Consider the following 56,455-nt stretch of genomic DNA (forward strand, 5'->3'; position numbering starts at 1 on the left):
CGTGGAACGCGGCGACCGAGCGGCCCGCGAGCGGGAAGGACCACCGCCCGCCGTCGGCGGTGCTCAGGTCGAGCCGGTGGTCGAGCAGGTCGAGGTCGATCGCGAAGGCCCGGACCCCGTCGACGCTCATCGGCCGGGTCGTCAGGCCGCGCCCGGTGAGGTGCAGGGGCACGTTCCACCAGTGGTTGCGGCGCGGGCTGGCCGCCAGCCGGACCTTGCCGACGATCTGCAGGAAGCGGTGCACCGTCTCCCGGGTCGGCCGCCAGTCCGCGTAGCGGAGCTCGGGGAACAGCTCGGTCATTCCGGCCTCCGGGGAGCGGGTCGTGGGCTCCGCCCATGGCACCAGGAACGCGTGCCGCGCGCATCGGTCGGACGACCGTGCCGGATCTCCTGTTCTCACAGGGTCCACTCGGATCGCGCGCTACCGTTCCGCCATGGCGGAGGGACCCTGGCCGGACGAGCTCGATCTCAGCCGTCCCAACGGGGCGCGGGTCTACGACCACCTCCTCGGCGGGGCGCACAACTTCGAGGTCGACCGGGACCACGCCCGGCGGCTCCTCGCCGCGAACCCCGACCAGCAGTTCGGGGCGCACGCGAACCGGTCGTTCCTGCGCCGCGTGGTGCAGTGGTGTCTCGCCCGCGGGGTGCGGCAGTTCCTCGACCTGGGCTCGGGCATCCCCACCGTCGGCAACGTGCACGAGATCGCGCTCGCCCCGGACCCGTCCGTGCGCGTCGCCTACGTCGACTGCGACCCGATCGCCGTCGCGCACAGCGCGAGCATCGTCGCCGACCTGGACACCGTCACCGTGACCCGTGCCGACCTCACCGACGCCGCCGGCGTGCTCGGCGCGGACTCCGTCGCCGGGCTGCTGGCCTTCGACGAGCCCGTCGCCGTGCTCGCGGTCGCGTGCCTGCACTTCGTCATCGGCGACGCGGAGCGCTTCATGTCCGTCTACCGCGACCGGCTCGCGCCGGGCAGCGTCCTCGCGATCAGCCACGGCAGCGACGACGTCGAGGACCCCGACCACGCGGCCCGCATGCGGGCCGTGGCGGACAGCTTCGCCGACACCGCGTCGCCGGTGACGTTGCGCTCCCGCGCCGAGGTCCGGGGGCTGCTCGGCGACTTCACGGTGGCCGACCCCGGCGTCGTCGACATCACCGACTGGCCGCAGGCGGGCCTGGCGCCCCGCGCGGCCGCCACCTGGGCCGCGGTCGGGGTGAAGGGCGGCTAGGTCCGGCCGTGCCCGTCAGCGGGGGTCGCCCCGCTGCGCGACGAGGTCGGAGACCGCCTTCGGGATCGTGGTCTCGAAGTCGTGCAGCACGACGTGGTCGGGCCTGATCGTCAGGACCGCCGTCTGCCGGTAGAGCGCCCGCACCCCGGCCTCCCAGGCCGGCATCGCCTCGGCCGGCGTGATCTTGCGGGACGCGGCCACGAACTCGTCCCGCACCCCGTCGACGATCTCGATCTCCGCCCGGCCGCGGATCAGCAGGGAGCGCGGCGGCATGCCCGGCCGGTCGACGGCGAGGGCGACCCGCGGGTGGGCCGTGATCGCGGCGACCTTGGCCGAGTGCACGACGGTGGTGATCACGATCGCGGTGCCGTTCCACCAGAACGCCGTCGGCACCACGCGCGGGTCGCCGTCGAGGCCGACGTAGGACAGGCGGGCGGGGACGTCGGAGAACAGCAGCTCCTGGGCGACGGGGTGCGCGAGGGTCTCGGTGACGGTGCGGGCGTCCATGGTGCTCATCGGGGTGCTCCTGGCGATCGGGGGTCGGTCATCCCCGGGACGGAGCCGGATCGCGGTTCTCGACATCGCCGCGCGACGGTGTGGAATTCCTGTCGCTGGGTGCAAGCAGTGACGCACTACGTTCACCCGGGCTCGCGGCCGCCGTCGAGAGCCGTTCCTCTCCCGGACCGCGGTTCACGACCACAGCGTGTGAACAGCAGTCGCTCAGGCGTGTCTGCTGCCGAGAATGTGCAAGAGTAGGGCGATGACCGTCGCCGTCGGGAAGCCGACCGTGCGCCCCGCCGGGGTCGAGGACCTGCCCGCCGTCGAGCTGCACATGCGCGCGATGCTCGTGGAGCTCGGCGGGCACGACCCGCGGTTCCACACCGACGTGGACGACCTCGCCGCCGCGTACCTCGGTCAGCCCGACCGGGTGCTGCTCGTGTCCTACGCCGAGGACGGGACGGTGGCCGGCACCGCGTCGGTGCGGCCCGGTGGGCCCCAGGCCGAGTACGTCCCGGAGTGGCTGGCGGCGCGCTACGCGTCGGCCTCGGTCGGCCAGATCTGCCGGGTGTGGGTGGCGCCGTCGGCCCGGCGCGGCGGGTACGGGCGGACCCTCGCGCAGGCCGCCGTGGACTGGGCGGTGGACCGCTTCGACGTCGTCTGCCTGCACACGAACGCCTCCGTGCCGGGCGCGCTCGCCTTCTGGCGGGCCTTCCCCGGGCTCGTCGAGGTGTACGACGCCCGGCCGGACCCGTGGTCGACGGTGCACTTCGAGGTGGCTTCGCCAGGTGAGCACTAAAGAGCGTTATAGCCCCACTTAGTGCTCACCTGCGCGTAGCGCACCTGATCGCCAGCGGCTCCCACCGCGGGAGCTGCATGACCTCGACACCGACCGCCTCGAGCTGGGCGCTCCCGCTCGGCGCGGTGACGAAGTCCGGCGGCTCGCTCCACGCGTGGACCACCCGCGGGATCCCGGCGCGGGCGATCAGGGCGGCGCACGGGTCGGGCCGCGACGCCCGCTCCCCGCACGGCTCCAAGGAGCTGTACAGCGTGGCCCGACGCAGCCGCGGGTCGTTGCCCAACGCCCGCAGCACCCCCTCCTCGGCGTGGTCGAGCGGATGATCCCGCCGCGACCACCCGGCACCGAGCACCGTGCCGTCGTCGGCGACCACCACGCACCCCACGCTGAACGCGGTCGCCGACGGCGGGCAGTGCTCAGCGAGCAGACACGCCTCGGCCAGGTGCCGGTCGTCGGCCTCGCCGAAGCGGTGGCGCAGCAGGACGTCGCCACCGATCGTGCGGGTCTCCACCAGGTGCGGGGCCCGGCCGCCGCCGGTGAACCGCGGACCGTCGCCCACCAGCTGCGGGGCCAGGACCAGCTGCAGCTCGTCGACCAGACCCGCCGTCAGGAACTCGCGCAGCACCGCCGCGCCGCCCTCGATCATCAGCCGCACCACACCCTGTGCCCCGAGCGCGTCGAGCACCTCACCGGGGCTGCCGGCGAGCGTGATGGTCTCGGCCCCGGGCTCGGCCTGGACGCGGGCGGACGGGTCGATCGCACCCGTCGTCAGGACCACCCGCAGCGGACTCGGCGGGAGCCCGCGGGCGACCCGGGCCGCCCGGCGCTCCGGGGCGCGGACCAGCAGCCGCGGGTCGTCCGCGCGGACGGTGCCCGCCCCGACCAGGATCGCGTCGACCCCCGCCCGCTCCTGGTCGACCCGGTCGAGATCGGCGGGACCGGACAGGATGCGGCGCTGCGGGGTCGCATCGTCGAGGAACCCGTCGAGCGAGACGGCGCAGCTCGCGAGGACGTGCGGCCTCACGGCAGCGTCAGGATCTCGCTGCCCGTGTCGGTGACCAGGATGGTGTGCTCGAACTGGGCGGTGCGCGACTTGTCCTTCGTCGTCACCGTCCAGCCGTCGTCCCAGATGTCGTAGTCGATCGAGCCGAGGGTGATCATCGGCTCGATCGTGAACGTCATGCCGGGCTCGAGCATCTCGTGGCGCGACGGGTCGTCGTAGTGCACCACCACGAGGCCGCTGTGGAATGCCCGGCCGATGCCGTGGCCCGTGAAGTCGCGGACCACGCCGTAGCCGAAGCGGTTGGCGTAGGCCTCGATGACCCGCCCGACCACGTTGAGCTCGCGACCCGGCTTCACGGCCTTGATCGCACGCATCGTCGCCTCGTGGGTGCGCTCGACGAGGAGGCGGTCCTCCTCGGAGACGTCGCCCGCGAGGAAGGTCGCGTTCGTGTCGCCGTGCACGCCGTCGATGTAGGCGGTGACGTCGATGTTGACGATGTCGCCGTCCTCGATCACCGTCGAGTCGGGGATGCCGTGGCAGATGACCTCGTTGAGCGAGGTGCAGCACGACTTCGGGAAGTTCCGGTACCCGAGCGTCGACGGGTACGCGCCGTGGTCGACGAGGAACTCGTGGACCACCCGGTCGACCTCGTCGGTGGTCACGCCGGGCCGCACGGCCTCGCCGCCGAGCTGCAGCGACTGCGCCGCGATCCGGCTCGCGTGCCGCATCTTCTCGATGATCTCGGGGTCCTGCACCCACGGGTCGGTCGAGCGCGCGGGAGCGGGCTTCCCGACGTACTCGGGCCTCGTGATGGACGACGGCACCGGGCGCAGAGGCGTCTGCTGCCCGGGGCGCAGAGGGGCACGCACCGGCATGTCCTCCACCCTAGGCGTCCTGGTGCCGACGCCTCCCCCGCACCGCCGTGACGGCGCGCACCACCCCGCGCCAGCCGAGGACGAGCACGGCGAGCGAGACGGTCGCGACGATGACGAAGCTCAGCGGCGGGGTGTCCACGAACGCCCAGCGCAGGAGCATCCCGACGACGACGGCCCCGAGCCAGACGCTCACACCGGAGCGCCACGACAGGGGGTCACGCCAGGAACGGCTCACGAGGGCGCCGACCAGGGCGCCGAGGACGAACGGCGCGGCGACCTCCGCGATGCCGACGATCGCCAGGTCCTCCTCGTGCGAGCGCCGTCCGATCGCGGCGAACACCAGCACGGCGAGGACGTCGACGAGGGCGAGGGCACGGCTACGCACGGGGCCGAGGGTAGGCCGGTCCCCTCCCCTCGTGGCAGCGAAGCGTCGTTGCCGGCGTCCAGTGGCAGGAACGCCACATCGTCGGCGGGCCGCGCGAGGTGCTCGCTCGGCCTGTCCGAATCTTCCCGACGACGGGTGCATCAGCTCGTGCGTCGATGGCGCCTCCGACGCGTCCGGTGACACGGATCGGCCACCGACGAGGCCCCGCGACCGGAGGACGACCGTGGCGACCTGCGCGCGTCGGACGTCAGCGGTGGCAGACGACTCTCATGCCGGAAGCCCGCCGCCCGCGCCGAGGTACACATCAGGCAGGCCGGCAGGCCCCGGAACCTGCCCTGTGGAGAGCTCGCGACGGGGCCGCAGGCCTGCCCGAGGATGGGGCGGAACTGCCACTGGACGACAGCAACGACGCTTCGCTGCCACCGAGGGAGGGGGCGGGTCAGAACAGGACGGTGGCGAAGCTCGCGACCTGCTGGAACCCCACGCGGGCGTAGGCGGCCCGGGCCGGGGTGTTGAACGCGTTCACGTAGAGCGACGCGATCCGGCCGGCCCGGACGAGGTGGTCGACGACCGCCGCGGTGCCGGCTTGGCCGAGACCACGGCCGCGCCAGTCGGGGTGCACCCAGACGCCCTGGATCTGGCCGACCCGCGTGGAGAGGGCGCCCACCTCGGCCTTGAACACGACCTCGCCCTGCTCGAAGCGCACGAACGCGCGTCCGGAGGAGATCAGCTCCGAGACGCGGGCGCGGTAGCCCGCCCCGCCGTCGCCGACCCGCGGGTCGACCCCGACCTCCTCGAGGAACATCGCGATCGCCGCCGGGAGGTAGCGCTCCATGTCGTCGGGGCGCGCCTGCCGGACCTCGCGGTCGGGGATGATCGACGGGTTCGAGTCGGTGGCCATCAACGGCTGGTCGGGCCGCACCTCGCGGGCCTCGCCCCAGTGCTCGGACAGCTCCTCCCACAGCGGCAGCACCAGTTCACGGCGTCCGACGAGCGAGGAGCACGTGCGTCGGTTGCGCCGTGCACGTTCGGCGAAGGCGCGGACGGCGGCGCGCTCACCACGCAGCGGCACCAGGTTGGCCCCGGAGAAGCACAACCCGTCCAGGCGGCCACCCACGCCCCACAGCTCACCGCCGAGGCGCCAGGGTTCGACACCGACCGTCTCGACCCGCGACGCGACCATGCAGGTCGCGACCGGGTCAGCGTCGAGCACACCGCGCACCCTCGACCGGTCACGGTCGTCGAGGAGCCGCGCACCGGCGGTACGGAGCACACCGCAAGAGTGCCACACCGGAGCCGCCATCAACCGTGCACGGTGCGTACACCTCGCGCGGGTTGCTTCATCGGACCGTCATGAGCGACACAGGTGTCGGACATGAATCGAACAGCTCGGTCGTGGACCCTGGGGTCATGGCAGACGACACCACCCGGGACGACATCGACGCCGCGGCCGCCCTCGAGGCCCTCGCGCGTCAGGGCAGCGTCGCGAACCCGCGCCGCACCCGTCGCTGAGTCCCCCACCAGCTCCCCCCTACGCCCGCCGCATCGTCGCGGCGGGCGTTTCTTCTGTGTCCGGCCTGATGCCGCGCACGACTCCGGGCGCCGACGCCCGACGCGATCAGGCGTCGAGCTCGGCCCCGTCGCCGATACCTGCGTGGTCGGGATTCGGGGCGGTCACCACCACCGTCGTGCCCCGTCCCGGGCCGGAGGTGAAGGTCAGCGCCCCGCCGATGAGCTCGGCCCGCTCCCGCAGGGAGGCCAGCCCGAACCCGCCGTCGTCCCCGGCCGGGTCCGGCGTGGAGCCGGCGGTCCCGACACCGTCGTCGGTCACCTCGAGCCGCACCCCGGCGGGGTCGGTGTCGAGCCGGATGGTGACCCGCGTGGCGTCGGCGTGCTTGAGGACGTTCTGCAGTGCCTCCTGGGCGATCCGGTAGAAGGCGATCTCGACGTGGTCGGGGAGGTCCACGTCGTCGAGGTGGAGGGCGTGCGCGACGCCGGGCAGGTCGGACGCCAGGGCCGTGAGGGCGCCCGTGAGGCCGAGGTCGTCGATCACCGGGGGGTGCAGGGCGCCGATGGCGGCGCGGGCCTCGCCCAGCGTGGTCTCGACGAGGCTGCGCGCCGTCTCGGTGTCCGTCCGCGCCGGGTCGGTGTCGCCGCGGTCGAGGTGGGTGAGCGCTGCGTCGAGGTGGAAGGAGAGCGAGACGAGTCGTTGGGAGATCCCGTCGTGGATGTCGTGCGCCAGTTGGCGGCGTTCGGCCTCCTGCGCGGCGACGATCCGTTCGGTGAACCGCTGCTGGGCCCGTTCGCGGAGGGCGAGCCGGCGGTGCATCCGCGCCTGGTGGACCGACCCCGCGAGCAGCCGGCCGATGGCGAGCAGCAGCCGCACGTCGCGGTCGTCGAACTCGTGCCGGTGGCGGGTGTGCACGTTGAGCACGCCGGTCAGGCCCCACGGTGCGCTGATCATCGGGACCGAGACCATCGAGGTGTAGTCGCGACCCCGGAGGGACGGGATCGGGATGTAGCGCGGGTCGGACTCCTTGTCCTCGACGATCACGACCGGTTCGAGGTGACTGGCGACCCAGCCGCTGACCCCTCGTCCCAACGGCAGGTGCACCGAGCCGACCTCGGCGTCGAACGGCGGGGTCGCCCCGAGCAGGGTCAGCGCGCGCTCGGAGTCGTCGAGGACGTGGACGAAGCAGACGTCCGTCGCGGTGGCGTCGGTGATCACCTGCGCGACGGCGGCCGCACGTGCCTCCGGGTCCGGTCCCGACGAGGTGGCGGCCTCGATGATCGCGAGCAGGACGGCGTTCTCGCGCTCCGGGTCGGCGAGCCCGAGACTGCCGATCACGCGCGGCTCGGATCGCGGCGGGCCCGGCTCACCGGAACATCCCCTCCCGCAGCGCCGCCGCCACGGCCGCCGTGCGGTCGGCGACCCCGAGCTTGCGCAGCACCGCACGGACGTGGGTCTTCACGGTCTCCTCGCCGATCACCAGACGGGACGCGATGGCCCGGTTGCTGCACCCCGCGACCAGCAGCGCGAGCACCTCACTCTCCCGGTGGGTGAGCCCGAGGTGGGCGCCGGGCCAGAACTCGTCGCGCTCCAGCCGCGCCGCCGAGGTCACGACACGGCCCGCCATGGTGGCGTCGATGACCGTCGTGCCGGCGGCCGCCAGCTCGAGCTGCGAGACGAGCTCCTCGCCGCGGATGCTCTTGAGCAGGTAGCCCGCCGCACCCGCGCGCAGCGCCTGGAAGACGTACTGCTCGTCGTCGTACACCGACAGCAGCACGACGCGTCGACCGGGCGCCCGCTCGCCGAGCCGACGACACAGGTCGAGGCCGCTCTCGCCGGCCAGGCGCACGTCGGCGAGTACGAGATCGGGCTGCATCGAGACGACGACCTCGAGCGCGTCCGCCACGTCGGACGCGGACCCGACGACCCGGACCCGGTCGAGGAACGGCGCGAGCATCTGCTGCAATCCGGCCAGGACCATCTCGTGATCGTCGACCAGGACCACCCGGAGGGGCCCCGTCGCAGGGGATCGAGCGACGGCGGCCATCCGCCCATGGTAGGAGCCCGAGCCGCCGTCGGGGGGAGTTCCGGTGCTCCGGACCGACGATCCCATCGAACCGTGACGTCGGCCTACGTCGCCGTGCCGGGCCACATCGGCGACAGTTCGGGGTGGTCGTCGTCCACCAGGCGGTGCGCCAGCGCGACCGCTTCCTCGTGATCGACCCCGTCGTCGTCCGCCGTGGCGGCGATCGACTCCAACGTGCTGCTCAGTTCGGCGGCGTCCGCCGGGGACACGCCGGCGTAGCCACCGCGCTCCCCCCGCGTACGCACCACCGTGGCGGCGTGCCGCAGCAGGGTCTGTCGGCCTTCCGGCGCAGATGCCTTCTCGACGACCATGGTTCTCCCTCTCGTTCTTCCTCGTGCGCGGCACGCGCGCCGGAACGGCGTCGCCCGCGCTCTGCACTGCCCGCGCGTCACGGCGCGGGCGACGACTCCGCCAGGACACGCTGGAGGTCCTCGACGGCCGCTCGTTTGCCGGCCGGGTGGGTGAGCAGGGCGGAGCCGGCGACGAGGAGCTCCGCGCCGGAGGTGCGCGCCGCCGCCGCGGTGTCCACGGAGATCCCCCCGTCCACCTCGATCCGGATCGCCCGGCCGGAATCGCGCACGAGTCCGCGGGCCTGCGAGACCTTGGCCTCCATCGCCCCGATGTAGTCCTGGCCCCCGAAGCCGGGATTGACCGTCATGATCAGGAGGTGATCGAGCTGCTCGAGGACGTACGGGACGAACTCGAGGGAGCTCGCGGGATTCACCGCGACGCCCGCCCGCGCGCCGAGCTCCCGGATCCTCGACAGCGTGCGATGCAGGTGCGGGCACGTCTCGACGTGGACGATGATCGTCTCGCACCCCGCCTCGACGAAGTCGGACAGCACCGCATCCGGGTCGGCCACCATGAGGTGCGCCTCGAAGGGCACCTCGGTGTACGACCGACAGGCAGCGATCACGTCGGCGCCGAACGTCAGGTTCGGGACGAAGTGCCCGTCCATGACGTCCCACTGGATGCGGTCGACACCGGCCGCCACGAGGTCGAGGACCTCACCACCGAGGCGCGAGTAGTCGGCACCCAGGACCGAGGCGACGATCTGGGGATGGGGCACGGGCTTTCTCCGTCTCGAACGTCTCGGTAGCGGCGGAACGCGCGACGGGTCCTCGACCGACCGTCGGCGGTGCACGGTCCAGATCGTCATCGCTCAGCGCACGGAGGCGTTGGCGACCGCGCGCTCGGAGAGGGCCTTCTGGGCGGCCTCCCACCCGTCGTCGCTGCCTCGCCAGGTGTCGAGTGCGGGCCCCACGAGCGCGCGCCCGAAGGAGTAGGTCAGCTCCCAGGGCAGGGGCGTGATCTCCTGCATCGCCGCCAGGTTCGCGGTCGCCTCCTCCGGGGTCTGGCCGCCGGAGAGGAAGGCGATCCCGGGGACTCCCGGCGGGACGGTCTCGTGCAACGTGTCGACGGTGGCCCGGGCGACCTCGGACGCGTCGGGCCGACGTGAGCAGGCGTCCCCGGCCACCACCATGTTCGGCTTGAGGACGATGCCGTCGAGCCGCACCTCCATCAGACCGAGTTCGGTGAAGACCGACCGCAGGACCGTCGTGGTGACCTGCCGGCACTCGTCGAGCGAGTGGTCCCCGTCCATCACGACCTCGGGTTCCACGATCGGCACGAGCCCGGCCTCCTGGCACAGTCCGGCGTAGCGCGCCAGGGCGTGCGCGTTGGCGTGGACCGCCCGGGCGCTGGGGAGGCCGTCACCGATCGAGAAGACGGCCCGCCACTTGGTGAAGCTCGCCCCGAGCTCGACGTACTCCTCGAGCCGCGCCCGCAGACCGTCGAGCCCCTCCGTGACCTTCTCGCCCGGGGCGCCTGCGAGGGGCACGGCCCCGGTGTCGACCTTGATCCCCGCGAGGACACCGCGCTCGCCCAGGGCGTTCGGGAACGTGGTGCCGTCGGACAGTTCCTGGCGGAACGTCTCGTCGGACAGAATGGCGCCGCTGACCGAGTCGGAGAGTCCGGGCGTGGTGAGGAGCAGTTCGCGGTAGCGACGCCGGTTCTCCTCCGTGGGCTCGACGTCGACGCTCTCGAGACGTCTCGACATCGTCCCGATGCTCTCGTCGGCGGCCAGGATGCCGCGCTTGTTCGACACCATGGTCCGGGCGATCTCGTTCAGCGTTGGCATCGGTCTCTGCCTCTCCTCGGGATGTCGCGCCGAAGCGCTGCGGGAACGGCCCGGTGGGGGCGACGCCGCGCCTGGGATCGGGCCCGGAACCATGAGCGGTCGGCCGGGCTCGGGAATGATCGGTGGCGGGAACCGGCGGGACGTGCAGGGCACGACGCCGTCCGCAGGATCGATCGACGCCGCATCGGGCCGTCGATTCCCAGGGGGCGATGGGTGACGTCCGGCGGGTCCTGCCGCGGCGGCTCGAGCCGGCCCGGTGCGACTCTTTGTAGACGCCGTCGGATGTGAGCGCAACCACATCGCTGCGGCCGCTCCCCCGGTCCCGACGACGACCGCGCGTCGCGGATCGCAGGTTCGCGCTGGTCAGCGGCTGCTCGCCCCGCCGAGCCGCGGATGCGGGAGTTCCTCCCGGGAGCCGGCGGGACCGGAGGCACCGGGGCGGGGCGCAGGCGGCGGTCCGACGCCGGCGGGGGACCCGGTCGCTCCCCGGGTCACCCTTCGGCTCCCCCACATGGGGGAGGTGACGACGTGACCGGCGTCATTAACGTCCGCCGACATGACATCGACGGCGCAGCGGTGGAGGTGCCCGGGTGGGCCCCGCGGCCCCACGGTGCGGCACCGATTCCCGGGCCTCGGCAGGCGGGGGCGCGTGCCGGGATCGAGGCGGTGCACCGGAATGTGCGCCGCCCTGTGAACCATCAGGAGATCGATTCCGCCAGGCGATCGACCGGTCACCGGTCCGTGCCCTTCCCGGCACATGCGCCTTCCGTGGGTCCGGTCGAGAGAAACTGAGGTGTGTCCCATGACCGCATCGGCATCAGCGGAATCCGGCACGAGCACGGTCGAGCGGGCGGGACCCGCCCAGTTCGATGACGCCGTCGCCCTGATCACGGGCGAGCACACGTCGACCGTCTCCGGGGTCGACGCCGATTCCTGGGCGCGGGCAGGACGACTGCTGATCGACGCCCCGGCCGTGTTCACCGTGGGTACGGGCCGCAGTGGACTCGCCCTGCAGATGGCGGCGATGCGCTTCATGCACCTGGGCAAGTCCGCCCACGTGGTCGGCGAGACCACCACCCCGGCGATCGGCGAGGGCGACGTCCTGGTCGCGGCGTCGGGGTCCGGCTCCACGAAGCGGGTCGTCGCGGCGGCGAGGACGGCGTCCGAGCAGGGCGCCTCGGTGCTGGCGATCACCACGAATCCCGACTCCGATCTCGCGGGCTTCGCGACCGAGACGCTCGTGATCCCCGCTGCCGACAAACAGGACTTCGACGGGACGGCGTCCGTGCAGTACGCCGGGAGCCTGTTCGAGCAGTCGGTCCTGATCCTCACGGACGCGCTGTTCCACGCCCTGTGGCAGACGAGCGGGACGCAGGCCCGCGAACTGTGGCGTCTCCACGCCAATCTCGAGTGACGCCCTGACCTGTCGAACCCTCCCGGTGGTGAGCAGAGATGGAGCCCGACATGCAGCATGCGGACGATCGGCTCGCGCGGTCCCGGACCGACCTCGGGCCCCTGGAGGCGGTGGCGCTCGCGGCGACGCACGGCGCAGCACTGGCGTGCTGCCCGTGGGTCGGCCGGCACGACCCGGACGCGGCCGACAGGGCCGCGACCGAGGCGATGCGTCACGTGCTGGCGGGTGCTCCCGGGCAGGGAACGGTCGTCATCGGCGAGGGCGAGAAGGACAACGCCCCGATGCTGTTCAACGGCGAGGTCGTCGGGCGCGGAGACGGTGGGCCCGACTTCGACGTCGCCGTCGACCCCTTGGAGGGGACGTCCTTCTGCGCCAGGGGACTACCGGGCGCCCTGGCCACGATCGCGTTCGGCGAGCCGGGCACGTTCTGGTCCCCGGGGCCGGGGTTCTACATGGACAAGATCGTGGTCCCGCCGCCCGCGCGCGACGCGATCGATCTGACCGATCCTCCCGAGCGCACCCTGCTCAAGGTCGGCGAGGCCCTCGGCAAGCCGGTGGACGAGCTCCGCGTGGTGATCATGGACAAGCCCCGCCACCAGGGCGAGGAGGGCCTGATCGCCCGGGTCCGTGCGACCGGGGCCGCGGTGCACACCCCGTCGGGGGGTGACGTCGCCGGGGCGCTCGAGGTGCTGCTGCCGACCGGCGGCGTCGACCTGCTCCTCGGGGTCGGGGGCACCCCCGAGGGGGTCATGACCGCGGCGGCCGTCCGGGCCCTCGGCGGCGGCATGCTCGGGCGCCTGGCGCCGAAGACCGACGACGAGGCGGCGGCCGTCCGGCACGCCGGTATGAGCGTCGACCGCATCTACGACCGCGACGAGCTCGTCGGCGGGGACGCCCTGTTCGCCGCCACCGGGGTCAGCGGTGGCTCGTTGCTCGCCGCACCGCGCCGCGCCGACGGCACCACCCTCGCCGAGTCGCTGTTGATCACCGACGGCCAGATCCGCCACGTCCGGCACACCACCTTCGAGCCGATCCCCGCCCGATGACCGCGACCACCCGCGCGCCCGGGGAGAGACCGGTGACGGTGGAACTGGAGGACCTCCGCGTCCGCACCCTCGGCGAGTGCCGGATCCCCTCGCCCTTCTCCGTCCTGCTCACGGACAAGGAGACGACGCCGCACTTCGTCCACGAGGACGACCGGGTGATGCTCGACGACACGATGTCGGTGATCGCCTCGAGATCGATGGAGACCCTGCCCAGCCTCGAGACGGCGGGGGCCCGGCGGAACATCTACTTCGACCCCGAACACACGACCGTCGGGATCGTGTCCTGCGGTGGGCTGTGCCCGGGCGTCAACAACGTCATCCGGGGGCTGGTCCAGGAACTGACCGTCCATTACCGGGTGAACCGGATCCTGGGGTTCCGCAACGGGTTCCGCGGTCTGACGACCACCTACCGCCACGACACCGTCGACCTGACGGGGAGGAGCTTCCGGGACATCACGCCGACCGGGGGCACCATCCTCGGCAGCTCCCGCGGTGACCAGGACGCCGACGAGATGGTCGACACCCTGGTCGCGCGGGAGGTCGACATCCTCGTCGTCATCGGCGGCGACGGCAGCATCCGGGGCGCGACGCGCCTGGTGGCGGCGATCGACCGTCGTGGCCTGGACGTCGCGGTCGTGGCGATCCCCAAGACCATCGACAACGACCTGCCCTACACCGACCAGTCCTTCGGGTTCCAGAGCGCCTTCGAGCGCGCCACCGACTTCATCGACTCGGTGGCGATCGAGGCGAGTGCCCACGAGAACGGCGTGGGGATCGTGAAACTGATGGGCCGGCACTCCGGCTTCATCGCCTGCTACGCGGCCCTGGCCACCTACGGCGCCGACATGGTGCTCATCCCCGAGGTCCCGTTCACCCTCGACGGGGACGACGGCCTGCTGGGCCGGGTCGAGCACCTGATCCGGGCCCGCGGCCACGTGGTGATCGTCGTCGCCGAGGGCGCCGGGCAGGACCTCCTCGACGCGACGGGGCAGCTCGAGGAGACCGGGGCGACCGACGCCTCGGGCAACGCCAAGCTCGGTGACATCGGGCAGTTCCTCGCCGAGGAACTCACCGAGCACCTGACCGGGGTCGGGCTGCCGCCGACGCTGCGCTACATCGACCCGAGCTACTCCATCCGCAGCGTCGCGGCCAACGCCTACGACAGCGTCTACTGCCTCCGCCTGGCCCACGCCGCGGTGCACGCCGCGATGGCCGGCCGCACCGAGACGGTCGTCGTCCGTTGGCGGCGTCGATTCGTGCACGTCCCGATGCCCGTGATCACGAGCCACCGCAACCGGGTCGACCCCGACGGCGACCTGTGGATGTCGGTGCTCGAGGCGACGAACCAGACCGAGATCCTCGCCGGCTGAGAACGCCACGACCGAGGCGATCAGAGCACCTCCACCGAACCCCTGGAGTGGGTCCCCGTGAACAGCATCGAAGCCGAGCGCCACCACCCCGCGTTCGACGACCTCGGCCGGCCGGGCTCGCTCGTCGACCTGTCGGTCCCGGCCGACTGGTCACCCCTGGACACCCGCGCGGTGGACACGGCCCGCGTCCTGGCGGTCGACGCCGTCCAGCGCTGCGGCAGCGGGCATCCCGGGACCGCGATGTCCCTGGCACCGCTGGCCTACACGCTATTCCAGCACGTCATGCGCCACGACCCGGCCGACCCGCTCTGGCCGGGCCGGGACCGGTTCGTCCTGTCCTGCGGCCACTCCAGCCTCACGCTCTACCTGCAGCTCTACCTGTCCGGGTACGGGCTGGAGCTGAGCGACCTCGAGCACCTGCGGACGTGGGGCTCGCAGACCCCCGGGCACCCCGAGTACGGCCACACCCCCGGTGTCGAGATCACCACCGGCCCGCTCGGTCAAGGGCTGGGCGCGGCGGTCGGGATGGCGATGTCCGCCCGTCGCGAGCGCGGTCTGTTCGATCCCGACGCTCCGCCCGGTGCCAGCCCGTTCGACCACGCCGTCTACGTGATCGCCTCCGACGGTGACATCGAGGAGGGCGTCACCGCCGAGGCGTCGTCGCTGGCCGGGCGCCAACAGCTCGGCAACCTCGTCGTGATCTACGACGACAACCACATCTCGATCGAGGACGACACCGCGATCGCCTTGTCCGAGGACGTGGCGATGCGCTACGAGGCCTACGGCTGGCACGTCCAGACCGTGCGCGGGGGCGAGAACGTCGTCGGGATCCGGGAGGCCCTGACCAGGGCGAGGGCCGAGACCGACCGGCCCTCGTTCATCGCGCTGCGGACCGTCATCGGCTTCCCCGCCCCCGACCGGATGGACACCGGCGCGGCCCACGGCGCGGCGCTCGGCGAGGACGAGGTCTCGAAGGTCAAGGAACTCCTCGACTTCGACCCGGCGAAGAGCTTCGCCGTCGACGACGAGGTGCTCGCGCACGCCCGGCAGGTCGGGGAACGGGCCTCCCGGCGGCGCCGTACCTGGCAGGAGTCGTTCGACGCCTGGGCCCGGGCGAACCCGGAGCGCCACGCGCTGTTCGAGCGGATGGCCTCCTCCGAGCTCCCGGCCGGCTGGGGTGACCACCTCCCGGACTGGAGCCCCGGCGACGACCCCGTCGCCACCCGCAAGGCACTGGCGAAGGTCCTCGGGTCGATCGGCGACGTGCTGCCGGAGCTCTGGGGCGGGTCGGCCGACCTGGCCGAGAGCAACAACACGACCATCGAGGGCGCCGACTCGTTCGGGCCGGGCAGCGTCACGACCCCGATGTGGGGCCAGGCCAACCCGTACGGGCGCACCCTGCACTTCGGCGTCCGCGAGCACGCGATGGGCGCCGTCCTCAACGGCATCGCCCTGCACGGCGGTACCCGCGCCTACGGCGGGACCTTCCTCGTCTTCTCGGACTACATGCGCCCGGCGGTGCGGCTGGCCGCCCTGATGAAGCTGCCGACGATCTACATCTGGACCCACGACTCGATCGGACTCGGCGAGGACGGCCCCACCCATCAGCCGGTCGAACACCTCGCGGCCCTGCGCGCGATCCCCGGCCTCTCGGTCGTCCGGCCCGCCGACGCCCGGGAGACCGCCGCCGCCTTCCGCGGCATCCTCGAGAACCCGACCGGGCCCGCCGGGCTGGCCCTGACCCGGCAGGACGTGCCGGTCCTCGAGGGCGTGACGATCGACGGGGTCCGGCGCGGCGGTTACGTGATCGCCGAGGCCGGTGCCGGCGGGAACGGCACGGCGGAGCCGGAGCTCCTGCTCATCGCGACCGGATCCGAGGTGCAGCTGGCCCTGGCGGCCCGCGACGCGCTCGAGGCCGAGGGCGTGCCCACCCGGGTCGTGTCCATGCCCTGCATCGAGTGGTTCGACGCGCAGGACGAGGCCTACCGCCGCAGCGTGCTCCCGCCGCAGGTCACCGCCCGGGTCGCCGTCGAGGCCGCGATCGCCCTGACCTGGCACCGCTTCGTCGGCGACCGCGGGGAGATCGTCTCCCTCGAGCACTTCGGCGCCAGCGCCGACCACCAGACGCTCTACCGGCAGTTCGGGCTCACCACCGACGCCGTCGTCGCGGCCGCCCGTCGCTCGCTGTCGCGGACCTCGACGTGACCTGACCCCGACCCGTTGCTCGTGCAGGCGGAGACGGGTCGACCCCCGAGGACCTCGGACGAGGACTCGAAACAGATGAGGAGATGCCAGTGAAACTGCAGGTAGCTTTGGACGTCCCGACGCTCGCCGACGCGTTGGAGCTCGCGCGCAAGGTCGCCGATCACGTCGACATCCTCGAGCTGGGCACGCCGTTGATCAAGGCCGAGGGCATGAGCGCCATCGGCGCGATCAAGGCGGCGCACCCGGACAAGCTCGTGTTCGCCGACCTGAAGACCGCCGACGCCGGCGAGCTCGAGGCGGACCTCGCCTTCGCGGCGGGCGCCGACCTGGTCACGGTCATGGGCACCGCGGACGACGACACCATCAGTGGCGCGGTGGAGGCCGGCAAGAACGCGGGGATGCGGGTCGTGGCCGACATGATCACCGTCGTCGACGGCCGGGTGGAGCGCATCAAGGAGGTGTCGGCGCTGGGCGTGGACTTCGTCGAGATCCACGCCGGGCTCGACGAGCAGGCCCGCCCCGACTACACGATCGACGCGTTGCTCGCCGACGGCCGGGAAGCCGGTGTCCCGTTCTCCATCGCCGGCGGCGTCAGCGTCGACACCGTCGCCTCGGTGGAGGAGGCCGGCGCGGAGGTCGCCGTGGTCGGCGGGTCGATCTACAACGCCGACGACCCCGGCGCCGCGGCGAAGGCCATCCGGGACGCGATGGGGCAGGGCGCCGCAGCGAGTACCGGCTCGGCGTGACCGGGCATCCCGCCGGACGCGGCTCCCGCGTCCGGCGGGCGGTCCGTCGGCTCCCTAGACCAGGGCCGGCCGCTCCCACTCCCGCCCGAGCACGTGGTGGTCGAGGAACGCGAACACCGTCGAGTACCAGACCTTGACGTCCCCCGGCCCGAGCACCCAGTGGTTCTCGTCGGGGAAGTACAGGAACTGCGACTCGACACCTTCTCGCTGCAGGTCGTACCAGAGCCGCAGGCCCTCGCCGATCGGCACGCGGTAGTCCTTGTCGCCGTGGATCACCAGCATCGGCGTCGTGATCGACGAGGCGAACCGGTGCGGGGAGTGCTCGTCGTAGCGCTCGCGGTCGGTGATCGGGTCGCCCCACTGGCGCGTCCAGTGGTACGAGCCGTCGGTGGTGCCGACGAAGCCGTCGAGGTGCCAGATCGACGCGTGGGTGACGATCGCGTCGAAGCGGTCGGTGTGCCCGGCGACCCAGTTGGCCATGTAGCCGCCGAAGGACCCGCCCATCGCGGCGGTCCGCGAGGAATCGATCTCCGGCCGCGCCTCGCACGCGTCCGTCAGCGCCAGCAGGTCCGTGTACGGCAGCCCGCCCCAGGCCCCCGACGAGACGTCCATGAACTCCTGCCCGTACCCGGTCGACAGCCGCGGGTCGGGCAGCAGCACCGCGTACCCGCGGGCCGTGGCCACCCAGGGGTTCCACCGCCACGTCCACGCGTTCCACGAGCCGAACGGCCCGCCGTGGATCCACAGCAGCAGCGGGTGCGGGCCGTCCCCCTCGGGCAGCGCGAGCCAGGCCCGCAGCGGCGCGCCGTCCTCGCCGGTCGCCGTCACCTCGGTCAGCGTCCCGGGCAGGGCGTCGACCTCCGTCGCGCCCGGCAGGGTCGTCGGGTCCTGGTCGGCGGCGTACGGGTCGAGCCGCACCGGGGTCGGCGGCGCGTCCACCGCGGACCGGAGCGCGTAGACCGCGCCGCCCTCGGCGGTGGGGACGACGTCGGTGTACGCCCCGGAACGGGTCAGCCGGACCTGCTCCCCCGTCGTGATCGAGAGGCGGAACACCGGGCAGTGCCCCTGCTCGTCGGCCGTCACGTAGACGGCGTCGCGATCGGCCGCCCCGGTCACCGACTGCACCGTCAGCCGCCCCTCCGGCAGCACGACGACCGTGTCGCCGCCGTCGAGCGGGCGCGCCAGCAGCGTGTGGGCGGGCGCGCGGCCCGGCTGCGCGTGCCGCTCCCGGATCCAGAGCAGCCACCGCCCGTCGGGGGTGATGGTCGGGCGCTCGTGATCCACGCCGCGCTCGTCGGCGACGACCTCGTGCTCCGCGCCGCGCCGGATCTCCAGCCGCACCCGCACCGCCGCCGGGTCCTCCGGGTCGCGCACGTCGACGGCTACCGCGAGCGCCTGCCCGTCGGGGCTGATCGCGTGCTCGCGCAGCCGCTGCCCGGGTTCCAGGGGGTCGATCACGACGGCGGGCGGCGCGAGCCGGTCCGCCGCCAGCGGCTCGTGGATGCGGATCTGCGGGCGCCCGGGCCCGAGGTCGTGGTCCCAGAACCGCACCGGGTAGCGGGTGTGCAGCCGGGCACTCACGCCGGCCTTCTTGCGGGCCGCGCGCAGCACGCCCGCCGGGTCCTCCTCGTCCTCCGCCGAGTCGCCTGCGGAGTCCGCGGGGGCCTCAGCGGCGACCGGCCCCACCGGCACCGACGTCGCGACCACGACGTGCCCCGAGTCCTGCGCGACCTGGAAGGAGGAGACGCCGTCCCCCGTCGTCAGGACCTGGCGGGACTCCCCGCCGTGGTGCGGGAGGACCCAGAGCGCGGTCGGCGCGTCCTCGGCGGCCTCGGTCGACGGGTCGGGGCGGCCGGAGGTGAAGAACAGGTCCCCGTCGGGCGCGAAGGCGGCGGACGCCTCGCCCTTCGACGACCGCGTCAGTCGCCGGGACTGCTCCTCGCCCCGCGGGTCGACCTCCCAGACGGAGGTGACGTAGCGCGTGGCGTCGGGTGAGAGCTCGGCGGCCGTGGTGACCAGCCGCGCACCGTCCGGGGACAGGGCGAGCCCGGCCTGACGGCGGGTGGCGATGAAGGCGTCGAGGTCGTCGAAGGTGCTCATCGCCCCCGATCACACCACGGGGGCAGCCACCTAGCCGACCGTGACCGTGGGCGCCCCGCCCGCCACGCCGCCCGCCAGCTCCTCGTCGGAGCCGGCCTCCTCGGCGAGGCGCATGGCCTCCTCGATGAGGGTCTCGACGATCTGCGCCTCCGGCACGGTCTTGATGACCTCGCCCTTGACGAAGATCTGGCCCTTGCCGTTGCCGCTGGCCACGCCGAGGTCGGCGTCGCGGGCCTCGCCCGGGCCGTTCACCACGCAGCCCATGACGGCCACGCGCAGCGGGACCTCCATGCCCTCGAGGCCGGCGGTCACCTCGTCGGCGAGCTTGTAGACGTCGACCTGGGCGCGCCCGCAGGACGGGCAGGAGACGATCTCGAGCTTGCGCGGGCGCAGGTTCAGCGACTCCAGGATCGACAGGCCCACCCGGACCTCCTCGATCGGCGGCGCCGAGAGCGAGACGCGGATGGTGTCGCCGATGCCGCGGGAGAGCAGCGCGCCGAACGCGGTGGCGGACTTGATCGTCCCCTGGAACGTCGGGCCGGCCTCGGTGACGCCGAGGTGCAGCGGGTAGTCGCACTGCTCGGCGAGCAGCTCGTAGGCCCGCACCATCGTCACCGGGTCGTGGTGCTTGACCGAGATCTTGATGTCGTGGAAGTCGTGCTCGCTGAACAGCGAGGCCTCCCACAGGGCCGACTCGACGAGCGCCTCGGGCGTGGCCTTGCCGTACTTGGCCATGATCGACGGCTCGAGCGACCCGGCGTTGACGCCGATGCGGATCGGCGTGCCCGCGTCCTTGGCGGCCTTCGCGATCTCACCGACCTTGTCGTCGAACTTCTTGATGTTGCCCGGGTTCACGCGCACGGCGGCACAGCCGGCGTCGATCGCGGCGAAGACGTACTTCGGCTGGAAGTGGATGTCCGCGATCACGGGGATGTTGGACTTCTTCGCGATCGCCGGGAGCGCCTCGGCGTCGTCGGCGCTCGGGACGGCCACCCGCACGATGTCGCAGCCGGCCGCGGTGAGCTCCGCGATCTGCTGCAGCGTGGCGTTGACGTCCGAGGTGAGCGTGGTGGTCATCGACTGCACCGAGACCGGGTGGTCACTGCCGACGCCGACGCCGCCGACGTCGAGCTGACGGGTCTTCCGCCGCGGCGCCAGCACCGCAGGGGCCTCCGGCATACCCAGGTCGATCTGCATGCCACCAGTCTGCCCGAGGGTTCCCGAGGATGCCGGGGTCGACGACGTGACCCCGACTGCTGTTCACCTACAGGTTGAGTTTGATCGGGTTGACGATGTCGGCCAGGATCACGAGCCCGCCGTAGAGCATGATCACGATCGCGAAGCCGTAGGCGATCGGCATCAGCTTCGCCATGTCGACCGGGCCGGGGTCCGGGCGACCGCGGAGCCGGGCGATCCGCTTCTTCGCCGCCTCCCAGAGCGCGGGGAGGATGTGCCCGCCGTCGAGCGGCAGGATCGGCAGCAGGTTCAGCAGGAACAGCGACACGTTCACCGCGGCCAGCAGCTGCAGCATCATCGCGATCTCGGCCGCGACCGGGCTGTCCGAGGCCAGCACCTCGCCGCCGAGCACCGACACCCCGACGACGCTGACCGGTCCGTTCACGTCGCGCTGCTCGCCGAGGAACACCGCCCCGAACAGGGCGGGGACCTTCGTGGGCAGCGCGATGATGCTGTTCACCGCCCGCACGCCCATGTCCCCGACGAAGTCGACCACCTGGGCGGGGGTCTGCCGGGTCGTCGGCTGGATCGGGCTCAGGCCGAGGAACGACCCGGTGACGTACTGCGGCTCCCCGGTGGAGCGCGCGGAGTCGAGGTCGAGCAGCTGGGTCTGGATGAGCCGCGGGTAGAGCGTCAGGGTCTGCGACCCGCCGTCGGGAAGGGGCCGCTCGATGACGACGGGGACGGTGCCCGAGGCCGCCCGGATGGCCAGCTGCATGTCCTCCCACGAGCCGTAGGAGCGGCCGTCGAAGCTGACGATGCGGTCGCCGGCCCGGAAGCCCGCCTCGGCGGCCGGGGTGAGCGGCGCGCCCGGGGGGCACTGGTCGGTGGTGGTCGCCTGCGAGGCCGGGACGACGCACTTGCTGACGGCGGAGACCACCGGCTGGGCGGTCGGGATGCCGAAGCCCATGAGCACGATGATGAACAGCACCGCGGCGAGGATCAGGTTCATGAACGGCCCGGCGAACATCACGACGATGCGCTGCCAGGGCTTGCGGGTCCAGAACTGGCGGTCCTCGTCCCCGGGACGGATGTCCTTGACCGAGTCGGCGCGGACGTCGTCGATCAGGCCCTGGAACGGCCCGGACCGGCGGCTGCGGCCGATCTTCTCGCCCGGAGCCGGCGGGATCATGCCGATCATCCGGATGTAGCCGCCGAGCGGGATCGCCTTGATGCCGAACGACGTCTCGCCGCGCTGCCGGGCGAAGACCGTCGGGCCGAAGCCCACCATGAACTCGGGCACGCGCACACCGAACCGACGAGCGGCGGTGAAGTGGCCGAGCTCGTGCCAGGCGATGGAGAACATCAGTCCGAGCGCGAAGAGCACGATCCCGAGGACGAGCATCACGGAGCGCCACGGTAGCGGGCGCCCCGGTGATCTCGGCGTGGGGCGGTGTCAGACCGCGAGCAGCTCCCCCGCACGGGTGCGCGCCCAGTCCTCGGCGGCGTACACGTCGTCGACGTCGCGGGGGTCGCCCGCCCACTCGGTCGCGCCGCCCAGCACGTCCGCGACGGTGTCGACGATCCCGAGCCACGTGCCCCGGCCGGCGAGGAAGCCGCGGACGGCCTCCTCGTTCGCCGCGTTGAACACCGCGGGCAGGCAGCCGCCCGCGCTCCCGGCGGCGCGGGCGAGGTCGACGGCGGGGAACGCGGCCACGTCGAGGGGCTCGAAGGTCCACGCCTGGGCGGCGGCGAACGTCTCCCGCGGCGAGGCCCCGGGCAGGCGGTCGGGGAAGGCGAGCGCCAGGCCGATCGGCAGGTGCATGTCGGGCGGGCTGGCCTGCGCGATCGTCGCGCCGTCGACGAACGTGACCATGGAGTGCACCACCGACTGCGGGTGCACCACGACGTCGATCCGGTCGTAGGGCACCGCGAACAGCAGGTGCGCCTCGATGAGCTCGAGCCCCTTGTTCACCAGGGTCGAGGAGTTGAGGGTGACGACGGGGCCCATCGCCCACGTCGGGTGCGCGAGGGCGTCGTCGAGCGAGACCCCGGCGAGGTCGTCGCGGGACCGGCCGCGGAACGGGCCGCCGCTCGCCGTCAGGACGATGCGGTCGACCTCGCCCAGCGCCCCGGAGCGCAGGCACTGCGCGATCGCGGAGTGCTCGGAGTCGACCGGGAGGATCTGTCCGGGGGTGGCGGCGCGCGTGACCAGCGGCCCTCCGGCGACCAGCGACTCCTTGTTGGCCAGGGCGAGCGTCGCCCCGCTGCGCAGCGCGGCCAGCGTCGGCGCGAGCCCGCGGGAGCCGTCGACGGCGTTGAGCACCACCGTGCCCTCGGCGCCGCTGCCGGCGAGGTCGGTCATCGCCCCCGCGCCCGCGAGCACCTCGGCGCGACTCCCGGCCGCGCGGAGCGCCTCGACCACCGTGGCCCGGGCGCCCTCGTCGGCCACGGCCACCGTCGGGACGCCGAACTCCGCGGCCTGCGCGGCGAGCAGCTCCGGGCGGCCACCGCCGGCGGCGAGGCCGGTGACGGTGAACCGGTCGGGGTGGAGGCGCACGAGGTCGAGCGCCTGGGTGCCGATCGACCCGGTGGAACCCAGCAGGACGACGGGGCGTGCGGTGCTCATCGCCGCCATCCTGGCCCGACTCCCGGGGATCGGCGCGGTCACACGCCCCACGGACTGCCACGGGCCGCGACGACCGATAGATTGTCGCGCGAACGGCACGTCGGAGACCAGGAGGACCCGTGGCCAGCTCGAGCCCCGCCCGTCAGGCGCACGGCGACCCCGCGAAGGCCGACAGCCACCAGGCCGTCGTCGTCAACGGCGTGTCCTCCGACGACGAGCCGTCGGTCGAGTGGGGCTGGCACGGCCACTACCCGAAGGTCGCGCACTTCGCGGGCTTCCTCGTCGCCGCGATCTGCCTGATCATGCTGTGGGGCAACCACGTCGGCCAGCAGGAGAACATCTGGCTCGTCGTGATCGCGGTCGCCTTCTTCGCGCTCTCGCTGGGCGCGATCATCCGCAACCGGACGTCCTGGCGCCGCTGACGCACCCGGCCACGCCCGGCGACTACACCGGGCTGCGCGGGATGTCGTCCTGGACCGCCTTCGCGCCCTTGCGCGCGGCCACCAGGACGGCGTCCCAGGTCGGTGAGAACGGCGGGGCGTAGGAGAGGTCCATGAAGGTCATCTCCTCGAGGCCCATCCCGTTCCAGATGGCGGTGGCGAAGACGTCGATGCGCTTGGCCGAGTTGGCCCGCCCGACGATCTGGGCCCCGAGCAGGCGCCCGGAGCGTTCCTCGGCGATGACCTTCACCGTCATCATCTCCGCGCCCGGCATGTACCCCGCGACGTTCGACGACTCGATCGTCGCCGTCACGAACCCGTACCCGGCGGCCCGCGCCTCGTTCTCCCCCAGCCCGGTCCGCCCGATCTCGAGGGAACAGACCTTGGAGATCGCGGTGCCGATGACGCCGGGGAACGTGCCGTACCCGCCCGCGAGGTTCGTGCCGATGATCCGGCCGTGCTTGTTGGCGTGCGTGCCGAGGGCGATCGCGACGCCCTGCTGCGAGAGCCGGTGGTGCACCTCGACGCAGTCACCGCCGGCCCACACGTTCTCGTGGCCGACACAGCGCATCCGCACGTCGGTGACCAGCCCGCCGGACCGCCCGACGGTCAGCCCCGCCTCCTGCGCGAGCGACACGTTCGGCGCGACGCCGAGCCCGATGACGACGATGTCCGCGGCGACCGCCCCGTCACCGGTACGCACGGCGGCCACGCGCCCGTCCTCGCGGGTGTCGAAGCCCTCGACGGAGGTGCCGGTCAGCACCGTGATGCCCATGTCCTCCATGGCGGTCCGCACGATCGCCCCGAGGTCCGGGTCGACCTGGGTGAAGGGCTGGGGCGCGCGGTCGACGACGGTGACCTCGAGCCCGCGGGTCAGCATCGCCTCGGCCATCTCGACGCCGATGTACCCGGCGCCGACGACGACGGCCCGTCGGGCCTGCGACGCGTCGAGGTCCTTCACGATCTGCTCGCCCTGCTCGAGCGACTGCACGCCGTGGATGCCCGCGGCGTCGATCCCGTCGAGCGGCGGGTAGACGGGCGTCGCCCCGGTGGCGAACACGAGGTCGTCGTACTCCAGCTCGCCCTCGGAGCCGTCCCCGTCGAGGGCACGGAACGAGACGACCTGCTTCTCGACGTCGACCGCCGTCGCCTCCGTGCGCATCCGCACGTCGATCCCGGCCTCGCGGTGCTGCTCCGGGGTGCGGGCGACGAGGTCGTCGCGGTCGGAGACCTCGCCGGCGATCCAGTAGGGGATGCCGCACGCCGAGTAGGACGTGTAGTGCCCGCGCTCCAGGACGATCACCTCGGGCGCCTCGCCGCCGTCGGCCGCGGTGTGCCGCAGGGCGGTGTTGGCTGCGCTCATCCCGGTGGCGTCGCCGCCGATGACGACGATCCGACGGGTCATTCGGATTCCCCTCCGCTAGCGTGCGCTCGTGGCAGAAGCTGCCGAGCTCGTCCTCGCCGGCCGCACGGTGCGGCTCACGAACCCGGACAGGGTCTATTTCTCGGCGCGCGGGGAGACGAAACTCGATCTCGCGCAGTACTACGTCTCGGTGGGCGACGGCATCGTCAACGCGCTGCGGAACCGGCCGTGCATGATGCACCGGTTCCCGAGCGGCGTGGACGGCGACAAGGTCCACCAGAAGCGGCTGCCGAAGGGGGCGCCGGACTGGGTGCCCACGGTGCGGGTGCACTTCCCGCGCTACCACCGCACCGCCGACGAGCTCTGCGTCTCCTCGATCGCCGACGTCGTGTGGGCCGTGCAGATGTCGACCGTCGAGTTCCACCCCTGGAACTCCCGGGCCGCCGACGTCGAGTCGCCCGACGAGTGGCGCATCGACCTCGACCCGATGGAGGGCGTCGGGTTCGACACGGTGCGGCAGGTCGCGACGGTGGTGCACGAGGTGCTCGACGAACTCGGGGCCGTCGGTTTCCCGAAGACGTCGGGCGGCTCCGGCCTGCACGTCTACGTGCGGATTCGCCCGGAGCACTCCTTCGGCGAGGTGCGGCGGGCCGCGTGGGCCTTCGCACGCGAGGTCGAGCGGCGGGCCCCGCAGCTGGTGACGACGGCCTGGTGGCGCAAGGACCGCGAGCCCGGCACCGTCTTCGTCGACTACAACCAGAACACCCGCGACCACACGATCGCGAGCGCCTACTCGGTCCGCGGCACCCCGCTGGGCATCGTCTCGGCGCCCCTTCGTTGGGACGAGATCGCCGCGGCGGAACCGGGCGACTTCACGATCGCGACGATGCCCGCGCGCTACGCCGAGCTCGGCGACCTGCACGCGGATATCGACGAGGCCGTCTTCGACCTCGCGCCCCTGCTGGAGTGGGCCGACCGCGACGAGGCGCCGGAACCGGACGCCCCGGAGGTCTGAATCCCCGAGGTCTGATTCCCGACGACGGGTGCCGCGCGCGGCACCCGTCGTCGGGACGGGGTTCAGCTGCCGGACAGGGCGTCGAGCGCCGACAGGTCGGGCGTGAGCGCCTCGGGGCTCAGGCCCTGCGAGAGGTCCTCGGCGGTGGGCAGGCCCTGGGTCAGGGTGTCGCCGAAGGCGGTCGGGTCGGTGGGGAGCTTCGTGAGGTCGGCGAAGCCGGCGAGGTCCCCGGCCGACGGGATCGCGTCGAGACCCTGGGTGAGACCCGGGATGTCGGCGACGGAGTCGAACCCCGGCACGGCGTCGAGGCCCGGGATGTCCACCCCGGCGACGTTCTTCGCGACGGCGGCCGCGGCGTTGGCCGCGCTCAGCCCGGCCTGCGCGCCGGCGAGACCGGCCTGCGTCCCGGCCGTGGCGGCGGCACCGGCGGCGGCGACCGCCCCGTCGACCCCGGGCGGCGCGACCGGCGCGGCGGACGCGATCCCGGCGAAGGACGTGAGGCCGGCCCCGAGCACCGCGGCTCCGACGACGGCACGGCGGACGATCGACATGTCAGTTCCCCCTGGCATGAGGCCCGATCACGGACTGCGATCGGACGTGACGGAGCGTCCAACGGGGGCTACACGGCGCTGGTACGGATCTCGACGCCACGTGATCAGATCGGGCGAGGAACCCCTGTTGCGGGGCGGGACGACGACGGGCCCGACCCCGCTCGCGAGGAGCGGGGCCGGGCCCGTGGTGCCGTGCGGGTGGATCAGGTCAGAGGCCGGACACGACCGACTTCGCCGCGCTCCTGGCCTCCTTCGCCGCCGACTTCGCCGCGCTCTTGGCCTCCTTGGCGGCCGACTTCGCCGCGCTCTTGGCCTCCTTGGCCGCCGACTTCGCCTCGCTCTTGGCTTCCTTGGCGGCCGACCTCGCCTCGGCCTTGGCCTCCTTGGCCGCCGACTTCGCCTCGGCCTTGGCCTCCTTGGCGGCCGACTTCGCCTCGGCCTTGGCCTCCTTGGCCGCCGACTTCGCCGCCGAGGAGGACGAGGACGACGAGGACGACGTGGAGGTCGAGCCCGAGTCCTGGCTCAGGACCGGGAGGTTGGCGTCCACCAGACTGCCGGTGCTCCCGCTGCCCGAGTCCTGGCTCAGGACGGGGGCGTTTGCGCTCACGAGGCTCTCGCCGGTGCCACTCGTCCCGGAGTCCTGGCTGAGCACCGGGACGTTGGCGTCGAGCACGCTCGCGGTCCCGCCGGTGCTGCCCGAGTCCTGGCTGCCCACCGGGATGTTCGCGTTGATCAGGCTGCCGAGCCCGGAGGTGCCGGACCCCTGGCTGAGCACCGGGATGTTGGCGTTGATCAGGCTGCCGAGGTCGGTGCCCGAGCCCTGGCTCAGGATCGGGAGGTTCAGGTTCAGCAGCGAGCCGAGGTCCAGGCCGCCCAGGCCGGTATCGGTCCCGGTGCCCGTCCCCGTCCCCGTGCCGGTGCCGGTGCCGGTGCCGGTGCCTCCCGTGCCCGGGAAACCGCCCGGACCGAAGGGGAAGTCCGGACCGAAGGGGAAGTCGGGACCAAAGGGCGACCCGTCCGGCCCGAACGGGAAGTCGGTCCCGAAGGCGTCGACCAGAGACCCGTTGTAGGCCTCGGCCTGGGCCCTTGCCTGGTCGATGGCGTCCTGCACCGCCGCGGCGAAGTCGGCCGGCGAGAGCCCCGTGGAGGGGATCGTGACCGTCCCCGGCAGGGTCCCGCCGGTCGTGGTGCCCGTGCCGGTGGTGGTGCCGGTCGTCGTGCCCGTGGTGGTGCCGTTCGTGGTCGTCGTGGTCGTGTCGTTGACCGTCGTCGTGTTGCCGTTGACGATGGTGCCCCCGAGCAGGGCGACGTTGTTCCCGCTGGCCACGACGTTGCCATTGCCGATGTCGCTGATGTTGGTGGCGGTGATCCTGGTGTTCCCGCCGGTGACGTCCCCGAGGCCGGAGCCCGTGGTCGTGTTCGTGGCCGTGATGGTGTTGACCGAATCGGCCGCCGCAACCCCCGCGGTGGTCCCGAGTCCGGTGACGACGATCGCGGCCGCTGCGGCGGCCCGACGTGCGGCATTCATGGATCGACTCCTAGATCGCAGGCTTTTGGCGACTCCCCGCAGTCGCTTGATGACACAGAGCTAATCGCCCGTTCGGCCCAGCCCGCGACCGGAGAGCCGCGAGGTCACCCCGTTCGTGTGAGCACTCCACCGGCGAGTCCGTCCGGCAATCGTGTGAGATCACGACAGTGCGTCGACCGCGTCTCCGTGTCATCGCGCCGTCTTTGCCCGGTTGGGGTCACCCCGTCCCCATCGACGTTCCGCCCCGTCACGCACGAGGGCCCCGCCTCGCACCTCTCGGGTGCGGGGCGGGGCCCTCGTGTGGTCGTGCTCGGAACGCAGGGTCAGAGGAGATCCGACGCGCTGTCGACGACGTCGGAGACCGTGTCGCCGGCGTCGCTGTCGCCCGAGTCGCTGTCGCTCGAACCGCTGTCGCTCGAGTCGCCGTCGCCCGAGTCGCTCAGGACCGGGATGTCGACGTCGGCGACGTCGTTGTCCGAGCTGCTCTCATCCGACGAGTCGGAGTCGCTCAGCACCGGGACGTCGACGTCGGCGACGTCGTTGTCCGAGCTGCTCTCATCCGACGAGTCGGAGTCGCTCAGCACCGGGACGTCGACGTCGGCGACGTCGTTGTCCGAGCTGCTCTCGTCCGACGAGTCGGAGTCGCTCAGCACCGGGACGTCGGCGTCGATCAGGTCGTCGTCGGACCCGGTCCCGCCGTCGGAGTCGCCACCGATGGGCAGGTCGGCGTCGATCAGGTCGTCGTCGGACGCGGAGCCGCCGTCGGTGTCTCCACCGATCGGGAGGTCGACGTCCACTCCGTCGTCGTCGGAGCCGGCGCCACCGTCGGCGTCCCCACCGATCGGGAGGTCGACGTCCACCCCGTCGTCGTCGGAGCCGGCTCCACCGTCACCGGGACCGTCACCGAGCGGGTCCCCGAGGTCGATGCCGCCGTCGTCACCGGAGCCCGGCAGGTCGCCGGGGAGACCCGGCAGCCCGCCGTCGTCGGTGCCACCGTCGTCGGTGCCGCCGTCGTCGGTGCCACCACCGGTACCGGGCAGGCCTCCGTCGTCGCCACCGGTGCCGGTGCCCGGCAGGCCCGGGAACCCGCCCGGACCGAACGGGAAGTCCTCGCCGAAGGGCGAACCGCCCGGTCCGAACGGGAAGTCCTCGCCGAAGGGCGATCCACCCGGCCCGAACGGGAAGTCGTCCCCGAACAGGTCACCGAGGTCGGGGGCCGTCGGGGTCGTGCCGCCGCCCGGCGTCGGACCGCCGCTGCCCGGCAGGTCGGGCAGGTCGGGCAGGTCGGGCGTGCCCGGAAGGGTCGGGAAGGTCGGGAACGTGCCGACCCCGCCGCCCGCGTAGAAGTCACGGAGCGCCTCGGCGTAGACGCGGGCCGCATCGGCCTGCGCCTGGGCCTGGGCCCGGGCCTGGTCGATGGCCTCCTGCACCGAGGCGGCGAAGTCGGCCGGCGAGAGCCCGCCGGACGGGATCGTCACGACGCCGAGGGCGTCGGCGGCGACCGTCGGGGTGGCCGTCCCGGTGGTGGTGGTCGTGGTGCTCGTGTCGTTGACCGTGGTGGTGTTCCCGTTCACGATCGTCCCGCCCAGGGCGACGTTGTTCCCGGAGAGGATCCGGTTCCCGTTGCCGATGTTGCTGGTGTTGCGGGCCGTGATGGTGATGTCTCCGCCGGTGGTGTCCCCCAGACCGTTACCGACGGTGGTGTTGGTCGCCGAGATGCGGTTCTGCGCATCGGCGGAGGCGAGTCCGGTCGTCGTACCCAGACCCGTGACGACGATCGCGGCGGCAGCGACTGCGCGGCGTGCGGCGTTCAATGGATTCGGCTCCTTGGATCGCTGGCGTTGCGACTCCCCGCAGTCGCTTCGTGACACAGAGCTAATCCCCGAACGGCCTAACGGCGCACCCGGCGCGAATCGGTAGGAACCGAGTGGGTGACGCAAACGGGCGAAACCGCGTACAACAAACGAGTGACGTCACAGGTCGACAACGATCGGACAGCGACGAAATCGCGGTCGAGAACGCCCGAACCGGTCGAGAAGGTCAGAACCGGGTGCCGTTCCACGCCACCGAGGGCGCCGCGAGCATCCGGGCCAGGCGCGCCGCCGCGCCCGCCGAGCGTTCCTCGAGCCGGTTCGCCCGGACGAGGACCCGCGGGTCCACCCCACCGAGCACGACCGACCCGAGCGTCGGGGCCGGCATCCGGACATCGGGCTCCCCGGCGTCGGTCGTGACGGCGGGGGCGAGCCGGTCGTGCGTGTCGAGCCGCCAGCGTCCCCGGGCGTGGCCGAGCGGGTCGGTGACCTCGAGCACGAGGGCGTCCTCGGTCGGGTAGCGGCGGGCGCCGAGGAGGGCGGGTACGTCGAGGACCCGCAGCCACAGCATCGGGCGGCTCTCCCCGAGCACCACCGCCCGCGGGTCGGTGAACAGCCACGGCAGCGGTTCGTCGACCGATGCGTCGGACCAGGTCACCGTGCCGATGAGGTCCTGCGAGCACAGGTGGCGCCAGAGCTCGGTGTAGGCGGTCGGGGTGAGGGCCTGGAGGTCCACCACACCGAGCGTCCCCGCGCCGGAGGCGTACCAGCTCTCCTCGACCCGGAGGACGACGTAGCCACCCGGTCGGCCGTCGTCGTCGCGCCAGACGACGACCTGGCGGAGCCGGTCGGGCTCCAGGCCGTTCCACGGTCCCGCACCCACCAGCAGTTGGTCCCACTGCGACGCCAGCCGCTCCAGCGCACCCGGATGGCGACGCCGGGCGCGGTCGTGGAGCGGGCGGGTGAGGGCGAGCGCGGCGTCCGGCCGGTCGACGACCTCGAGGGTGCCGCGCGGCCCGGCGTCCCGGAAGCGGGCCCGGGCGGTGTCGACGGTGAGCCGACGGGAGTGGGTCGCGAGCCCGAACCCCCACCGCTCGTAGAGCGCACCCTGGGTGGAGGTGAGCACGGCGGCCGCGGCGCCGGCGCGCGCGGCGGCGCCGAGGTCCTCGCTGAGCAGGCGGTCGGTCAGACCCCGGCGGCGATGGGTGGACCGCACGCCGATGCCGGTGATCGCGTCGGCGGGCACGTCGCCGCCGGGCACCGTGAGACGGGCGTCCCAGGAGCGCAGGGTGGCGACCGGGGTCGGGTCGGGGTCGGCGTACGCGCCCCGGAGCCGGTTGCCCTCGAAGGCGACGCCGATCCGGGCGAGCAGCTCGGCGTCCAGGCGCGGCCCGAGGAACGCGGCCAGCTGGGCGCGCGTCCACGCCACGGTGCCCGCGTCCGAGGAACCCTCGACGACCCGGGGCGAGAACGTCCGCACCGCCGGCGTCACCACCGGGTGATCATCCCCCGGTGGCGGCCAGCTGCCCGCACGCCGCGGCAATCTCGCGTCCCCGCGTGTCGCGCACGGTGCACGCGACGCCGCCGTTGCGCACCCGCCGCACGAACTCCGCCTGGACCGGCGCGGGGCTCGCGTCCCACTTCGAGCCCGGCGTCGGGTTGAGCGGGATGAGGTTCACGTGCACGAGGCGGCCGAGGTGCTGCGAGGCGAGCTTGGCGAGCAGCTCGGCCCGCCACGGCTGGTCGTTGACGTCCCGGATCAGGGCGTACTCGATCGACACGCGCCGCCCGGTGACGTCGGCGTAGTGCCGCGCCGCCTCGAAGACCTCGCGCACCGGCCAGCGGGTGTTGACCGGCACCAGGGTGTCGCGCAGCTCGTCGTCGGGAGTGTGCAGGCTGACCGCCAGGGTGACCTGCAGGCCCTCGTCGGCGAGCCGGTGGATCGCGGGGACGAGCCCGACGGAGGAGACCGTCACCGAGCGCTGGCTGATCCCGAGCCCCGCGGGCGGGGCGTCGCAGATGCGGTGCACGGCGTCGACGACGCGGCGGTAGTTCGCGAGCGGCTCCCCCATGCCCATGAACACGACGTTCGAGAGCCGGGCCGGGACGCCGTCGCCGAGCGCGCCGTCGCGTGCCGCCGCGGCCGCCGACCGGACCTGCTCGACGATCTCGGCCGTCGACATGTTCCGCTGCAGCCCGCCCTGGCCGGTCGCGCAGAACGGGCACGCCATCCCGCAGCCGGCCTGGCTGGAGATGCACACCGTGGCCCGGTCCTGGTAGCCCATGAGCACGCTCTCCACGAGCGCGCCGTCGGCGGCCCGCCAGAGCGTCTTGCGCGTCGCCCCGCCGTCGCACTCCACCACCGAGGCCGGCTCGAAGAGGTGCGGGAAGAGCTGCGCGGACTTCTCCCGGTCCGCGGCGGAGAGGTCGGTCATCGACGCCGGGTCGGCCTCCAGGCGCGCGAAGTACTGCCGCGCGATCTGGTCGGCGCGGAAGCCCGGCAGGCCCAGCTCGGTGACCGCGGCCTTGCGGTCGTCCGGCGCGAGGTCGGCGAAGTGCCGCGGCGGGCGCGTGCGCCGCGTCCCGGTGCCCGTCAGCGACAGGACGGGGAGCTCCCGCTCGGTCCCGGTCATCGGACCCGGTCCCGCAGGGCCTCGAGCAGCCCGATCCGGTCGGCGGCCGAGACGAGGACGAGGATCCCGCACAGCAGGCCGAGCAGGCCCTGCGAGACGAAGCCCGACGCCTCCTGCGTGCTGATGATCGCCGCCAGCACCCCGAGCGCGGCCAGGACGATGCCCAGCCACTGCGTCGGGCGCTGCCCGGTCGAGCGGGCGAGCGCCAGGAACGCGCCGCCGGTGATCACCGCGGCGATCCCGGGCGCGGCCTCGGACCAGGAGATGAGCCCGAGCAGCACCGACACCACCACGATCGCCCCGACGGCGATGCCGCCGAACCGCAGCAGGTCGGCCGAGCGCGCGCCGTCGAACGGGTTCGAACCGCGGCGCCGGTTCTCGACGAGGATCACCACGACCCCCGCGATCCCGACGGCGAGCAGCAGCGTGCCCGCGCCGTCGGCGCCCAGCCCGAGCGTCCCCACCGTCAGCCAGGCCACGCCGACCAGGCACTCCACGAGCACCGGGTCGAGCCGCACCGACCGACCGCCCGGTGCCCGTCCACCCGAGGGCGGACGGCCGCGCGAGGAACCCGGCGGCGGGCCGGACGACCCGGGGGGCGGACCGGCGGGGCCAGGACGGCCGGGCGCGGGGAAGCCGCCACCGCGGTACGGGTCACCGGGTCGCTGGCCGGGATGGGGGTACGACACGCCCTCCACGGTAGCCGCGTCCGGTGTGTCGACGGCGTGGTGGGCCGGTGGTCACGGCGGCAGCAGTCCGGTCGGTCGCCGGCGGACGTGGATCCGGTAGGCCACCGGGAGCGCGAGACCCGTGGTGCCGTTCACGGCCCGGTCCGCGACGGCCGGTGTGAACTCGATCCGCAGCACCGCAGCCATCGTCGCGCGGTCGGAGAACCGCCACAGGGTGTCGACCCGCCGGGTCGAGAATCCCTGCGCGGTGAAGAAACCGGCGGCCGACCGGGGGTCGTAGCCGGGGGCCGAGGCCCGCATCCAGGCGCCGTAGGAGTGCCGGGTCGCGTCCAGGTCGACGATCACGAGGGCGCCGCCGGGCCGGAGCACCCGGTCGGCCTCGACGAGCCCGGGCTCGCAGCCGTGCCCGAAGAAGTAGGCGGTCCGGGCGTGGACCACGTCGACCGACGCGTCGGGGATGGGGAGGGAGGCCGCGCTCCCGCCGACGACCGAGACCGAGGGCAGGTCCGCACAGCGCGCCCGCGCCCGTGCGACGAGCGGCGGGTGGGGTTCGACGCCGATGACCGACCGGGCCGTCGTCGCGAACCGCGGCAGGTGGAAGCCGTCGCCGCACCCGACGTCGAGAACGTCGCCGGAGAGGTCGACGCTCTCCGCGAGCGCCTCCCACAGCGCCCCCGTCGCGTCCTGCGCGGCGTTCTCGGCCTCGTACACCTCGGGCCAGCGCCAGATGTTGGGGCTCTCGGCGACGCCGGGGAAGGTCATCAGGTGGCGTAGGGCAGGAGCACGAACAGCAGCAGCCAGGCCACCGGCGCCGAGGTCACCAACGAGTCGAGGCGCTCCATGAGGCCACCGTGCCCGGGGATCGTCTGGCCCATGTCCTTGATGCCGAGGTCGCGCTTGACCAGCGACTCCACCAGGTCGCCGATCACGGCGGCGACCACCAGCACGGGACCCAGGACGAGGCCGTACCACCAGGGGGCGTCGAGCAGGAGCGCCACGCACAGCGAGGCGCCGGTGGCGCCGAGGACCATCGAGCCCGCGAGCCCCTCCCAGGACTTCTTCGGGCTGACCTTCGGCGCCATCGGGTGCCTGCCGAACAGCACGCCGGCCGCGTAGCCGCCGGTGTCCGAGCAGACGACGATGATGAGGAAGGTGAGCACCCGGGCGGTGCCGTCGCTGGGCACCACGAGCATGGCGCCGAAGGCCATGCCCATCGGGATCCAGACGAGCACCAGCATCGAGGCGCCGACGTCGCGGACGAAGCCGGCGGCGCCGAGCCGCATCCGCCAGATGAAGCAGCCGAGGACGGTCACCACGAGGGCCCCGAGGATGCCCTCGGACCCGAACGGCCAGGACAGCCAGATCATCGCCTGACCGCCGAGGAGCACCGGCACGCGGGAGAGCCGGATGCCCGCGGCACGGTTCAGCGCCCCGAAGACCTCCCAGATCCCGATCGCCGCACAGACCGCGACGATGATGATCCAGGTCTGCCGGACGGTGAGCAGCGAGAGCAGGATGACCGCGCCCATGGCGAGGCCGACCCCGATCGCCAGCGGCAGGTTCCGGCCCGCGCGGGAGGACGAACCACCCGGGCCGGCGCTGTTGGCCGGGACCGCCACGTCCTCCGCCACGGCTCGTGTCCTCCTCGTCCGCGCCGCTCAGACCTCGAGCAGTTCGGCTTCCTTGGCCTTGACCATGTCCTCGATCTTGGTGATGTAGGTCGCGGTCACGCTCTCGAGCTCCTTCTCGGCCCGGGCGACCTCGTCCTCACCGGCCTCGCCGTCCTTGACGATGCGCTGCAGCTCGGTCATCGCGGTGCGACGCACGCTGCGGATCGACACGCGGGCGTCCTCGCCCTTGCCCCGGGCGACCTTGACCATCTCGCGGCGACGCTCCTCGGAGAGCTCCGGGAAGATGACGCGGATGATGAGGCCGTCGTTCGACGGGTTCACGCCGAGGTCGGAGTCGCGGATCGCGCGCTCCATCACGCCCAGGGAGCTCTGGTCGTACGGCTTGATGACCGCCATCCGCGCCTCGGGCACGCTCACCGAGGCGAGCTGGGGCAGCGGGGTGTAGGAGCCGTAGTACTCGACCTGGATGCGGTTGAACATCGCCGGGCTGGCCCGCCCGGTGCGCACGCCCTGCAGGTCGGCGCGCGCGGCGTCGACCGACTTCTCCATCTTCTCCTCGGCGTCGAGGAGGGTCTCGTCGATCATCTCGGGCTCCTCTCAGGACGCCGGGGTGTGGACCAGCGTGCCGATCCTCTCACCCCGGACGGCGCGCGCGATGTTCCCCTCGATCAACAGGTTGAACACCATGATCGGCATCTGGTTGTCCATGCACAGGCTGAACGCGGTGGCGTCGGCGACCTTGAGGCCCTTCTCCAGGACCTCCCGGTGGGTGATCTCGGTGTACATCGTGGCCGTCGGGTCGACCTTCGGGTCGGCGGTGAAGACGCCGTCGACCCCCTTGGCCAGCAGGACCATCTCGCACTCGATCTCGAGGGCGCGCTGGGCGGCCGTGGTGTCGGTGGAGAAGTAGGGCATGCCCACGCCGGCGCCGAAGATGACGACGCGGCCCTTCTCGAGGTGGCGCATCGCGCGCCGCGGGATGTACGCCTCGGCGACCTGACCCATCGTGATGGCGGTCTGCACGCGCGTGTCGATGTGGTGCTCGCGCTCGAGGAAGTCCTGCAGCGCGAGGCAGTTCATCACCGTGCCGAGCATGCCCATGTAGTCGCTGCGCTGGCGCTGCATCCCGGCCTGGGAGAGCTCCTCGCCGCGGAAGAAGTTGCCGCCGCCGATGACCACGGCGATCTGCACGCCGGACGCGACGACGTCGGCGATCTGGCGGGCCACGGTCGAGACCACGGTGGGGTCGACCCCCACGCCGCCGCCCCCGAACATCTCGCCACCGAGCTTGAGCAGGACCCGGCGGGTCGGCCCCGACGTCCAGCTGCCCGTGCGTTCGGCCTCGACGGTGCCGGTCACGGCGGAGCTCCCCTCGTGCGGTGCTTCTCGGACACACGCGACGGGTCGGTGCGGGATCCGCACCGACCCATCGTCGTGATCAGGCCTGGCCGACCTCGAAGCGGGCGAAGGTGCGGACGTCGACGCCCGCGTCCTTCAGCACCGCGCCGACCGACTTCTTGTCGACCGACACCGAGTCCTGCTCGAGCAGGACCGTGTCCTTGTAGTAGCCGTTGAGCCGACCCTCGACGATCTTGTCGATGATCTTCTCGGGCTTGCCCTCCTCACGCGCGGTGGCCTCGGCGACGCGGCGCTCGCTCTCCACGACGTCCGCCGGCACCTCCTCGCGCGTGGTGTAGAGCGGGCGGGCCGCGGCGACCTGCATCGCGGCGCCGCGGGCGGCCTCCTGGTCGTCCCCGGTGTAGGCGACGAGCACGCCGATCGCCGGGGGCAGGTCGGAGGACCGACGGTGCAGGTAGGTCGTGGTCGGGCCGTCGAGCGTGACCACGCGACGGAGCTCGAGCTTCTCGCCGATGCGGGCCGAGAGGGCCTGCACGGCGTCGTCGACGGTGCCGTCGCCCAGCTTCGCGGCCTTGAGCGCCTCGACGTCGGAGACCTTCTCGGCGATCGCGACGCCGAGGATGTCCTCGCCGAGCTGGATGAAGTCCGCGTTCTTGGCGACGAAGTCCGTCTCGGAGTTCAGCTCGATCATCGAGCCGTCGCGGGCGGCGACGATGCCGTTGGCGGTCGCGCGCCCGGCACGCTTGCCGACGTCCTTGGCGCCCTTGATGCGCAGGGCCTCGATGGCCTTGTCGAAGTCGCCCTCGTTCTCCTCGAGCGCCTTCTTGCAGTCCATCATCCCGGAGCCGGTGGCCTCGCGGAGCTTCTTCACGTCGGCGGCGGTGTAGTTCGCCATCGTGTTCCTGTTCCTCTGGATCGAAGGTTCCCGACGACGGGTCCGGTCCGGACCCGTCGTCGGGAAGGGGTGTCAGCGGCTGGCCTGGCCGTTCTCGGGGGTCCCGGCGGCCGGGGCGGCGTCGATCGCGTTGTCGTCCGAGCCGGTGCCGTCGGAGTCGGCGACCCCCGCGGTGCGCTCGGGACGACCCTCCTCGCCCGTGGGCTGGACCTCGTCGCCCGCGGCGGCCGCGGTCGCCTCGGCCTCGACGCTCGCCACGGGGGCGTCGCCACCCGCGTCGACCGCGGAGTTCGTCGGCAGGCTCTCCGGGGCCGAGGCCCCGTCGCCGCCGACCGGCGCGAAGTCGCGCTCGGCCTGCGCGTCGGCCGCCGGCGCCTCCTCGGTGCCGTTCTGGCGCTGGTTGCGGGCCCGGAAGCCCTCCGCGCACGCCTCGGCGACGACCTTGGTGAGCAGGGCGGCGGAGCGGATCGCGTCGTCGTTGCCCGGGATCGGGTAGTCGACCTCGTCCGGGTCGCAGTTCGTGTCGAGGATCGCGACGACCGGGATGTTCAGCTTGCGAGCCTCGCCGACGGCGATGTGCTCCTTCTTGGTGTCCACGATCCACACGGCGCTCGGGACGCGGGCCATGTCGCGGATACCGCCGAGGGTCCGCTCGAGCTTCTCGTGCTCACGGCTGAGCATGAGGATTTCCTTCTTGGTGCGACCCTCGAAGCCCCCGCTCTGCTCCATCGCCTCGAGCTCCTTGAGGCGGGTCAGACGCTTGTGCACCGTCTGGAAGTTCGTGAGCATGCCGCCCAGCCAGCGCTGGTTGACGTAGGGCATCCCCACGCGGTCGGCCTGCTCGGAGATGGCCTCCTGGGCCTGCTTCTTCGTCCCGATGAAGAGCACCGTGCCGCCGTGGGCGACGGTCTGCTTCACGAAGTCGTAGGCGCGGTCCACGTAGGACAGCGTCTGCTGCAGGTCGATGATGTAGATGCCGTTGCGCTCGGTGAAGATGAAGCGACGCATCTTGGGGTTCCAGCGCCGGGTCTGGTGTCCGAAGTGGACACCCGAGTCCAGCAGCTGTCGCATGGTGACGACGGCCATGGTGGTCGTACTACCTCTGTCTCTGCTGCGGTTGCCGCGCCGGACCGGGTGGACCGGCGCCCTGGTGCCCCGCCGCACGGTCCGAATCCCCGGGGGGACCGCTCGGTGTGCGGGGTCGATGGCTCGCGCTGGGCGGGCTCGTCGGGGCACGCGAAGTCGACCCACCGGAGGCGGGCCGCTGACGTGCAGTCTACGCGGACGCCCGTTCCTGCTGGCCGCGCACCCTGCCGGGTCCCCTCCCCGTGGCAGCGGAGCGTCGTTGCTGTCGTGCAGTGGCAGGGAATCCACATCGTCGGATTCGCGGGAGCCGCGGCGGGCGCCGGCGCGTCGGTACCCGTGTGAGGCTGTTGCTGACGTTCCTGACGGCGGGTGTGCTGCTGCTGGCGGGCGCGGCGCCCGCCGTGGCCGGCCCCGACGACCTGCCCGTCATCCCGGTCGGCGCGTTCGGCTGGCCGGTGACCGGGCTGTCCGACGGGGCGCCCGCGGGCGGCGGGGTGGTGCGCCGGTTCCTGCCCCCGCCGACGCCGTACGGCCGGGGCCACCGCGGGGTCGATCTCACGGGGGTGCCGGGCTCCGCGGTGCTGGCGGCCGGGGCGGGGACGGTGGTGTTCGCCGGGATGCTGGCCGGGCGCGGCGTGGTGTCGGTGCTGCACGCGGGCGGGCTGCGCACGACCTACGAGCCGGTGCGGGCGCTCGTGCCGGTCGGCGCGGTCGTCGCGCGCGGGACGGTCCTCGGGACGCTCGACCCCGGCCACGCGGGCTGTCCCGTCGCCTGCCTGCACTGGGGTCTGCGCCGCGCCCATCCACCGGGTGCGGCGCGGGAGCAGTACCTGGACCCGTTGCTGCTCGTGGGCCTGGGCCGGACCCGCCTGTGGCCGACGCGCTGACCCAGGCCGTCTCGTCGAGGTGCACACCAGGCAGCGCCCGACCGCTCCGGACCTGCCCCACGTGAACCTCGCCAGCGGCGTCAGTCGGCGTGCGACTCCGCGAGACGTGCCCGGAGACGGAGGACCGCCCGGGTGTGCAGCTGGCACACCCGCGACTCGGTGACCCCGAGGACCTTGCCGATCTCGGCGAGCGTCAGGTTCTCGAAGTAGTACAGACCCACGATGGTGCGGTCGCGCTCGGCGAGCCCGCCGATCGCGTCGGCGAGCAGCCGACGGGTCTCCCGCGATTCCATCGCGGCGACCGGGTCCTCGGCGCCGGCGTCGGGGAGCGAGTCCGCGAGGGACGGCGCCCCCGAGCCGGACCCGGCCCCGCCGGACCGACCGGCCGCGACCAGCTCGTCGAGCGCGGCGACGCTCGTCATCGCGATCTGCCCGTAGGTCGAGCGCAGCTCGCCGGTCTCCATCCCGAGCTCGTCGGCGATCTCGGAGTCGCTGCAGCTGCGCTGCTCGCGGGTCTCCCGCCGCTCGATCGCGCGCTCGATCTCCCGCGCCCGGGAGCGCACGGAGCGCGGCACCCAGTCCTGGGAGCGCAGCTCGTCGAGGATCGCGCCCCGGATGCGCTGCATCGCGTAGACCTCGAACTTGCGCCCGCGGTCGGGCTCGAAGCGCTCGATGGCGTCGACCAGGCCGAAGATGCCGCACTGGACGAGGTCGGCGACGTCGACGTGGCTCGGCAGCCCGGTCCCGACGCGGCCCGCCACGTACTTGACCAGCGGCGCGTAGTGCAGCACCAGCCGGTCGCGGACCACTCGGTCGTCGGGCGCCTCGGCGTAGTCGGCCCACATCCGCGAGATGCCGGCCTCGACCAACGCCTCCTCGTCCGGCTTCGTCCCGTCGGGGGCCTGGCCGGGGTGGATGGTCGTCGGCCGGGCGCGGACGGCCACGTCGCGCAGGGGGCGCGGAGCGGCGGCCGGCGCGACGGCACGGGCGGCGGAACCCATCGTGGCGGCGGCGGGCCGCATCGACTCAGGCTCGGGGATGCGCGGCGTCATGAACGGCCCTCAGACGGTCGGCGGTCACGTGGGTGTACAGCTGCGTCGTCGCCGGTGAGGCGTGCCCGAGCAACTCCTGGACGCTTCTCAGGTCGGCTCCCCCTTCGAGCAGGTGGGTCGCCGCGGAGTGGCGCAACCCGTGCGGTGCGATGTCCGGCGCGCCCGGCACCGAGCCCGCCGCGTCGTGGACGACGGCCCGCGCGATGCGCGGGTCGAGGCGCCCACCACGGGCGCCGAGCAGCAGGGCGGGCGGCGAGCCCGCGACGGCGAGGGCGGGGCGTCCGTCGGTGCGCCACGCGTCGAGCGCGGTCGCCGCCGGGCCACCGAAGACGACGGTGCGTTCCTTCGCGCCCTTGCCCAGCACCCGCAGGGTCCGGCGGGCGTCGTCGACGTCGTCGACGTCGAGCCCGCACAGCTCGGAGACGCGGATGCCGGTGGCGTAGAGCAGTTCGAGCAGGAGGTGGTCCCGCAGGGCGATCGGATCGCGTTCCGCCGCGCCCCGGGCCGCGTTGTCGAGCGCGGCCGCCGCCTGGTCGGCGCGGAGCACCGCGGGCAGCGTGCGATGCGCCCGCGGGGACGCGAGGCGGGCCCCGGCATCGGTCGGCGCGTGGCCGGTGCGGACCGCCCACGCGGTGAAGGCGCGGACCGACGCGGCCCGCCGGGCCACCGTCGTGCGGCGGACCGGACGACGACCGGCGTCGTGTCGCCCACCGGCGTCGGTCGGCTCGCCGCGGCGTCGTCCCGGCTCCTCGACCCCGCCCTGGGCGAGCCACGACCGCAGCGCCGCCAGGTCGAGGTCGACCAGCGTGACCGCGCCCGCCCCGGCGGTGCCGGCGCGCCGGGCGGCGATCCGGGTCACCAGGTGGCGCAGGGCGGCCGAGACGTCCCCGGTGTAGGCCCGCACGGTGTGCTCGGACAGCCCACGCTCGTAGCGCAGGTGGGCGGTGAACTGCTCGAGCGCCCGCGCGAGCGCGGCGGGCAGCCCCTCGGTGCCCGTCGCGTCAGCTGTGGAGATCCCGTTTTTCGTCGCGCTGTGTGACGAGTTCTCCGGGCCGTCAACCCCCACATCACGGGGGTCCGCGACGGCCGCGGGATCTCCCGCGTCGCGCTGCGGGTCCGCGTCGTGAGACGAGAATCTGCCGGTCATCGCCACGAGACTCCGCGTCGGACCGGGGAGCGTCAAGCACCGCCGCGCCCGCGTCGGTGACCGCGCGGGCCGAGCGGGCAACGGTCACTCTCGTCGCGCTGTGCAACCGTTCGTCGCACGCAGCACGCGTCAGACGGACCGGCTCCACCCCCTCTCCCCGTCGGGCACGACGAGCCCGGCGGCGAGGAGCTCGTCCAGCGCTCCGGCGACCGCCCGCGGCAGGATCCCGGACTCGCGGACGAGGTCCGGCAGCGTCTTCGGCGCGTGCCCGCGCAGGGCCCCGTGGACCCGGACGGCCGGGCCCGAGAGCCCGTCGGTGGGTCGGGGCGGACTCCGGTGCTCCCGCTCCGGTGGCGGCGTGAGGAGGTCGCCCACCGGGGCCAGGTCCTGCAGGACGTGTGCCGCGTTGCCGACCACCGTCGCGTATCCCTTCCGGAGGAGCTCGTGGTTGCCGACCGACTGCGCCGAGGTGACGGGCCCCGGCACCACCAGGACCGGCCGCCCCAGCTCCTGCGCGGCGAGCGCGGTGCGGGCGGCACCGCTGCGGTGGCCGGACTCGACGAGCAGCGTCCCGTTCGCGAGCGCCGCGATCAGGCGGTTCCGCACGAGGAACCGATGCCGCGCGGGCACCGCGCCGACCGGGTACTCGCTGACGACGAGCCCGCTCGAGCCGATCCCCTCGAGCAACCGGCCGTGCGAGGCGGGGTAGGCACGGTCGATGCCGCAGGCCAGCACGGCGACCGTGGTGCCCTTCGCCGCCAGCGCGCCCCGGTGCGCCTCTCCGTCGATCCCGAGCGCGGCCCCCGACACGACGACCAGCCCCGCGTCCACGAACGAGGCCGACCAGTCGCGGGCGACCCATTTCCCGTAGCCGCTCGCCGCCCGCGACCCGACGACCGCCACGCTGCGGCGCCCGGGGGTCGCGAGATCGGCCACCGACGCCGGTCCCCGCACCCAGAGCCCGAGCGGCGCCACCCAGTCCGCGTGCCCCGGCTGCCCGGCGAAATCGGCCATGGCCGCCGTCGGCCACGCCGGGTCCTCGGGCACGAGCAACCGGCCGCCGAGAGCGCGGGCGGCTGCCAGGTCGGCGGCCGACCGGTCGTCGTGCCGCCGGGCGTCGACCTCCGCCCCGACGTGCGGACCGAGATCCGCCCCGCCCCGGATGCGCTCGGCCGCCTCCACCGGCCCGAGGAGCTCGGCCAGGTGCGACACCGCGGGGGCCGGGGGCTCCGCGACCCGCAGCAGGAAGGCGCGCGCGAGCAGGACGGCCTCGTCGACCGCGCCCGTCACCGCTGCGCTCCCGTCGCCGCGCCCTGGTGCTTGAGCTCCAGTGCGTCGTGCACGTCGTCGGCGTCGGGCCGGTCGCCCCCGCGCAGGTCGCACACCGTCCAGGCGACCCGCAGGCAGCGGTCGAGCGCGCGGGCGGTCAGCAGGCCCGCCCGCAGGAGGTTGTCCAGCTCGAGCGTCACCCCCGGCTCGACCGGACGCAGCCGTCGCAGCGCCGGCCCCGGCACCTCGGCGTTGCTCCGCCACCCGGTGTCCGCCCACCGCCGGCGGGCCCGCTCGCGTGCCGCGAGGACCCGGGCCCGGACGGTCGCGGTGTCCTCCTCCTGCTCGTCGGGGCCGCGGTCGAGCGTGGTGATCGGGTCGAGCTCCACCTGCAGGTCCGTGCGGTCGAGCATCGGCCCGGACAGCCGGTTCCGGTAGCGGCGCACCGCGTCCGGTCTGCAGGTGCAGTCCGTCGGCCGCGGCGGGGCGCACGGACAGGGGTTCGCCGCCATGACGAGCTGGAAGCGCGCCGGGTACCGCACGACGCCGTCCTTGCGCGCGAGCCGGACCTCCCCCTCCTCCATCGGCGTGCGCAGCGAGTCGAGCAGGTGCGGGCCGAACTCGAAGACCTCGTCCAGGAACAGCACCCCGCGGTGGGCCAGGGACACCGCCCCGGGCCGCGCCAGTCCCGAGCCCCCGCCCACGAGCGCAGCGGCCGACACCCCGTGGTGCGGCGCGACGAACGGCGGGGTGACCGCGAGGTCCCCGTCCGGGGGCAACGCGCCGGCCAGCGAGCGGACGGCCGCCACCTCCATCGCCTCGGGCACCGACAGGTCCGGCAGCAGGCCGACGAGGCGGCGGGCGATCATCGTCTTGCCGGAGCCCGGCGGGCCGACGAAGAGCAGGTGGTGGCCGCCCGCCGCCGCGATCTCCGCCGCCCGGCGGGCCCGTTCCTGCCCGACCACCTCGCCGAGGTCCTCGTGCACCGGCCGCACCGGAGGTGTCGGTCGGGTCGGCGGACGGCTCAGTCGGCCCTCTCCGTCGAGCCACGCGAGCACGTCGGCGAGATGGCCGGCGCCGAGCAGCTCGACGTCCTCGACGAGCGACGCCTCCTCGAGGCAGTCCTCGGGCACCACGATCCGCCGGATGCCCGCCCGTCGCGCCGCCACCACGCAGGGCAGCACGCCGCGGACCTGTCGGATCCGCCCGTCCAGCGCGAGCTCGCCGAGCAGCACGACGCCCTCGAGGGCCGAGGGCCGCACCTTCCCGTCGGCCGCCAGCACGCCGCAGGCCAGGGCCACGTCGTAGCTCGACCCCTGCTTGGGCAGCGTGGCCGGCGAGAGGGCGAGCGTGATCTTGCGGCCCGGCCAGTCCCGTCCGGAGTTGACCACCGCGGCGCGCACCCGGTCCCGCGCCTCGGCCAGCGCCGCGTCGGGCAGCCCGACCAGCGACAGCCCCGGGAGCCCCGGACCCACGTCGGCCTCGATCTCCACCAGGTCGCCGTCCACCCCGTGCAGTCCGATCGACCACGACCGCGCGAGCGCCATCAGAAGGCTCCCTCGTAGTGCTCGACCTGCGGCTCCCTGCCGTCCACGAGCAGCACCGACACCACGTCGAAGCGCACCTCGCACCACCGGGCCCGCGACTCCGCCAGCCACTGGTGCGCGAGGCGCCGGATGCGCGCCGCCTTCGTGCGCGTGACCGCCTCGACCGGGAGGCCGTAACCGGTGCCCGAGCGGGTCTTCACCTCGCAGACCACCAGCCGGTCCCCGTCGGTGGCCACCACGTCGAGCTCACCCTCGCGCCGCCGCCAGTTCCGCGCGAGCACCACCAGACCCCGCGCGGTCAGGTGCTCGACCGCGAGGTCCTCCCCCGTGCGCCCCAGTTCGTCCTTCGCCGCCACCACGCCCGTCCTCCCGCCGCCGGTGGGACCACGGTGACGACGACGGGCCCGCGGGCGCGAACAGCGAGCGGTGCTCTGGGGACAACTGCGGCCCGCGGACGGGGCGCTGGTCCGCCCGCCGTCACCGGGACGGCGGGCGGCGCAGGATCAGCCGCCGAACGGACCGTCCTCGAGGCGCAGGTCGGGCTTCTCGAGCTCCTCGACGTTGACGTCCTTGAACGTCACCACGCGCACGTTCTTCACGAAGCGCGCCGGGCGGTACATGTCCCACACCCACGCGTCGGACATCCGCACCTCGAAGTAGACCTCGCCGTCGGCGTTCCGGACGGCGACGTCGACCGAGTTCGCCAGGTAGAAGCGGCGCTCGGTCTCCACGACGTAGGAGAACTGGCTCACGATGTCGCGGTACTCGCGGTAGAGCGACAGCTCCATGTCGGTCTCGTACTTCTCGAGATCCTCCGCGCTCATGGTCCCTCTCCCCCCTCCGCGACCGGGTCGTCCAGGTACCCGTCGAACGACTCATTGTGGCCCACCGGCCCGGGAGGTGAGTCTGCCGCCCGCTCCCCGGCGAGGCGAGCCGCCCCGGCCACGTTCACGAAGCTGTAGCGGTGGTCCGGGCTCGGACCGTGCATCGCGAGGGCCGCGGTGTGCGTCGGGGTGCAGTACCCCTTGTGGACGTCGAAGCCGTACTCCGGGCGCCGCTCGTGCAGCTCCGCCATCAGGGCGTCCCGCGTGGTCTTCGCGAGGATCGAGGCCGCCGCCACGCAGGCCGCCGCCAGATCGCCCTTGGGCACCGCGAGGCTCGGCACCCCGAACCCGGTCACCGGGAAACCGTCGGTGAGCACGTAGCCCGGCCGCACCCCGAGCCGGGCGACCGCGCGGCGCATGCCGTCGATGTTGGCCGCGTGCACGCCCCGGTGGTCGACCTCCGTCGGGTCGACCAGCACCACGCAGTGGTCCACCGCGCGCCGGCGCACGATGACGGCGAGCCGTTCGCGTTCCGCCGCGGAGAGCAGCTTCGAGTCGGTGAGGCCGTCGAAGTGCTTCGCGTCGTTCGGCCGCAGGATGCAGGCGGCGACGGCGAGCGGCCCCGCGCACGCCCCGCGACCGGCCTCGTCGACGCCGACGACCGGTCCGAGGCCGTGCCGCTCCAGCGCGGACTGCAGCGCCCACGCCTCGCTGGAGCGTCGGATGATCGCGCGGGGCGGCTGCACCCCGGTCCGCGGGGGCAGGGGCTTGCGCGCACGGCGGGGCGGGCGTCCCCCGGCCGGTTGACCCGGGCCTCGGGGGCGCCCGTCCCCGCTACGGCGGGGACGGGCGGTGGTCACTCGAGGGTCGGCCCTTCCCGACGTCGGGTGGGGTCGGGCGGGGCGCCCGTCGTCGCCCCGGTGAGTGCGCGGCGCAGTCGGCGCCCGCTCCACACCACGGGCACGGCGAGCAGCGCGCCGGCGACCTCCGGCGTGCCCCCGGGAACGCCGCCCTCACCCGTCGTCGGGGCGAGGGCGGTGGCCGTGGGCTGCTGCGGGTCGATCGCGGGCACGGTGCGCCAGCGGGTGATCGGCAGGACGACCACGCGCACCTTGCCGATCACGTCGGAGAGCGGCACCGGGCCGTGGAAGCGGGCGTCCGCGGAGTTGTTGCGGTTGTCGCCCATCACCCAGAGCTGGCCCTGCGGCACCTGCACCGGGTCGAACGCGGCCTGCCGGTCGCCGAGCCCCGACTGGTAGTAGAGGTAGGGCTCGGTCAGGGGCTGCCCGTCGACCAGGACCCGGTTCTGCGCGTCGCAGCACTGCACGGTCTGCCCGCCGACCGCGATCACGCGCTTGACGAAGTCCTTCTCGTTCGGCGCCGCGAGCCCGACCAGCGAGAGGGCGTCCTGGAACCCGCGCACGATCGGGTTGCCCGACGGCTCGGAGTCGCCGACCTCGTCGTTGTCGAGCCACGCGGGCGGGCCCTTGAACACGACGACGTCGCCGGGCGCCGGGTCGGTGAAGCGGTAGCTCACCTTGTCCACCGCCACGCGGTCGTTCGCGCAGCCGGTGCAGCCGTGCAGCGTCTGCTCCATCGATGCCGAGGGGATCACGTAGATCCGGGCGACGAACGTCTGGATGACGAACGTGAGCACGATGGCGACGACGATCAGCAGGGGCAGCTCGCGCCAGAACGAACCCTTGCGCTTCTTCTTGCCGCCCGGCGTGGTGCCGGTGGCGTCGTCCTTGCCCTTGGCGCGGCGGCCCGGGCCGGAGGACCCGGCGTCGCTGCCGTTGCGGCCCGGCCCGGCGGCGGCCGCGCCACGACGACGGCCCGACGACCGCTCCTCGTCGGCGACCGCGCTGCCGTCGACCTGGGTGTCGCCCGCCGCCGCGGCCGCGCCGCGACGGTGCTTCCCGGTGTCGGGGCCGAGCCCGGTGGTCTGCGTGACGTCGGACCCGTCGTCGGGAGCCGCGGAGGATCCCGAGGTGGACGCCGAGGACTGCGAGGGCGGCGGGATGCCGCCGGCGAGCAGGGGCCGGTCGGCGGGCGGCGAGGCGGGGGGCGCCTGCTCCGCAGGGGCCTGCACCGCGGTCGGGGCGGGGCGCTGCTCGCCCGTCGTCGGGAAGGGACGCTGCTCGCCCGTCGTCGGGAACGGCCCCTGGCTGCCCGACGGCGGACCGGCGGGGCGACCGACCGGGGGACGCGGCGCGTAGCCGTGCGGCGGGGACGGCGGGGCCTGACCGTACGGCGGGGGCGGCGCCTGGCCGTAGGACGGCGAGGCCGGGGGCTGCCCGTACGGCGGTGAGGGCGGTGCCTGTCCGTACGGCGGAGACGGCGGCGCCTGACCGTACGGAGACCCGGGGCGCGAGGGCGGCTGACCCGGCCCGGGCGTCCGCCACGAGTCACGCGGCGGCCCGGAGGGCAACGCCGTGGGGGGCGGCCACTCGGCGGTGGGACGGCGCCCCGACAGGGGGTCGGCGTCCGGCGCGCCGTGGCGACCGGAGGCCGGACCGAACCGGCCCTCGTCGGAGGGGGACCCGTGCCGACCGGCCGGCCGGCGGTCGCCGTTCACCTCGCCGTAGGGGTCTTCCCCGGGGTCGGCCTCAGCGGGCCCGCCCCACCGCGGATCGACCCCGCCGTGGCGGGGCTCGCGGTAGCGGCGGCCGGGCTCGTCGGTCGGTGGCACGTCGTCAGGCTAGGAGACGCCGGGCCGCGTCAGGACGCGGAGGTCGTCTCGCGCTTCTCGCGGATCTTCGCGGCCTTGCCGCGCAGCTCCCGGAGGTAGTAGAGCTTCGCGCGCCGGACGTCACCGCGGGTCACGACCTCGATGTGGTCGATGTTGGGCGTGTGCACCGGGAAGGTGCGCTCCACCCCGACGCCGAAGCTGACCTTACGGACGGTGAACGTCTCGCGGAGGCCGCCACCGTGGCGACGGATCACGACACCCTGGAAGACCTGTACACGAGAGCGTGAACCCTCGATGACCTTGACGTGCACCTTGACGGTGTCACCCGGGCGGAAGTCCGGGATGTCGGAGCGCAGCGAGCGCGCGTCGAGCTCGTCCAGGGCGTTCATGGTCTGTCGTCCTCGCCTGTCTCGGGTCGCCTCCGGCCACGCGCCACCGTCGAGTTCGAACGGTGGGCAGGCCCGGAGCGACCGGATGGGTGTCGTCCCTGTCACGGGGGACCGCCCGGAGGCGGCCCGCGGCCCGTGGCAACTCCCCCAGTCTGCCAGACGGCTCAGCCACGCCGGGCAGGCGGGGCGGTCACGGGCTCCCGCCCGGGACCTCGTACCCCGCGCCCGCCAGCACCTCCCGGTCCCGCCGGTCGAACGCCGTCGCCCCGAGCCGCTCGACGAGCCGGTCGAGCAGGTCGGGCCGCACCGCCGCCGTCCGTTCCAACGAGCGGTCACGACGCCACCGTGCGACCGCGCCGTGGTCCCCCGACCGCAGCACCGGCGGCACGTCGAGCTCCCGCCAGGACTCCGGGCGCGTGTACGCGGGGGCCTCGAGCAGCCCGTCGGAGAACGAGTCGAGCTCGGCGGAGGCCGGGTTCCCGAGCACGCCGGGCACGAGCCGGGACACCGCCTCGACCACCACGAGGGCCGCCACCTCCCCGCCGGCCAGCACGTAGTCCCCGAGGGAGAACTCCTCGACCGGTCCACGCCGTGCCGCGTCGACCGGCACCCGCCCGTCGATCCCCTCGTACCGGCCGCACGCGATCGTCAGCCGGGACGCCTCCGCCCAGCCCGCGACCCGCCGCTGTGTGAGCGGCGCCCCCGCCGGGGTCGGCACCAGCAGCACACCCGGGTCGTCGGGCACGGCCGCCCGCACCGCGTCCAGGGCCTCCCCCCACACCGTCGGCGTCATGACCATCCCGGGGCCGCCGCCGTACGGGGAATCGTCCACCGCCTGGTGCACGCCGGTGGCCCATCGACGCAGGTCGTGGACGTGCAGGTCGATCAGCCCGGCACGGCGGGCGCGTCCGACGATGGCGTCGTCGAGTGGCGCGAGGTAGTCGGGGAAGATCGTGACGACGTCGATGCGCACGCCGGGATCCTGCCAACCGGTGACGGAGGAGAGGACGCGAGGTGTTCTGGACGACGGGTCTGGCCGGTCAGGTGGGGGTCCTGCTGCCCCTGGCCATCGCGCTCGTGCTCTCGACCGCGGTCGGCATCGAGCGGGAGCTCGCGGCGAAGTCGGCCGGCCTCCGCACCCACGCCCTGGTCGGCGTCGGTTCCGCGGCGTTCATGCTCGTGTCGAAGTACGGCTTCGACGACCTGCTGCGGATCGACGACGTGTCGCTCGACCCGTCGCGCGTCGCGGCCCAGATCGTCTCCGGCATCGGGTTTATCGGCGGCGGACTGATCTTCGTCCGCCGGGACGCCGTGCGCGGCCTGACGACGGCGGCCACCGTCTGGCTCGTCGCCGCGGTGGGGATGGCCTGCGGGGCGGGACTCCCCCTGCTCGCGCTCGCGGGCGTCGTCGCGCACTACCTCGTGACCCGTGGCTTCCGGCCGCTCGCCCGGGCCCTGTCGCGGTCGTCGAACGCCCCGCGCGCGGTGCACGTGTCCTACGCGGACGGGCGCGGCGTGCTGCGCCGCGTGCTCAGCACCGCCACGGAGCGCGGCTTCGCGGTCGCGGGCGTGACGGTGGACCGGGACGGCACCGAGGACGGCACGGCCGCGGTCACGCTCTCGCTGCTCGGCCGCATCCCCCTGCACCCGCTCACCAGTGAGCTCGCGGAGATCCCCGGCGTCCGGAGCGTGCGGGTGGGCGAGGACGACGAGGAGCCGGCCGACTGACCGTGTCCCCGATGGCAGGAAAGCGTCGTTGCTGTCGTCGGACGACAGCAACGACGCTCCGCTGCGACGGGGAGTCGGGCCCTACTCCGGGTCCAGCAGACCCTCGGGCGGGTCGAGCACCACACGGCCGCCGGCCACGTCCACGGTCGGCACGATGGCGAGGACGAAGGGGACCAGGAGCTCCGTGCCCTCCCGGTCGACCACGAGCGTCTCCCCACCGGCGCCGTGATCGACGGCGGTGACCGTCCCGATCACGGTGCCGTCGGCGAGCTCCACGCGGAGCCCCTCGAGCTGGTGGTCGTGGAACTCGTCGGGGTCGTCCGGCGCGGCCTCGAGGGGCGGCGCGGACAGGACGGCGCGACGGAGCCGCTCGGCGGCGTCGCGGTCGGCGACCTCCTCCGCGGACACCAGGAGGCGGCCGGAGTGCCAGCGCGCCCCGACGATCGTCAGGAACCCGCCGTCGGGAAGGCGGAGCCGCGCCCCGGGCGCGAACCGCGTCTCGACGTCGTCGGTCGAGGGCTCGACCACGAGTTCACCGCGCAGGCCGTGCACCTTGACGACCCGCCCGACCACACGCAGGTCGGACGGGTCGTTCCGGGGGGCCACGGTCAGCGGTCGGTGTCGACGACGTCGACCCGCACCCCGCGACCGCCGACCCCGCTGATCACGGTGCGCAGTGCGGTGGCCGTGCGTCCGCCGCGCCCGATGACCTTGCCCAGGTCGTCGGGGTGGACCCGCACCTCGAGGGTGCGGCCACGGCGGTTGGTGACGAGGTCGACCGCGACCTCGTCGGGGTGCGTGACGATGCCCCGCACCAGGTGCTCGAGGGCCTCGGCGAGATCACTCACCGCAGGCTCACTCGGCCGCGGCGTTGCCGCTGACCTTGGCCAGCTCCTCGTTGAAGCGGGCCTGCTTGTCGACCTTCTCCGGCTTGGTCTGCAGGCGCCCCTCGGTGTGCGGGAGGCCCTTGAACTTCTGCCAGTCCCCGGTCACCTTGAGCAGGTGGTGCACCGGCTCGGTCGGCTGCGCGCCGACACCCAGCCAGTACTGCGCCCGCTCCGAGTCGATCTTGATGGTGCTGGGGTTGTCCTTCGGGTGGTACTCGCCGATCGTCTCGATGACGCGCCCGTCACGGCGGTTACGGGCATCGGCGATGACCACGCGGTAGTGGGGCTCGCGGATCTTGCCCATGCGGGCGAGCTTGATCTTGACGGCCACGGGTCCGGTGCACTCCTCGTTCGCGGTACTGCTGCGTGCTCGACGTCTCCGCGCGACGTGGGGTGCCGCGCGTGCGCCAAAGGTCCGACGGTCACGGCCCAGGGAGAGGGTGGCCGTGACGCAACTCCCCGATTGTGCCAGACCCCCTCACGACGACGGGTCGGCGGGCTCCGCGAGCGCCTCCCGGACCGCGCGCGCGTTCGCCACGGCCTCCGGGGTGTCCCCGTGCAGGCACAGCGAGTCCGCCCGCACCGCGACCTCGGTGCCGTCCACCGCCACGATCACGCCGTCCCGCGCGAGACGGACCGCCCGCTCGACGACCGCCGCGGTGTCCGGCAGCAGCGCACCGGGCTCCGAGCGCGGGACGAGCGTGCCCTCCGGCGTGTAGCCGCGGTCGGCGAAGGCCTCGGCGATCGTGGGGAGCCCGGCGTCGGCCGCGAACTCGAGCAACCGGCCGCCCGGGAGCGCCATGACGGGGAGGTCCCCGGCGGCGCGCGCCGCGTCGACGACCGCCCGCGCCTGCACCTCGTGGTGCACCACCGTGTTGTAGAGCGCGCCGTGCGGCTTCACGTACTCCACGGTCCCGAAGGCCCGGAGCGCACCGATCTGGTAGAGGATCTCCGCGGTGAGCGTCTCCGGGTCGACGTCGAGGAACCGGCGCCCGAAGCCGGCGAGATCCCGGTAGGAGACCTGGGCCCCGATCCGCACCCCGCGCTCCGCCGCCCGCGCGCAGACGCGGCGCATCGTCACCGCGTCGCCCGCGTGGAACCCGCAGGCGACGTTGGCCGAGGTGACCACGTCGAGCAGCGCGTCGTCGTCGGTCAGGGACCAGGTGCCGAAGCCCTCGGCGAGGTCGGCGTTGAGGTCGAAGGAGACGGAGCGGAGCGGAGCTCGACCATCGGACATGGCTAGAGCGCCGTTCCCCGCCGCAGCACCGCCACGGGCCGCCGCAGCAGGTCCAGGTCGCCCCGCGGGTCGCCGGACACCACCACGACGTCCGCCGGCGCACCGACCTCGAGGGCCGGCCGTCCCAGCCAGGACCGCGCCGCACCCGACGCCGCGGCCAGGGCGCGCTCGGCGCCGAGCCCGACCTCGGCGAGGGCCGCGATCTCGTCGACGATCCGGCCGTGCCGGATGCCGCCGCCCGCGTCCGTCCCGGCGTAGACCGGGACGCCCGCGTCGATCGCGGCCGCGACGGTGTCGTGGGACCGGGCGTAGAGGTCGCGCATGTGGGCGCCGTAGGCCGGGAACTTCTCGCCCGCCGCGTCGGCGAACGAGGGGAAGTTCTCGACGTTGACCAGCGTCGGCACCAGCGCGGTCCCCCGCTCGACCATCATCGCGATCGTCTCGTCGGTGAGCCCGGTGCCGTGCTCGATGCAGTCGATCCCCGCGCCGATCAGGCCGGGCAGGGCGTGCTCGCCGAAGACGTGCGCCGTGACCCGGGCCCCGTGGGCGTGCGCGGCGTCGATGGCCTCGCGCAGCACGTCGTCGGGCCACAGCGGCGTCAGGTCGCCCGCCTCGCGCTCGATCCAGTCCCCGACGAGCTTCACCCACGGGTTGTGGGCCGCCTGCTCCGCGACGAGGCGCGGCAGGTCGGTCGGCTCCTCGGCGTCGATCGGCAGCCCGCGGATGTAGCGCTTCGGGCGGGCGAGGTGGCGGCCCGCACGGACGATCTCGGGCATCCGCGGGTCGTCGTCGAGCGGGCGGGTGTCGATCGGCGAGCCGCAGTCCCGCAGCAGCAGCGCGCCCGACGCCGCGTCGGTGTGCCCCTGGGTGCGCGCCTCCTCGAGCTCGACCGGACCGTCCGGACCGATCCCGACGTGGCAGTGCGCGTCCACCAGCCCCGGCAGGATCCAGCCGTCGATCCGGTCGGCCCCGGCGATCTCCTCGGAGGTGATCAGGCCGACGTCGCCGACCCAGAGGTCGCGAGGCTCGTCGTCGCCGCTGCCGTCGAGGACCGGACCGTGGAGGTGGAGGGGCACGGGTCGGCAGCCTAGGAGACCCGCCGCCCGCGTGAGGGGAACCCTCGTGCCATCGGAGCGCTCGGTTCCTCCCCTCACCCCCGGCCGTCTTCCTGGCATCCGGCTGAGCACGCCGACAGGGGGTGGTTACGGTCGCGCGGTGATCCCGGTGGCCGCAGTGATCGCGGAGGCGCTCGAGGCCCAGGCGCCCGCGGACCTCGTCGTCGTCCGCCGCGCGCCGGTGCACTTCCCCGGCGCGGTCGTCCGCACGCCCGCCCTGCTGGTCGCCGGGGCGGTCCGCGCGTCCTACGGGCCGACCGACGTCCGGCTCGCCGTCGAGGTCGAGCCGACCGACGACGACCGGACGAGCTCGCCCGCGGTGTACGGCGAGCACGGCGTGCCGCACGTCTGGCGGGTCACCCCGGAGCCGCCGACGATCCGCGTGTTCGCGCTGCGCGACGGCGTGCACCAGCAGGTCGCGGCGTCGGCGCACGTCCTCGCCCACGCCCCGTTCCGGCTGCGGGTCGACCTCACCGAACCGACGGGGCGCTGAGCACCGCCGCGAGCACGATGATCAACGGTCCCTCAGCGGCCTGGTCCGGCCCTCGCGAGCCCGATCAGGGTCTGGTGATCATGTCGCCGCGGCGTCGTGACGCCCGGACCTACTTGCGGCGCTTCTTCTTGTTGCCCTTGGGCCCGCCGCCGCCGGACTTGGTGCCCGGGAAGCTCAGGGCCGACGGGTCGAAGTCGGCCGGCAGGTCGTTCATCCCCGCGAGGCCGGGCGGGAGCTGGTTGAGGCCCGGGGTGTCGTACGACCCGACCTGCCGCTGCTGCCCGCCGCTCTCGGTGGCGATGCCCGCGATGGCCGGCATCTGCTTGGGTCCACGCTGCGGCCGCGGGGCGCCCTTGCGGGCGTTCCGCGCCGCCTTGCGGGCGGCCCCGCGCCCCGCCGAGCCCGGCAGCCCGAACTGGCCCGCCATCTTCGTCATCATCTTCTTCGCGTCGAAGAAGCGGTCGACGAGCTGGTTGACGTCGGAGACGCCGACCCCCGACCCGTTCGCGATCCGGAGACGCCGCGACCCGTTGATCATCTTCGGGTCGGCGCGCTCCGCGGGCGTCATGCCGCGGATGATCGCCTGGACGCGGTCGAGGTGCTTCTCGTCGATCTGGCCGAGCTGGTCCTTCATGTTCGCCGCACCCGGGAGCATCCCGAGGATGTTCGCGATCGGCCCCATCTTGCGGACGGCCTGCATCTGCTCCAGGAAGTCCTCGAGGGTGAAGTCGCCCTCGGACATCTTCTGGGCGGCCTTCTCGGCCTGCCCCTCCTCGAAGGCCTGCTCGGCCTGCTCGATGAGGGACAGCACGTCGCCCATGCCGAGGATGCGCGAGGCCATCCGGTCGGGGTGGAAGACGTCGAACTCGTCGAGACCCTCGCCGTTGGAGGCGAAGAGGATCGGCTGGCCGGTGACCTCGCGGACCGAGAGCGCCGCACCACCGCGGGCGTCACCGTCGAGCTTGGTGAGCACCACGCCGTTGAAGCCGACGCCGTCGCGGAAGGCCTCGGCGGTGTTGACCGCGTCCTGACCGACCATCGCGTCGAGGACGAACAGCGTCTCGTCGGGGTTCACGGCGTCGCGGATGTCCGCGGCCTGGCGCATCAGTTCCTCGTCGACGCCGAGGCGACCGGCGGTGTCGACGACGAGGACGTCGTACTGCCGGCTGCGCGCGTCGGCGACGGCGCGGCGCGCCACGTCCACCGGGTCGCCCACCCCGTTGCCGGGCTCGGGGGCGAACACCTCGACGCCGGCGCGCTGCCCGACGATCTGCAGCTGGTTCACGGCGTTCGGCCGCTGGAGGTCGCAGGCCGCGAGCATCGGCGTGTGGCCCTGGTTCTTCAGCCAGCGCGCGAGCTTGCCCGCGAGGGTCGTCTTGCCCGAGCCCTGCAGGCCCGCGAGCATGATCACCGTCGGCGGGTTCTTCGCGAACCGCACCCGGCGGGTCTCGCCGCCGAGGACGCCGACGAGCTCCTCGTTGACGATCTTGACGACCTGCTGGGCGGGGTTGAGGGCCTCGGAGACCTCGGCGCCCTTCGCCCGCTCCTTGATCTGCTTGACGAATGCGCGCACCACCGGGAGCGCGACGTCGGCCTCGAGCAGCGCGATGCGGATCTCGCGGCAGGTGGTGTCGATGTCGGTCTCGGAGAGCCGGCCCTTGCCGCGCAGGTCCGACAGGACCGATGTGAGGCGATCGGAGAGGGTGTCGAACACGGCGGGCGTACTCCCGGGGTCTGGCTGGTCGGACCGTCGCGGTGGGCACACGCGGGCGGCCCCCGACGATGCTCCAGCCTAACCGGCGGGTCCGACGACGTCCCGGGACCCGGTCGCCTCCACGAGGTCCGCGGCGCGGCGGGCGCCGCCGGCGTCGTCGAGCTCGGCCGCCGCGGCCCGGCAGCGGGCCCGGACGGCGTCGCCGGCGAGGGTCGCCGCCGCCTCCCGCAGGGCACCGACGGTCACCGCGTCGCGGTCCACCACGACGCCCACGCCGGCCTCGGCCAGCATCGCGGCGTTGCCGAACTGGTCGACGGCCTGCGGCACCGCGATCATCGGCGTCCCCGTGGCGAGACCCTCCGAGCAGCCGCCCATGCCGGCGTGGGTGACGAACAGCGCGGCCCGACGCAGGATCGCCAGCTGCGGCACCCACGCGTGCGCGGTGGTCCCGTCCGGCAGCGGTCCGAGGTCGGCCGGATCGACGTGGCGTCCGATCGCGAGCACCACCCGTCGTCCGGAGAAGGCCTCCACGACCGTCCGCCAGAAGGCGGCGTCACCGACGTAGGCCGAGCCCAGCGACACCAGCACGTCGACGTCCTCGGCCCACTCCCCCTGGTGCTCGCGGGCGTCCAGGCACGGCCCGACGAACGTGTACCGGTGCGGGTCGACCTTCCCGGCGTGCGGCTGGAGCAGGCGCGGGATCAGGACGATCGAGGAGTCCGGGACCCCGACGAAGGTCTGCGGCTCGAGGTCGATCCCCTCGGCCGCCAGCCACCCCGCGAACCGCTCGAGGTAGGCGGCGCCCGCCGGGCCGGCGAGCAGGTCGGCCATCCCGGTGTCCTGCTCGAAGCCCTCCCACGCGACCATCGCGAGCGAGAGCTGCACGCACGGCACGTCCCACCGCCGCCCGAGCACCCGCGCCGCGTAGCCGCCGATGTCGGCGAGGAACACGTCCGGCCGGTCGCGCTCCAGGGCGGCCTCGAGCTGGGGGGTCACGTGCCGTCCCTCGTCGAGGAAGAGCCCCATCCCGACGACGGGATCGTCCGGCCAGCGCTCGTCGCGCGTCTCGTCCGGCAGCACCGACGTGTGCGGCAGCGGGGTGGCCCCCGACGAGGCGACGAGGTCGGCGAACGGGCCCGGCACGGCGTACTGCACCCGGTGGCCGCGGGCGACGAGCTCCGCGACCACGGGCAGGTTCGGGTTGATGTGGCCGTGGGCGCCGGCGCCGACCATGACGATGTGCACGGCGAGGCACCGTG

56 protein-coding genes and 1 pseudogene (1 of these 57 only partly in view) are annotated in these 56,455 nt (G+C 73.6%); 12 read left to right on the forward strand and 45 right to left on the reverse strand.

The window, feature by feature from the left end:
* Positions 1-301, reverse strand: the 5' portion of a protein-coding gene (locus tag BJ983_RS13100; RefSeq protein WP_218890259.1) for a DUF5996 family protein. It extends 743 nt beyond the left edge of the window; the window shows 301 of its 1,044 coding nt (coding positions 1-301); its start codon is at positions 299-301; its stop codon lies off the left edge, out of view.
* Positions 302-434: 133 nt separating this feature from the next.
* On the opposite strand from BJ983_RS13100, the gene BJ983_RS13105 reads away from it, so the two are divergent.
* Positions 435-1,232 (forward strand): SAM-dependent methyltransferase, encoded by a 798-nt coding sequence (locus BJ983_RS13105; protein WP_179794184.1) that lies wholly within the window; start codon positions 435-437, stop codon positions 1,230-1,232.
* Positions 1,233-1,247: 15 nt separating this feature from the next.
* Here BJ983_RS13105 and BJ983_RS13110 read toward each other — a convergent pair whose 3' ends face one another.
* Positions 1,248-1,748: a pyridoxamine 5'-phosphate oxidase family protein gene (locus BJ983_RS13110; protein WP_246325580.1), complete on the reverse strand. Its 501-nt coding sequence runs from the start codon at positions 1,746-1,748 to the stop codon at positions 1,248-1,250.
* 244 nt (positions 1,749-1,992) lie between these two features.
* Here BJ983_RS13110 and BJ983_RS13115 point away from each other — a divergent pair, with 244 nt between their 5' ends.
* On the forward strand, positions 1,993-2,529 hold the full coding sequence (locus BJ983_RS13115) for a GNAT family N-acetyltransferase (RefSeq protein WP_179794185.1): 537 nt from the start codon (positions 1,993-1,995) through the stop codon (positions 2,527-2,529).
* 25 nt (positions 2,530-2,554) lie between these two features.
* Here the strand turns inward: BJ983_RS13115 and BJ983_RS13120 are convergent, their stop codons facing one another.
* From BJ983_RS13120 to BJ983_RS13160, 9 genes are all read right to left on the reverse strand, one after another.
* On the reverse strand, positions 2,555-3,553 hold the full coding sequence (locus BJ983_RS13120) for a dihydrofolate reductase family protein (RefSeq protein ID WP_179794186.1): 999 nt from the start codon (positions 3,551-3,553) through the stop codon (positions 2,555-2,557).
* Positions 3,550-4,407 (reverse strand): type I methionyl aminopeptidase, encoded by an 858-nt coding sequence (gene map / locus BJ983_RS13125; protein ID WP_179794187.1) that lies wholly within the window; start codon positions 4,405-4,407, stop codon positions 3,550-3,552. Before map ends, BJ983_RS13120 begins: the two co-directional genes overlap by 4 nt.
* A gap of 10 nt (positions 4,408-4,417) precedes the next feature.
* The gene (locus BJ983_RS31650; RefSeq protein WP_343054115.1) at positions 4,418-4,792 is read right to left on the reverse strand and encodes a DUF3054 domain-containing protein; all 375 of its coding nucleotides are present in this window, start codon (positions 4,790-4,792) and stop codon (positions 4,418-4,420) included.
* Positions 4,793-5,231: 439 nt separating this feature from the next.
* Entirely contained in the window at positions 5,232-6,065 is an 834-nt protein-coding gene (locus tag BJ983_RS13135; RefSeq protein ID WP_179794188.1) for a GNAT family N-acetyltransferase, read from the reverse strand.
* Between the two features lie 345 nt (positions 6,066-6,410).
* Positions 6,411-7,640, reverse strand: coding sequence for an ATP-binding protein (locus tag BJ983_RS13140; protein WP_179794189.1), 1,230 nt, complete (start codon positions 7,638-7,640; stop codon positions 6,411-6,413).
* A gap of 28 nt (positions 7,641-7,668) precedes the next feature.
* The gene (locus BJ983_RS13145; RefSeq protein WP_179794190.1) at positions 7,669-8,349 is read right to left on the reverse strand and encodes a response regulator; all 681 of its coding nucleotides are present in this window, start codon (positions 8,347-8,349) and stop codon (positions 7,669-7,671) included.
* 83 nt (positions 8,350-8,432) lie between these two features.
* Positions 8,433-8,699, reverse strand: a complete 267-nt coding sequence (locus BJ983_RS13150; protein WP_179794191.1) for a hypothetical protein — start codon at positions 8,697-8,699, stop codon at positions 8,433-8,435.
* Positions 8,700-8,776: 77 nt separating this feature from the next.
* Complete coding sequence (rpe, locus tag BJ983_RS13155) at positions 8,777-9,457, reverse strand: ribulose-phosphate 3-epimerase (protein WP_179794192.1); 681 nt, start codon at positions 9,455-9,457, stop codon at positions 8,777-8,779.
* A gap of 93 nt (positions 9,458-9,550) precedes the next feature.
* A complete protein-coding gene (locus BJ983_RS13160) occupies positions 9,551-10,528 on the reverse strand; it encodes a class I fructose-bisphosphate aldolase (protein WP_179794193.1) in 978 nt (325 codons plus the stop codon).
* An 802-nt stretch (positions 10,529-11,330) separates the two neighbouring features.
* Between BJ983_RS13160 and hxlB the strand changes: the two genes are divergently transcribed.
* The 5 genes from hxlB to hxlA all read left to right on the forward strand — a co-directional run bounded on the left by hxlB (position 11,331) and on the right by hxlA (position 17,309).
* A complete protein-coding gene (gene hxlB / locus BJ983_RS13165) occupies positions 11,331-11,942 on the forward strand; it encodes a 6-phospho-3-hexuloisomerase (protein ID WP_179794194.1) in 612 nt (203 codons plus the stop codon).
* Between the two features lie 50 nt (positions 11,943-11,992).
* The gene (locus tag BJ983_RS13170; RefSeq protein ID WP_179794195.1) at positions 11,993-12,988 is read left to right on the forward strand and encodes a class II fructose-bisphosphatase family protein; all 996 of its coding nucleotides are present in this window, start codon (positions 11,993-11,995) and stop codon (positions 12,986-12,988) included.
* A 32-nt stretch (positions 12,989-13,020) separates the two neighbouring features.
* On the forward strand, positions 13,021-14,358 hold the full coding sequence (locus BJ983_RS13175) for an ATP-dependent 6-phosphofructokinase (RefSeq protein WP_179794196.1): 1,338 nt from the start codon (positions 13,021-13,023) through the stop codon (positions 14,356-14,358).
* A gap of 129 nt (positions 14,359-14,487) precedes the next feature.
* Positions 14,488-16,563 (forward strand): transketolase, encoded by a 2,076-nt coding sequence (gene tkt / locus BJ983_RS13180; RefSeq protein ID WP_179797772.1) that lies wholly within the window; start codon positions 14,488-14,490, stop codon positions 16,561-16,563.
* 83 nt (positions 16,564-16,646) lie between these two features.
* On the forward strand, positions 16,647-17,309 hold the full coding sequence (gene hxlA / locus BJ983_RS13185; protein WP_179794197.1) for a 3-hexulose-6-phosphate synthase: 663 nt from the start codon (positions 16,647-16,649) through the stop codon (positions 17,307-17,309).
* 54 nt (positions 17,310-17,363) lie between these two features.
* On the opposite strand, the gene BJ983_RS13190 is transcribed toward hxlA, so the two are convergent.
* The 4 genes from BJ983_RS13190 to dxr all read right to left on the reverse strand — a co-directional run bounded on the left by BJ983_RS13190 (position 17,364) and on the right by dxr (position 23,214).
* Complete coding sequence (locus BJ983_RS13190) at positions 17,364-19,409, reverse strand: alpha/beta hydrolase family protein (RefSeq protein WP_179794198.1); 2,046 nt, start codon at positions 19,407-19,409, stop codon at positions 17,364-17,366.
* Positions 19,410-19,439: 30 nt separating this feature from the next.
* Positions 19,440-20,606: a flavodoxin-dependent (E)-4-hydroxy-3-methylbut-2-enyl-diphosphate synthase gene (ispG, locus tag BJ983_RS13195; RefSeq protein ID WP_179794199.1), complete on the reverse strand. Its 1,167-nt coding sequence runs from the start codon at positions 20,604-20,606 to the stop codon at positions 19,440-19,442.
* 67 nt (positions 20,607-20,673) lie between these two features.
* Positions 20,674-21,990, reverse strand: a complete 1,317-nt coding sequence (locus BJ983_RS13200) for a M50 family metallopeptidase (RefSeq protein ID WP_218891096.1) — start codon at positions 21,988-21,990, stop codon at positions 20,674-20,676.
* 51 nt (positions 21,991-22,041) lie between these two features.
* The gene (gene dxr / locus BJ983_RS13205; RefSeq protein ID WP_179794201.1) at positions 22,042-23,214 is read right to left on the reverse strand and encodes a 1-deoxy-D-xylulose-5-phosphate reductoisomerase; all 1,173 of its coding nucleotides are present in this window, start codon (positions 23,212-23,214) and stop codon (positions 22,042-22,044) included.
* A gap of 119 nt (positions 23,215-23,333) precedes the next feature.
* On the opposite strand from dxr, the gene BJ983_RS30850 reads away from it, so the two are divergent.
* On the forward strand, positions 23,334-23,636 hold the full coding sequence (locus BJ983_RS30850; protein WP_179794202.1) for a DUF2631 domain-containing protein: 303 nt from the start codon (positions 23,334-23,336) through the stop codon (positions 23,634-23,636).
* Positions 23,637-23,658: 22 nt separating this feature from the next.
* Here the strand turns inward: BJ983_RS30850 and BJ983_RS13215 are convergent, their stop codons facing one another.
* Positions 23,659-25,059 (reverse strand): FAD-dependent oxidoreductase, encoded by a 1,401-nt coding sequence (locus tag BJ983_RS13215; protein WP_179794203.1) that lies wholly within the window; start codon positions 25,057-25,059, stop codon positions 23,659-23,661.
* A gap of 28 nt (positions 25,060-25,087) precedes the next feature.
* Between BJ983_RS13215 and ligD the strand changes: the two genes are divergently transcribed.
* Positions 25,088-26,032, forward strand: coding sequence for a non-homologous end-joining DNA ligase (gene ligD / locus BJ983_RS13220; protein WP_179794204.1), 945 nt, complete (start codon positions 25,088-25,090; stop codon positions 26,030-26,032).
* Between the two features lie 62 nt (positions 26,033-26,094).
* Here the strand turns inward: ligD and BJ983_RS13225 are convergent, their stop codons facing one another.
* The 12 genes from BJ983_RS13225 to rpsB all read right to left on the reverse strand — a co-directional run bounded on the left by BJ983_RS13225 (position 26,095) and on the right by rpsB (position 38,215).
* Positions 26,095-26,583 (reverse strand): hypothetical protein, encoded by a 489-nt coding sequence (locus tag BJ983_RS13225; RefSeq protein ID WP_179794205.1) that lies wholly within the window; start codon positions 26,581-26,583, stop codon positions 26,095-26,097.
* A 208-nt stretch (positions 26,584-26,791) separates the two neighbouring features.
* Entirely contained in the window at positions 26,792-28,111 is a 1,320-nt protein-coding gene (locus BJ983_RS13230) for a hypothetical protein (protein WP_179794206.1), read from the reverse strand.
* Positions 28,112-28,434: 323 nt separating this feature from the next.
* Positions 28,435-29,925, reverse strand: a complete 1,491-nt coding sequence (locus BJ983_RS13235; RefSeq protein WP_179794207.1) for a hypothetical protein — start codon at positions 29,923-29,925, stop codon at positions 28,435-28,437.
* 226 nt (positions 29,926-30,151) lie between these two features.
* Entirely contained in the window at positions 30,152-31,417 is a 1,266-nt protein-coding gene (locus tag BJ983_RS13240; protein WP_179794208.1) for a GNAT family N-acetyltransferase, read from the reverse strand.
* Positions 31,418-31,424: 7 nt separating this feature from the next.
* A complete protein-coding gene (gene rlmN / locus BJ983_RS13245) occupies positions 31,425-32,555 on the reverse strand; it encodes a dual-specificity RNA methyltransferase RlmN (RefSeq protein WP_179794209.1) in 1,131 nt (376 codons plus the stop codon).
* Positions 32,552-33,073, reverse strand: coding sequence for a hypothetical protein (locus tag BJ983_RS13250; RefSeq protein WP_179794210.1), 522 nt, complete (start codon positions 33,071-33,073; stop codon positions 32,552-32,554). The genes rlmN and BJ983_RS13250 overlap by 4 nt, the downstream gene beginning before the upstream one ends.
* A 222-nt stretch (positions 33,074-33,295) precedes the next feature.
* A complete protein-coding gene (locus BJ983_RS13255; protein WP_179794211.1) occupies positions 33,296-34,006 on the reverse strand; it encodes a class I SAM-dependent methyltransferase in 711 nt (236 codons plus the stop codon).
* On the reverse strand, positions 34,006-34,875 hold the full coding sequence (locus BJ983_RS13260) for a phosphatidate cytidylyltransferase (protein WP_343054117.1): 870 nt from the start codon (positions 34,873-34,875) through the stop codon (positions 34,006-34,008). Before BJ983_RS13260 ends, BJ983_RS13255 begins: the two co-directional genes overlap by 1 nt.
* A 27-nt stretch (positions 34,876-34,902) precedes the next feature.
* Positions 34,903-35,460 (reverse strand): ribosome recycling factor, encoded by a 558-nt coding sequence (gene frr / locus BJ983_RS13265; protein ID WP_179794212.1) that lies wholly within the window; start codon positions 35,458-35,460, stop codon positions 34,903-34,905.
* Between the two features lie 12 nt (positions 35,461-35,472).
* Complete coding sequence (pyrH, locus tag BJ983_RS13270; RefSeq protein WP_179794213.1) at positions 35,473-36,234, reverse strand: UMP kinase; 762 nt, start codon at positions 36,232-36,234, stop codon at positions 35,473-35,475.
* A 79-nt stretch (positions 36,235-36,313) separates the two neighbouring features.
* Positions 36,314-37,129, reverse strand: a complete 816-nt coding sequence (gene tsf / locus BJ983_RS13275; RefSeq protein WP_179794214.1) for a translation elongation factor Ts — start codon at positions 37,127-37,129, stop codon at positions 36,314-36,316.
* Positions 37,130-37,201: 72 nt separating this feature from the next.
* Positions 37,202-38,215, reverse strand: a complete 1,014-nt coding sequence (gene rpsB / locus BJ983_RS13280) for a 30S ribosomal protein S2 (protein WP_179794215.1) — start codon at positions 38,213-38,215, stop codon at positions 37,202-37,204.
* A gap of 338 nt (positions 38,216-38,553) precedes the next feature.
* Here rpsB and BJ983_RS13285 point away from each other — a divergent pair, with 338 nt between their 5' ends.
* Positions 38,554-39,102 carry a peptidoglycan DD-metalloendopeptidase family protein gene (locus tag BJ983_RS13285; RefSeq protein ID WP_179794216.1) on the forward strand — a complete coding sequence of 183 codons (549 nt, stop codon included), beginning with the start codon at positions 38,554-38,556 and terminating at the stop codon, positions 39,100-39,102.
* A gap of 80 nt (positions 39,103-39,182) precedes the next feature.
* Here BJ983_RS13285 and BJ983_RS13290 read toward each other — a convergent pair whose 3' ends face one another.
* From BJ983_RS13290 to trmD, 10 genes are all read right to left on the reverse strand, one after another.
* On the reverse strand, positions 39,183-40,124 hold the full coding sequence (locus BJ983_RS13290; RefSeq protein WP_246325583.1) for a FliA/WhiG family RNA polymerase sigma factor: 942 nt from the start codon (positions 40,122-40,124) through the stop codon (positions 39,183-39,185).
* Positions 40,125-40,128: 4 nt separating this feature from the next.
* Positions 40,129-41,169, reverse strand: coding sequence for a tyrosine-type recombinase/integrase (locus tag BJ983_RS13295; RefSeq protein ID WP_425484807.1), 1,041 nt, complete (start codon positions 41,167-41,169; stop codon positions 40,129-40,131).
* A gap of 261 nt (positions 41,170-41,430) precedes the next feature.
* Positions 41,431-42,591, reverse strand: coding sequence for a DNA-processing protein DprA (dprA, locus tag BJ983_RS13300; RefSeq protein WP_179794218.1), 1,161 nt, complete (start codon positions 42,589-42,591; stop codon positions 41,431-41,433).
* Entirely contained in the window at positions 42,588-44,117 is a 1,530-nt protein-coding gene (locus BJ983_RS13305) for a YifB family Mg chelatase-like AAA ATPase (protein ID WP_179794219.1), read from the reverse strand. Before BJ983_RS13305 ends, dprA begins: the two co-directional genes overlap by 4 nt.
* Positions 44,117-44,476: a YraN family protein gene (locus BJ983_RS13310; RefSeq protein ID WP_179794220.1), complete on the reverse strand. Its 360-nt coding sequence runs from the start codon at positions 44,474-44,476 to the stop codon at positions 44,117-44,119. The genes BJ983_RS13305 and BJ983_RS13310 overlap by 1 nt, the downstream gene beginning before the upstream one ends.
* A 144-nt stretch (positions 44,477-44,620) precedes the next feature.
* Positions 44,621-44,941: a DUF2469 domain-containing protein gene (locus BJ983_RS13315; protein ID WP_179794221.1), complete on the reverse strand. Its 321-nt coding sequence runs from the start codon at positions 44,939-44,941 to the stop codon at positions 44,621-44,623.
* Positions 44,938-45,687, reverse strand: coding sequence for a ribonuclease HII (locus BJ983_RS13320; protein WP_179794222.1), 750 nt, complete (start codon positions 45,685-45,687; stop codon positions 44,938-44,940). The genes BJ983_RS13315 and BJ983_RS13320 overlap by 4 nt, the downstream gene beginning before the upstream one ends.
* Positions 45,688-45,797: 110 nt before the next feature.
* The gene (gene lepB / locus BJ983_RS13325; RefSeq protein ID WP_343054118.1) at positions 45,798-47,633 is read right to left on the reverse strand and encodes a signal peptidase I; all 1,836 of its coding nucleotides are present in this window, start codon (positions 47,631-47,633) and stop codon (positions 45,798-45,800) included.
* Positions 47,634-47,662: 29 nt separating this feature from the next.
* Entirely contained in the window at positions 47,663-48,022 is a 360-nt protein-coding gene (gene rplS, locus BJ983_RS13330; RefSeq protein WP_018334825.1) for a 50S ribosomal protein L19, read from the reverse strand.
* 190 nt (positions 48,023-48,212) lie between these two features.
* A complete protein-coding gene (trmD, locus tag BJ983_RS13335) occupies positions 48,213-48,995 on the reverse strand; it encodes a tRNA (guanosine(37)-N1)-methyltransferase TrmD (protein ID WP_179794223.1) in 783 nt (260 codons plus the stop codon).
* Between the two features lie 41 nt (positions 48,996-49,036).
* On the opposite strand from trmD, the gene BJ983_RS13340 reads away from it, so the two are divergent.
* Complete coding sequence (locus BJ983_RS13340; RefSeq protein WP_179794224.1) at positions 49,037-49,750, forward strand: MgtC/SapB family protein; 714 nt, start codon at positions 49,037-49,039, stop codon at positions 49,748-49,750.
* 81 nt (positions 49,751-49,831) lie between these two features.
* Here BJ983_RS13340 and rimM read toward each other — a convergent pair whose 3' ends face one another.
* The 5 genes and pseudogenes from rimM to BJ983_RS13365 all read right to left on the reverse strand — a co-directional run bounded on the left by rimM (position 49,832) and on the right by BJ983_RS13365 (position 52,950).
* Positions 49,832-50,356, reverse strand: a complete 525-nt coding sequence (gene rimM / locus BJ983_RS13345; protein WP_179794225.1) for a ribosome maturation factor RimM — start codon at positions 50,354-50,356, stop codon at positions 49,832-49,834.
* A gap of 2 nt (positions 50,357-50,358) precedes the next feature.
* A complete protein-coding gene (locus BJ983_RS13350; RefSeq protein WP_179794226.1) occupies positions 50,359-50,598 on the reverse strand; it encodes an RNA-binding protein in 240 nt (79 codons plus the stop codon).
* A 10-nt stretch (positions 50,599-50,608) separates the two neighbouring features.
* Positions 50,609-50,968: pseudogene (gene rpsP, locus BJ983_RS13355) on the reverse strand (30S ribosomal protein S16); the annotation flags it as partial.
* A gap of 147 nt (positions 50,969-51,115) precedes the next feature.
* Positions 51,116-51,874 carry a 5-oxoprolinase subunit PxpA gene (locus tag BJ983_RS13360; protein ID WP_179794228.1) on the reverse strand — a complete coding sequence of 253 codons (759 nt, stop codon included), beginning with the start codon at positions 51,872-51,874 and terminating at the stop codon, positions 51,116-51,118.
* Between the two features lie 2 nt (positions 51,875-51,876).
* A complete protein-coding gene (locus BJ983_RS13365; protein WP_179794229.1) occupies positions 51,877-52,950 on the reverse strand; it encodes an amidohydrolase family protein in 1,074 nt (357 codons plus the stop codon).
* Between the two features lie 46 nt (positions 52,951-52,996).
* Between BJ983_RS13365 and BJ983_RS13370 the strand changes: the two genes are divergently transcribed.
* On the forward strand, positions 52,997-53,482 hold the full coding sequence (locus tag BJ983_RS13370; RefSeq protein ID WP_343054122.1) for a Uma2 family endonuclease: 486 nt from the start codon (positions 52,997-52,999) through the stop codon (positions 53,480-53,482).
* Positions 53,483-53,591: 109 nt separating this feature from the next.
* Here BJ983_RS13370 and ffh read toward each other — a convergent pair whose 3' ends face one another.
* Both ffh and BJ983_RS13380 read right to left on the reverse strand, forming a co-directional pair.
* Positions 53,592-55,196 carry a signal recognition particle protein gene (ffh, locus tag BJ983_RS13375; RefSeq protein ID WP_179794231.1) on the reverse strand — a complete coding sequence of 535 codons (1,605 nt, stop codon included), beginning with the start codon at positions 55,194-55,196 and terminating at the stop codon, positions 53,592-53,594.
* Between the two features lie 78 nt (positions 55,197-55,274).
* Positions 55,275-56,441: a macrolide family glycosyltransferase gene (locus BJ983_RS13380; protein WP_343054123.1), complete on the reverse strand. Its 1,167-nt coding sequence runs from the start codon at positions 56,439-56,441 to the stop codon at positions 55,275-55,277.
* Between the last annotated feature and the right edge of the window lie 14 nt (positions 56,442-56,455).

Source organism: Actinomycetospora corticicola, assembly GCF_013409505.1.
Classification (GTDB): domain Bacteria; phylum Actinomycetota; class Actinomycetes; order Mycobacteriales; family Pseudonocardiaceae; genus Actinomycetospora; species Actinomycetospora corticicola.

What these genes read in the sequence shown, in the direction of transcription:
- BJ983_RS13145 (WP_179794190.1), bottom strand. Translation starts at nt 8,349, where the DNA reads ATGGCCGCCGTCGCTCGATCCCCTGCGACGGGGCCCCTCCGGGTGGTC.
- BJ983_RS13315 (WP_179794221.1), bottom strand. Translation starts at nt 44,941, where the DNA reads ATGAGCGCGGAGGATCTCGAGAAGTACGAGACCGACATGGAGCTGTCG.
- BJ983_RS13110 (WP_246325580.1), bottom strand. Translation starts at nt 1,748, where the DNA reads ATGAGCACCATGGACGCCCGCACCGTCACCGAGACCCTCGCGCACCCC.
- tsf (WP_179794214.1), bottom strand. Translation starts at nt 37,129, where the DNA reads ATGGCGAACTACACCGCCGCCGACGTGAAGAAGCTCCGCGAGGCCACC.
- hxlA (WP_179794197.1), top strand. Translation starts at nt 16,647, where the DNA reads ATGCCAGTGAAACTGCAGGTAGCTTTGGACGTCCCGACGCTCGCCGAC.
- map (WP_179794187.1), bottom strand. Translation starts at nt 4,407, where the DNA reads ATGCCGGTGCGTGCCCCTCTGCGCCCCGGGCAGCAGACGCCTCTGCGC.
- rplS (WP_018334825.1), bottom strand. Translation starts at nt 48,022, where the DNA reads ATGAACGCCCTGGACGAGCTCGACGCGCGCTCGCTGCGCTCCGACATC.
- BJ983_RS13200 (WP_218891096.1), bottom strand. Translation starts at nt 21,990, where the DNA reads ATGCTCGTCCTCGGGATCGTGCTCTTCGCGCTCGGACTGATGTTCTCC.
- BJ983_RS13190 (WP_179794198.1), bottom strand. Translation starts at nt 19,409, where the DNA reads ATGAGCACCTTCGACGACCTCGACGCCTTCATCGCCACCCGCCGTCAG.
- hxlB (WP_179794194.1), top strand. Translation starts at nt 11,331, where the DNA reads ATGACCGCATCGGCATCAGCGGAATCCGGCACGAGCACGGTCGAGCGG.
- BJ983_RS13360 (WP_179794228.1), bottom strand. Translation starts at nt 51,874, where the DNA reads ATGTCCGATGGTCGAGCTCCGCTCCGCTCCGTCTCCTTCGACCTCAAC.
- BJ983_RS13255 (WP_179794211.1), bottom strand. Translation starts at nt 34,006, where the DNA reads ATGACCTTCCCCGGCGTCGCCGAGAGCCCCAACATCTGGCGCTGGCCC.
- frr (WP_179794212.1), bottom strand. Translation starts at nt 35,460, where the DNA reads ATGATCGACGAGACCCTCCTCGACGCCGAGGAGAAGATGGAGAAGTCG.
- BJ983_RS13160 (WP_179794193.1), bottom strand. Translation starts at nt 10,528, where the DNA reads ATGCCAACGCTGAACGAGATCGCCCGGACCATGGTGTCGAACAAGCGC.
- rpsB (WP_179794215.1), bottom strand. Translation starts at nt 38,215, where the DNA reads ATGGCCGTCGTCACCATGCGACAGCTGCTGGACTCGGGTGTCCACTTC.
- BJ983_RS13305 (WP_179794219.1), bottom strand. Translation starts at nt 44,117, where the DNA reads ATGGCGCTCGCGCGGTCGTGGTCGATCGGACTGCACGGGGTGGACGGC.
- BJ983_RS13225 (WP_179794205.1), bottom strand. Translation starts at nt 26,583, where the DNA reads ATGTCGATCGTCCGCCGTGCCGTCGTCGGAGCCGCGGTGCTCGGGGCC.
- rlmN (WP_179794209.1), bottom strand. Translation starts at nt 32,555, where the DNA reads ATGACCGGGACCGAGCGGGAGCTCCCCGTCCTGTCGCTGACGGGCACC.
- dxr (WP_179794201.1), bottom strand. Translation starts at nt 23,214, where the DNA reads ATGAGCACCGCACGCCCCGTCGTCCTGCTGGGTTCCACCGGGTCGATC.
- BJ983_RS13105 (WP_179794184.1), top strand. Translation starts at nt 435, where the DNA reads ATGGCGGAGGGACCCTGGCCGGACGAGCTCGATCTCAGCCGTCCCAAC.
- BJ983_RS13115 (WP_179794185.1), top strand. Translation starts at nt 1,993, where the DNA reads ATGACCGTCGCCGTCGGGAAGCCGACCGTGCGCCCCGCCGGGGTCGAG.
- BJ983_RS13215 (WP_179794203.1), bottom strand. Translation starts at nt 25,059, where the DNA reads ATGACCCGTCGGATCGTCGTCATCGGCGGCGACGCCACCGGGATGAGC.
- BJ983_RS13150 (WP_179794191.1), bottom strand. Translation starts at nt 8,699, where the DNA reads ATGGTCGTCGAGAAGGCATCTGCGCCGGAAGGCCGACAGACCCTGCTG.
- BJ983_RS13290 (WP_246325583.1), bottom strand. Translation starts at nt 40,124, where the DNA reads ATGCGGCCCGCCGCCGCCACGATGGGTTCCGCCGCCCGTGCCGTCGCG.
- ispG (WP_179794199.1), bottom strand. Translation starts at nt 20,606, where the DNA reads ATGCAGATCGACCTGGGTATGCCGGAGGCCCCTGCGGTGCTGGCGCCG.
- BJ983_RS13230 (WP_179794206.1), bottom strand. Translation starts at nt 28,111, where the DNA reads ATGAATGCCGCACGTCGGGCCGCCGCAGCGGCCGCGATCGTCGTCACC.
- BJ983_RS13170 (WP_179794195.1), top strand. Translation starts at nt 11,993, where the DNA reads ATGCAGCATGCGGACGATCGGCTCGCGCGGTCCCGGACCGACCTCGGG.